The 57,539-nt window shown below is 41.7% G+C and carries 57 protein-coding genes, 1 pseudogene and 1 riboswitch (2 of these 59 only partly in view); of the genes and pseudogenes, 49 read left to right on the top strand and 9 right to left on the bottom strand.

The window, feature by feature from the left end; translation table 11 throughout:
- The 7 genes and pseudogenes from EKB01_RS07300 to thiE form a co-directional block, all read left to right on the top strand.
- Nucleotides 1-377: the 3' portion of an ECF transporter S component gene (locus EKB01_RS07300; RefSeq protein ID WP_038805710.1), read on the top strand. It extends 184 nt beyond the left edge of the window; the window shows 377 of its 561 coding nt (coding positions 185-561); its start codon lies beyond the left edge, outside the window; the stop codon is at nt 375-377.
- Nucleotides 378-1,763, top strand: coding sequence for an ABC transporter ATP-binding protein (locus tag EKB01_RS07295; RefSeq protein ID WP_167266325.1), 1,386 nt, complete (start codon nt 378-380; stop codon nt 1,761-1,763).
- Between the two features lies 1 nt (nt 1,764).
- Nucleotides 1,765-2,415, top strand: coding sequence for an energy-coupling factor transporter transmembrane component T (locus EKB01_RS07290; RefSeq protein WP_167266322.1), 651 nt, complete (start codon nt 1,765-1,767; stop codon nt 2,413-2,415).
- A gap of 10 nt (nt 2,416-2,425) precedes the next feature.
- Nucleotides 2,426-3,118: a thiaminase II gene (tenA, locus tag EKB01_RS07285; protein ID WP_045617466.1), complete on the top strand. Its 693-nt coding sequence runs from the start codon at nt 2,426-2,428 to the stop codon at nt 3,116-3,118.
- A gap of 3 nt (nt 3,119-3,121) precedes the next feature.
- Nucleotides 3,122-3,646 carry an energy coupling factor transporter S component ThiW gene (gene thiW, locus EKB01_RS07280; protein WP_001244055.1) on the top strand — a complete coding sequence of 175 codons (525 nt, stop codon included), beginning with the start codon at nt 3,122-3,124 and terminating at the stop codon, nt 3,644-3,646.
- Nucleotides 3,646-4,448 (top strand): annotated as a pseudogene (locus tag EKB01_RS07275) (hydroxyethylthiazole kinase). Before thiW ends, EKB01_RS07275 begins: the two are co-directional and overlap by 1 nt.
- The gene (gene thiE / locus EKB01_RS07270) at nt 4,441-5,073 is read left to right on the top strand and encodes a thiamine phosphate synthase (protein WP_045617465.1); all 633 of its coding nucleotides are present in this window, start codon (nt 4,441-4,443) and stop codon (nt 5,071-5,073) included. Before EKB01_RS07275 ends, thiE begins: the two are co-directional and overlap by 8 nt.
- Nucleotides 5,074-5,121: 48 nt before the next feature.
- On the opposite strand, the gene thiD is transcribed toward thiE, so the two are convergent.
- Nucleotides 5,122-5,913 (bottom strand): bifunctional hydroxymethylpyrimidine kinase/phosphomethylpyrimidine kinase, encoded by a 792-nt coding sequence (thiD, locus tag EKB01_RS07265; protein ID WP_000221719.1) that lies wholly within the window; start codon nt 5,911-5,913, stop codon nt 5,122-5,124.
- Between the two features lie 84 nt (nt 5,914-5,997).
- Nucleotides 5,998-6,096: riboswitch (TPP riboswitch) on the bottom strand.
- A gap of 183 nt (nt 6,097-6,279) precedes the next feature.
- Here thiD and EKB01_RS07260 point away from each other — a divergent pair.
- The 8 genes from EKB01_RS07260 (at nt 6,280) to manA (ending at nt 14,960) form a co-directional block, all read left to right on the top strand.
- Nucleotides 6,280-6,675, top strand: coding sequence for a CopY/TcrY family copper transport repressor (locus tag EKB01_RS07260; protein ID WP_001167184.1), 396 nt, complete (start codon nt 6,280-6,282; stop codon nt 6,673-6,675).
- A gap of 10 nt (nt 6,676-6,685) precedes the next feature.
- Complete coding sequence (locus EKB01_RS07255; protein ID WP_000935075.1) at nt 6,686-7,057, top strand: cupredoxin domain-containing protein; 372 nt, start codon at nt 6,686-6,688, stop codon at nt 7,055-7,057.
- Nucleotides 7,058-7,066: 9 nt separating this feature from the next.
- A complete protein-coding gene (locus EKB01_RS07250) occupies nt 7,067-9,310 on the top strand; it encodes a heavy metal translocating P-type ATPase (RefSeq protein ID WP_167266319.1) in 2,244 nt (747 codons plus the stop codon).
- Nucleotides 9,311-9,627: 317 nt separating this feature from the next.
- Nucleotides 9,628-11,403, top strand: a complete 1,776-nt coding sequence (spxB, locus tag EKB01_RS07245) for a pyruvate oxidase (RefSeq protein WP_167266316.1) — start codon at nt 9,628-9,630, stop codon at nt 11,401-11,403.
- A 109-nt stretch (nt 11,404-11,512) separates the two neighbouring features.
- Nucleotides 11,513-11,860: a VOC family protein gene (locus EKB01_RS07240; RefSeq protein ID WP_167266313.1), complete on the top strand. Its 348-nt coding sequence runs from the start codon at nt 11,513-11,515 to the stop codon at nt 11,858-11,860.
- 204 nt (nt 11,861-12,064) lie between these two features.
- Nucleotides 12,065-12,325: a SemiSWEET family transporter gene (locus EKB01_RS07235; RefSeq protein ID WP_001291473.1), complete on the top strand. Its 261-nt coding sequence runs from the start codon at nt 12,065-12,067 to the stop codon at nt 12,323-12,325.
- Nucleotides 12,326-12,456: 131 nt separating this feature from the next.
- On the top strand, nt 12,457-13,896 hold the full coding sequence (locus tag EKB01_RS07230) for a 6-phospho-beta-glucosidase (RefSeq protein ID WP_167266310.1): 1,440 nt from the start codon (nt 12,457-12,459) through the stop codon (nt 13,894-13,896).
- A gap of 119 nt (nt 13,897-14,015) precedes the next feature.
- Nucleotides 14,016-14,960, top strand: coding sequence for a mannose-6-phosphate isomerase, class I (manA, locus tag EKB01_RS07225; RefSeq protein ID WP_009729946.1), 945 nt, complete (start codon nt 14,016-14,018; stop codon nt 14,958-14,960).
- Between the two features lie 40 nt (nt 14,961-15,000).
- Here manA and EKB01_RS07220 read toward each other — a convergent pair whose 3' ends face one another.
- Nucleotides 15,001-16,341 carry a sodium-dependent transporter gene (locus EKB01_RS07220; protein ID WP_208288075.1) on the bottom strand — a complete coding sequence of 447 codons (1,341 nt, stop codon included), beginning with the start codon at nt 16,339-16,341 and terminating at the stop codon, nt 15,001-15,003.
- A 253-nt stretch (nt 16,342-16,594) separates the two neighbouring features.
- On the opposite strand from EKB01_RS07220, the gene EKB01_RS07215 reads away from it, so the two are divergent.
- On the top strand, nt 16,595-17,335 hold the full coding sequence (locus tag EKB01_RS07215) for a MerR family transcriptional regulator (protein WP_167266308.1): 741 nt from the start codon (nt 16,595-16,597) through the stop codon (nt 17,333-17,335).
- A gap of 44 nt (nt 17,336-17,379) precedes the next feature.
- Here EKB01_RS07215 and EKB01_RS07210 read toward each other — a convergent pair whose 3' ends face one another.
- Genes EKB01_RS07210 through EKB01_RS07200 form a run of 3 tightly spaced genes read right to left on the bottom strand, consistent with a single transcriptional unit; the run spans nt 17,380 to nt 19,999 of the window.
- Nucleotides 17,380-17,901, bottom strand: a complete 522-nt coding sequence (locus tag EKB01_RS07210; protein ID WP_042767777.1) for a DUF1697 domain-containing protein — start codon at nt 17,899-17,901, stop codon at nt 17,380-17,382.
- A 13-nt stretch (nt 17,902-17,914) separates the two neighbouring features.
- Nucleotides 17,915-19,096 (bottom strand): NAD(P)/FAD-dependent oxidoreductase, encoded by a 1,182-nt coding sequence (locus tag EKB01_RS07205; RefSeq protein WP_167266305.1) that lies wholly within the window; start codon nt 19,094-19,096, stop codon nt 17,915-17,917.
- A gap of 57 nt (nt 19,097-19,153) precedes the next feature.
- Nucleotides 19,154-19,999: a DegV family protein gene (locus tag EKB01_RS07200; protein WP_167266303.1), complete on the bottom strand. Its 846-nt coding sequence runs from the start codon at nt 19,997-19,999 to the stop codon at nt 19,154-19,156.
- A 124-nt stretch (nt 20,000-20,123) separates the two neighbouring features.
- Here EKB01_RS07200 and EKB01_RS07195 point away from each other — a divergent pair, with 124 nt between their 5' ends.
- The 21 genes from EKB01_RS07195 to metK all read left to right on the top strand — a co-directional run bounded on the left by EKB01_RS07195 (nt 20,124) and on the right by metK (nt 41,140).
- Complete coding sequence (locus tag EKB01_RS07195; RefSeq protein ID WP_167266300.1) at nt 20,124-20,681, top strand: TetR/AcrR family transcriptional regulator; 558 nt, start codon at nt 20,124-20,126, stop codon at nt 20,679-20,681.
- 18 nt (nt 20,682-20,699) lie between these two features.
- Nucleotides 20,700-21,167 carry a cytidine/deoxycytidylate deaminase family protein gene (locus EKB01_RS07190; protein WP_000136990.1) on the top strand — a complete coding sequence of 156 codons (468 nt, stop codon included), beginning with the start codon at nt 20,700-20,702 and terminating at the stop codon, nt 21,165-21,167.
- An 88-nt stretch (nt 21,168-21,255) separates the two neighbouring features.
- Nucleotides 21,256-21,885, top strand: coding sequence for a uracil phosphoribosyltransferase (upp, locus tag EKB01_RS07185; RefSeq protein WP_000515972.1), 630 nt, complete (start codon nt 21,256-21,258; stop codon nt 21,883-21,885).
- Nucleotides 21,886-22,059: 174 nt separating this feature from the next.
- The gene (locus EKB01_RS07180) at nt 22,060-22,650 is read left to right on the top strand and encodes an ATP-dependent Clp protease proteolytic subunit (protein ID WP_000613460.1); all 591 of its coding nucleotides are present in this window, start codon (nt 22,060-22,062) and stop codon (nt 22,648-22,650) included.
- Nucleotides 22,651-22,729: 79 nt separating this feature from the next.
- The gene (locus tag EKB01_RS07175; protein WP_000462131.1) at nt 22,730-22,999 is read left to right on the top strand and encodes a YlbG family protein; all 270 of its coding nucleotides are present in this window, start codon (nt 22,730-22,732) and stop codon (nt 22,997-22,999) included.
- An 88-nt stretch (nt 23,000-23,087) separates the two neighbouring features.
- On the top strand, nt 23,088-24,248 hold the full coding sequence (locus tag EKB01_RS07170) for an ABC transporter substrate-binding protein (protein ID WP_000726111.1): 1,161 nt from the start codon (nt 23,088-23,090) through the stop codon (nt 24,246-24,248).
- A 119-nt stretch (nt 24,249-24,367) separates the two neighbouring features.
- Entirely contained in the window at nt 24,368-25,237 is an 870-nt protein-coding gene (locus EKB01_RS07165) for a branched-chain amino acid ABC transporter permease (RefSeq protein ID WP_000941409.1), read from the top strand.
- 3 nt (nt 25,238-25,240) lie between these two features.
- On the top strand, nt 25,241-26,197 hold the full coding sequence (locus EKB01_RS07160; protein WP_000856262.1) for a branched-chain amino acid ABC transporter permease: 957 nt from the start codon (nt 25,241-25,243) through the stop codon (nt 26,195-26,197).
- Complete coding sequence (locus EKB01_RS07155) at nt 26,197-26,961, top strand: ABC transporter ATP-binding protein (protein WP_167266297.1); 765 nt, start codon at nt 26,197-26,199, stop codon at nt 26,959-26,961. Before EKB01_RS07160 ends, EKB01_RS07155 begins: the two co-directional genes overlap by 1 nt.
- Nucleotides 26,961-27,671 (top strand): ABC transporter ATP-binding protein, encoded by a 711-nt coding sequence (locus EKB01_RS07150; RefSeq protein ID WP_033584957.1) that lies wholly within the window; start codon nt 26,961-26,963, stop codon nt 27,669-27,671. Before EKB01_RS07155 ends, EKB01_RS07150 begins: the two co-directional genes overlap by 1 nt.
- Nucleotides 27,672-27,983: 312 nt before the next feature.
- Nucleotides 27,984-29,762, top strand: a complete 1,779-nt coding sequence (locus EKB01_RS07145) for a phosphotransferase (RefSeq protein ID WP_167266295.1) — start codon at nt 27,984-27,986, stop codon at nt 29,760-29,762.
- 1 nt (nt 29,763) lies between these two features.
- The gene (locus EKB01_RS07140; protein ID WP_000859100.1) at nt 29,764-29,949 is read left to right on the top strand and encodes a hypothetical protein; all 186 of its coding nucleotides are present in this window, start codon (nt 29,764-29,766) and stop codon (nt 29,947-29,949) included.
- A gap of 1 nt (nt 29,950) precedes the next feature.
- Nucleotides 29,951-31,378 (top strand): cytosine permease, encoded by a 1,428-nt coding sequence (locus EKB01_RS07135; RefSeq protein WP_033605911.1) that lies wholly within the window; start codon nt 29,951-29,953, stop codon nt 31,376-31,378.
- 152 nt (nt 31,379-31,530) lie between these two features.
- The gene (locus EKB01_RS07130; protein ID WP_033605910.1) at nt 31,531-32,187 is read left to right on the top strand and encodes a CBS domain-containing protein; all 657 of its coding nucleotides are present in this window, start codon (nt 31,531-31,533) and stop codon (nt 32,185-32,187) included.
- Nucleotides 32,188-32,296: 109 nt separating this feature from the next.
- A protein-coding gene (gene prfB, locus EKB01_RS07125; RefSeq protein ID WP_109289777.1) for a peptide chain release factor 2 occupies nt 32,297-33,392 on the top strand; the annotation gives its coding sequence in 2 pieces (ribosomal slippage) (nt 32,297-32,368 and nt 32,370-33,392; 1,095 coding nt in all).
- Nucleotides 33,393-33,409: 17 nt separating this feature from the next.
- The gene (gene ftsE / locus EKB01_RS07120; protein ID WP_000022271.1) at nt 33,410-34,102 is read left to right on the top strand and encodes a cell division ATP-binding protein FtsE; all 693 of its coding nucleotides are present in this window, start codon (nt 33,410-33,412) and stop codon (nt 34,100-34,102) included.
- Nucleotides 34,095-35,021: a permease-like cell division protein FtsX gene (ftsX, locus tag EKB01_RS07115; protein ID WP_000625557.1), complete on the top strand. Its 927-nt coding sequence runs from the start codon at nt 34,095-34,097 to the stop codon at nt 35,019-35,021. The genes ftsE and ftsX overlap by 8 nt, the downstream gene beginning before the upstream one ends.
- 219 nt (nt 35,022-35,240) lie before the next feature.
- The gene (locus EKB01_RS07110) at nt 35,241-37,427 is read left to right on the top strand and encodes a PTS transporter subunit IIBC (protein WP_109289778.1); all 2,187 of its coding nucleotides are present in this window, start codon (nt 35,241-35,243) and stop codon (nt 37,425-37,427) included.
- Between the two features lie 51 nt (nt 37,428-37,478).
- Nucleotides 37,479-38,288, top strand: a complete 810-nt coding sequence (locus tag EKB01_RS07105; protein WP_167266292.1) for an endonuclease/exonuclease/phosphatase family protein — start codon at nt 37,479-37,481, stop codon at nt 38,286-38,288.
- A gap of 137 nt (nt 38,289-38,425) precedes the next feature.
- Nucleotides 38,426-39,769, top strand: a complete 1,344-nt coding sequence (locus EKB01_RS07100) for a DEAD/DEAH box helicase (RefSeq protein WP_167266289.1) — start codon at nt 38,426-38,428, stop codon at nt 39,767-39,769.
- Between the two features lie 180 nt (nt 39,770-39,949).
- Complete coding sequence (gene metK / locus EKB01_RS07095) at nt 39,950-41,140, top strand: methionine adenosyltransferase (RefSeq protein WP_000003926.1); 1,191 nt, start codon at nt 39,950-39,952, stop codon at nt 41,138-41,140.
- A 72-nt stretch (nt 41,141-41,212) separates the two neighbouring features.
- On the opposite strand, the gene EKB01_RS07090 is transcribed toward metK, so the two are convergent.
- From EKB01_RS07090 to EKB01_RS07075, 4 genes are all read right to left on the bottom strand, one after another.
- A complete protein-coding gene (locus EKB01_RS07090; protein ID WP_000767203.1) occupies nt 41,213-41,512 on the bottom strand; it encodes a DUF1827 family protein in 300 nt (99 codons plus the stop codon).
- A gap of 58 nt (nt 41,513-41,570) precedes the next feature.
- Entirely contained in the window at nt 41,571-42,023 is a 453-nt protein-coding gene (locus EKB01_RS07085; protein WP_109289781.1) for an NUDIX hydrolase, read from the bottom strand.
- Nucleotides 42,024-42,153: 130 nt separating this feature from the next.
- Nucleotides 42,154-44,415, bottom strand: coding sequence for an ATP-dependent Clp protease ATP-binding subunit (locus tag EKB01_RS07080; protein WP_167266287.1), 2,262 nt, complete (start codon nt 44,413-44,415; stop codon nt 42,154-42,156).
- Nucleotides 44,416-44,652: 237 nt separating this feature from the next.
- Nucleotides 44,653-44,883 (bottom strand): DUF1797 family protein, encoded by a 231-nt coding sequence (locus EKB01_RS07075; protein ID WP_000443577.1) that lies wholly within the window; start codon nt 44,881-44,883, stop codon nt 44,653-44,655.
- Nucleotides 44,884-45,074: 191 nt separating this feature from the next.
- On the opposite strand from EKB01_RS07075, the gene EKB01_RS07070 reads away from it, so the two are divergent.
- The 12 genes from EKB01_RS07070 to ezrA all read left to right on the top strand — a co-directional run.
- A complete protein-coding gene (locus tag EKB01_RS07070) occupies nt 45,075-45,758 on the top strand; it encodes an amino acid ABC transporter permease (RefSeq protein WP_001011622.1) in 684 nt (227 codons plus the stop codon).
- Nucleotides 45,758-46,492, top strand: coding sequence for an amino acid ABC transporter ATP-binding protein (locus EKB01_RS07065; protein ID WP_000140925.1), 735 nt, complete (start codon nt 45,758-45,760; stop codon nt 46,490-46,492). Before EKB01_RS07070 ends, EKB01_RS07065 begins: the two co-directional genes overlap by 1 nt.
- Before the next feature lie 33 nt (nt 46,493-46,525).
- A complete protein-coding gene (locus EKB01_RS07060; protein ID WP_109289783.1) occupies nt 46,526-46,846 on the top strand; it encodes a TfoX/Sxy family protein in 321 nt (106 codons plus the stop codon).
- Between the two features lie 148 nt (nt 46,847-46,994).
- Entirely contained in the window at nt 46,995-47,852 is an 858-nt protein-coding gene (locus EKB01_RS07055; RefSeq protein ID WP_049549837.1) for a bifunctional methylenetetrahydrofolate dehydrogenase/methenyltetrahydrofolate cyclohydrolase, read from the top strand.
- Between the two features lie 4 nt (nt 47,853-47,856).
- Nucleotides 47,857-48,630, top strand: coding sequence for an HAD hydrolase family protein (locus EKB01_RS07050; RefSeq protein ID WP_109289784.1), 774 nt, complete (start codon nt 47,857-47,859; stop codon nt 48,628-48,630).
- A 56-nt stretch (nt 48,631-48,686) separates the two neighbouring features.
- Nucleotides 48,687-49,538, top strand: a complete 852-nt coding sequence (locus EKB01_RS07045; protein ID WP_167266284.1) for an NAD(P)H-hydrate dehydratase — start codon at nt 48,687-48,689, stop codon at nt 49,536-49,538.
- Nucleotides 49,539-49,734: 196 nt separating this feature from the next.
- Nucleotides 49,735-52,227 (top strand): bifunctional DnaQ family exonuclease/ATP-dependent helicase, encoded by a 2,493-nt coding sequence (locus tag EKB01_RS07040; RefSeq protein WP_208288073.1) that lies wholly within the window; start codon nt 49,735-49,737, stop codon nt 52,225-52,227.
- A gap of 5 nt (nt 52,228-52,232) precedes the next feature.
- Nucleotides 52,233-53,456, top strand: a complete 1,224-nt coding sequence (locus EKB01_RS07035) for an FtsW/RodA/SpoVE family cell cycle protein (protein WP_109289787.1) — start codon at nt 52,233-52,235, stop codon at nt 53,454-53,456.
- Nucleotides 53,457-53,466: 10 nt separating this feature from the next.
- A complete protein-coding gene (locus tag EKB01_RS07030) occupies nt 53,467-54,015 on the top strand; it encodes a DJ-1 family glyoxalase III (RefSeq protein WP_109289788.1) in 549 nt (182 codons plus the stop codon).
- Between the two features lie 89 nt (nt 54,016-54,104).
- A complete protein-coding gene (locus EKB01_RS07025) occupies nt 54,105-54,668 on the top strand; it encodes an HAD-IA family hydrolase (RefSeq protein WP_279586244.1) in 564 nt (187 codons plus the stop codon).
- Between the two features lie 13 nt (nt 54,669-54,681).
- Complete coding sequence (gyrB, locus tag EKB01_RS07020) at nt 54,682-56,628, top strand: DNA topoisomerase (ATP-hydrolyzing) subunit B (RefSeq protein ID WP_167266282.1); 1,947 nt, start codon at nt 54,682-54,684, stop codon at nt 56,626-56,628.
- Nucleotides 56,629-56,708: 80 nt separating this feature from the next.
- Nucleotides 56,709-57,539: the start of a septation ring formation regulator EzrA gene (gene ezrA, locus EKB01_RS07015; RefSeq protein WP_167266279.1), read on the top strand. Its footprint extends 897 nt past the window's final position; the window shows 831 of its 1,728 coding nt (coding positions 1-831); the start codon lies at nt 56,709-56,711; its stop codon lies beyond the right edge, outside the window.

The following is a 57,539-nucleotide window of genomic DNA, read 5'->3' as shown; positions in this document are numbered from 1 at the left end:
CGGCCATCTTTGTTCCAAGAGTCGGAAGTGCGACGATTGGAGAAGTGCTTGCTGCACTTGCTGAAGTTCTTTATGGTAGCCAATTCGGTCTAGGTGCTCTTTTGTCCGGCTTAGTTCAAGGTTTGGGAAGTGAATTTGGTTTTCTCGTAACCAAGAATCGCTATGAAAGTTGGCTCTCTCTAACTGCCAATAGTATTGGGATTACGCTTGTTAGCTTTGTCTATGAATACATTAAGTTAGGTTACTACGCCTTCTCCCTTCCTTTTGTCCTTTCCTTGCTTGTGGTTCGTTTTATTTCCGTCTTTTTCTTCTGTACCATCTTGGTTCGTGCCATTGTCAAACTCTACCATCAGTTTGCAGCTGGAGGAAAGGCGTAGATGGGGCTGGAACTACGGGGGATTCAGTCCCCAATCTTTTCGGAGCCGATTGATTTTACTTTTCATGCGCAAGCTTTTACCTTGTTAGTTGGGAGCAGTGGTTCAGGAAAATCCAGCCTTTTTCAAATCATTGCCCAGGTCACTTCCTTACCTTATAGTGGTCAAGTCCTGATAGATGGGAGGCTAGTCAGTCAGCTTTCAATCGTTGAACGTGTTCAGACGGTTGGCATTCTCTTTCAAAATCCCAATCATCAATTTACCATGGAGAACTTGTTTGAGGAACTGATTTTTACCTTGGAGAATATCGGCCATCCTGTTCAAGAGATTGATGCTAAAATAGCAGAGGTGATCCGGCAATGTCGTTGCGAGCCAATCTTGCACCGTCCCATTCATCACCTATCAGGTGGGGAAAAGCAAAAGGCTGCGCTAGCTGTCCTCTTTGCTATGAATCCTAGGGTCTATCTCTTGGATGAGCCCTTCGCTTCCATTGACCGCAAGAGCAGAATCGAGATATTGGAGATTCTAAAAGAGTTGGCTCTTGATGGGAAGACAGTCATCCTGTGTGACCATGATTTAACAGACTATGAAGCCTATATCGACCATATGGTGGAGCTAAGAGACGGTCAACTAAGAGAAGTGTTTCAAATCCCTTCCTCTGAGATGATACAGGTCGCTTCAAAGGAAGTTGCTTCTAGCCCAGAACTATTTCATATGGACCGTTTGACTTGTGAGCTGGATCATCGCCCCCTCTTTTCGATTGCGGATTTCACATTTTACCAAGGGATTTCCTGTATCTTGGGTGACAATGGTGTCGGGAAATCAACCTTCTTTCGGTCTATTCTTCAATTTCAAAAGTATAAAGGACGAATTACTTGGAAGGGTTCGGTTCTAAAAAAGAAAAAGAGTTTGTATAGTGACCTGACGGGTGTTGTTCAGGAAGCTGAGAAGCAGTTTATCAGAGCCAGTCTGCGAGAAGAGCTTCAATTAGATGGACCTGATTCTGAAAGAAATCAGCGGATACTCCAAGCTTTAGGATATTTTGATCTGGAGCAGGCACTCGATAAGAGTCCCTATCAATTAAGTGGTGGTCAGCAAAAGATTCTTCAGCTCTTGACCATCTTGACCAGCAAGTCTTCTGTGATTTTACTAGATGAACCTTTTGCTGGTTTGGATGATAGAGCTTGTAACTATTTTTGTCAGTGGATTGTGGAGGAGAGAAATCAGGGAAGAAGTTTTCTGATCATTAGCCATCGTTTAGATCCCTTGATCTCTGTGGTTGATTATTGGATTGAGATGACTAGTGAGGGTCTAAGCCATCTTCAAGACGTGACCATCAGCAAACCTCTCCCATCTCTGAATAATGATACTCTAGGGGAGGTGAGGTAGTATGATCAAAGTAGCAACCAAGACACCAGTTATCAGCCTCTTCTTTCTAATTCTATCCTTGGAAACATCCTTCATTCCTTCGATTGCTCTTAATCTTTCGGTAGCAGCATTTTGTATTCTCTTTATGCTCTATTACCGTCGATTTAAAGTATTGGCTTGGATGATTCTGCTCGCCATTTTGCCATCCTTGGCCAACTACTGGGCAGTTCAGTTACATGGAGATGCTTCGCAGGCAGTCATGCTTGGAACGAGGGCTTTTGTGACCGTTTGTATTGGTCTTGTCTTTGTTTCTAGTATTTCCCTAAAAGAGCTTCTCCTCTACTTGGCTCAAAAGGGGTTATCGCGTTCTTGGGCCTATGCCTTGATAGTTGTATTCAATGCCTTTCCCCTCATTCAGCAGGAAATCAAGTCCCTCAAGGAAGCTTGCCTATTACGTGGTCAAGAACTGCATGTTTGGTCGCCCTTGATTTACAGTAAGGTTCTGATGACAGTTTTTAGATGGCGCCATCTTTACTTGAGAGCTCTATCTGCGCACGGATATGACGAACATGCACAGTTGAAGAATAGCTATCGGATTTTTTATATTCCTAAAAAAACAAAATTAATCTACCTGCTTATCTTTTTATTGCTTCAAACCAGTTTATTTCTATAAAGGAGTTATTATGGAATTTACAGATATTGCTATGGAATTATCCAAGGAAGCTTGGCAGGCCTCCTTTCATCACCCTTTTGTTTTACAGTTGCAAGAGGGGAATTTAGAACCTTCTATTTTCCGCTATTACTTAATTCAGGATGCTTATTACCTGAAGTCTTTTTCAGAAGCTTATCACCTCTTGGCTGATAAGACTTCAAATGAGAAGATGAAAAGACTCTTGAAACAAAATGCCCAGAGTCTAGTGGATGGTGAGTTGTTTATCCGCCAACAATTTTTCAAGGAATTAGGAATCAGTGACCAGGAAATGGAGGAGCAACCGATTGCTCCAACCTGTTATCATTACATTTCTCACATTTATCGTCAATTTGAAGAAGCAAATCTAGCCATTGCTTTTGCTAGTTTGCTCCCATGTCCTTGGTTATACCATGATTTGGGCAAGGCACTGAATCGCAAACCATCCCCGAATCCTCTTTATCAACAGTGGATTGAAACCTATATCACCGATGAATTAGAACAGCAGATTAAAGAGGAAGAAGCACTGGTCAATCAGCTCTATCGAGAAAGCAATGAGACGGACAAACAAAAAATGCTAGAGGCCTTCCACCGAAGTGTCCACATGGAAGCCAAGTTTTGGGAGATGGCTTACCAACACCAAACCTGGACGAGTGATTTGCAGTCCTTAGAAAAAGAGAAGAAATAGAAAATGAGAAACCACCAACTTCAAGTTCACAAATTAACCATTTTATCCATGATGATTGCTCTTGACGTAGTTCTTACACCCATCTTTCGAATTGAAGGGATGGCACCGATGTCCAGTGTAGTCAACATTCTTGCAGGAATCTTGATGGGGCCTGTTTATGCCTTAGTCATGGCTACTGTCACAGCCTTTATCCGTATGTCTACTCAAGGCATTCCGCCTTTGGCCCTAACAGGAGCTACTTTTGGAGCCCTCCTTGCAGGTCTCTTTTATAAGTACGGTCGAAAATTTCACTATTCTGCCCTTGGAGAGATTCTGGGAACAGGGATTATCGGATCCATTGTTTCCTATCCTGTCATGGTTCTCTTTACGGGATCTGCGGCAAAGCTCAGCTGGTTTATCTATACTCCGCGATTTTTTGGAGCGACCTTGATTGGTACAGCCATAGCTTTCCTCGCCTTTCGATTTTTAATCAAGCAGGAATTCTTTAAAAAAGTACAAGGATATTTCTTTGGAGAAAGGATAGACTGATGCAGAAATTGACAAATCCTTTCCCTCTGGCAACCAGTTCCTTGATTCACTGCATTACCAATGAGATTTCTTGTGAGATGCTGGCTAATGGCATTTTGGCTCTGGGATGCAAACCAGTCATGGCAGATGACCCTTGTGAGGTTCTTGATTTTACTAAGCAAAGCCAGGCTCTTTTCATAAATTTGGGGCATTTGTCAGCCGAGAAGGAGAAAGCAATTCGTATGGCAGCTTCTTATGCAAACCAAGCTTGTCTCCCAATGGTGGTAGATGCGGTTGGCGTAGCGGCATCTCCCATTCGTAAGGGACTAGTTAGAGATCTTTTAGAATACAAGCCCACGGTCCTTAAAGGAAATATGTCGGAAATACGGAGTCTTGTTGGTTTAAAGCACCACGGAGTTGGGGTTGATGCTAGTGCTAAAGATCAAGAAACTGAGGATCTGCTTCAAGCCTTGAAGGACTGGTGTCAGCTTTATCCTGGTATGTCATTCTTAGTCACGGGTCCCAAGGACCTCATCGTTTCAGAAAATCAAGTTGCGTATTGAGGAATGGCTGTGCAGAATTGGACTGGATAACAGGGACAGGAGACTTGGTTGGTGCCTTGACAGCCGTTTTTCTCAGCCAAGGAAGGACTGCCTTTGAAGCTTCTTGCCTAGCGGTCTCTTATCTCAATATCTCTGCTGAGAAAATATTTGTTCAAGGAATGGGATTGGAAGATTTTCGTTACCAAGTTCTCAATCAACTCTCTCTCCTAAGAAGAGACGAAAATTGGCTAGAAGCCATCAAAGGAGACTTTTATGAATAGAAAAGTACTTAAACTGTATCTAGTAACCAATCGCTACCAAGATTCCTTGGAAAGCTTTCTTGAAAAAGTTGAGACAGCCTGCCGTTCAGGTGTTACCATCATCCAACTACGAGAAAAAAATCTCACCACCAATCAATACTATCAACTGGCAAAACAAGTCAAGGAAATTACAGATGCCTATCAGGTCCCCTTGATTATCGATGATCGTTTGGATGTTTGTCTAGCAGTCGATGCTGCAGGTTTGCATATTGGCGACGATGAACTACCAGTTTCGGTTGCCCGCAAAGTCTTGGGTCCTGAAAAGATCCTCGGTGTCACTGCTAAAACAGTTAAAAGAGCTCTCGAAGCAGAAACATCGGGTGCGGATTACTTGGGAACAGGAGCCATTTTCCCGACTACGACCAAAGAAAATGCTCCTATCACTCTGATTTCAACCTTGAAAACAATTTGCCAAACGGTCGCCATTCCAGTAGTTGCTATCGGAGGCTTGACGTCAGAGAATATTGACCAACTTATCGGCACGGGTATAGCTGGAGTAGCTGTCGTACGTGATTTGATGCAGGCAGAAGATATTGAGGCAAAAACACAAGCCTTTTTAACAAAGCTAGATGACATTGTTTCCTAATCAAAAACTCTCTAATTCCCTTAAAGTAGGAGCTAGAGAGTTTTTTTCTTAATCTTTAAAAGTTGTATGATTGACTGGCCCAGAACCATGTCCGAGTTGAGGAGCGTCTTGGATGGCTTTTGTGATAAAGGCCTTGGCCTTATCCACTGCCTGGTAAATACTTCTGCCCTTGGCTAGTTCAGCCGTAATCACAGCAGCAAAGGTACATCCGGTACCATGGGTGTGACAGGTTTGAATTCTTGGACTTTCCCAGACAAATTGCTCCTCCTTGGTAAAAAGGAAATCCTTGGCACCACCTTCCAGATGACCACCTTTGATAACAACGGACTGAGGACCAAATTCTTTTAAAATCAGGCGACCAGCACGCTGCATGTCTTCTGGGTCATGAATCGAAAAACCAACAATCTCTTCTGCTTCAGGAAGATTGGGAGTGATAATGGTTGCAAGGGGAAGCAGATTTGTTTTTAGGTAGTCTCTGGCACTGGAATCAATCAGGGTGTCCCCACTCGTAGCGACCATAACAGGGTCAAGCACATAGGGACAGTCTAGCTTTTTAAGGTAGGGTTGGATGATCTCCATGATCTCAGTAGTTGCCAACATCCCAGTTTTTACAGCCTGAGGCTTGATATCTGAAAAGACACTATCCAATTGAGCTTCCAGCATTTGGTTGGAGACGTGCTCTATTAGCTGAACGCCTCTGGTATTTTGAGCGACAAGACTGGTCACAACGGCCATTCCATAGACATCTCTAGCTTGGAATGACTTTAAATCAGCCATAATGCCAGCACCGCCACTAGGGTCAGTCCCTGCAATAGTTAGAGCAACGGGTAAATAAGTCATCTAAAACCTCCCAACCAACTGAAGTTTGTATTCTTAAGAACAAGCTAGTCTGTTTCAGGAAAGCAATAGAAGACCAGCTAGTCCTCATTATCATTTCCACTTCCATCAGCTAGCATTACCTAGATTGAGTCAAAGGGATCTAACAGTCGTTAATCTCAGCTTTACGCACCCCTAGTGGTTGTTTTCTTTTTTCTTCAGTATAGCATATTTTTATAGTTTATATAGTAAAATTTGACTGCAAATCTCTCGTTACATGATTAGAATTCTATTTTTCGAAAAAATAATAAAAATTATAGTTGACAAATGTAGATTTTGGAGGTATACTGATAATTGTAATTGACAAATGTAGATTTTGGAGGTGTGCTGATGCAGATTTCAGATGCAGAATGGCAGGTCATGAAGATTATTTGGATGCAGGGGGAGCAGACCAGTAGGGATTTGATCAGGGTTTTGGCGGAGCGGTTTGACTGGTCCAAGTCCACGGTTCAGACTCTTTTGGCTCGCTTAGTAGAGAAAGAGTGCCTGACTAGGAAAAAAGAGGGCAAGTCCTTTGTCTATTCAGCCCTTTTAACTTTAGACCAAAGCCGAGACCTGCTTGTCCGAGATATCAAGGACAAGGTTTGTTCTCGTAGGATGAAGCAGTTGGTGGCTGACTTGATTGCGGAATGTGATTTCACTCAGGCTGATTTGGCAGACTTGGAAGCTGTGATTTCTGAGAAAAAAGCTAGTGCAGTTGCTGAAGTAAAATGTAATTGTATGTAAAGGAGACGTCATGTTAAATAGTATTGTAACCATTGTTTGTATTGCCCTTATCGCGTTTATCTTGTTTTGGTTTTTTAAAAAGCCTGAAAAATCTGGACAAAAGGCCCAGCAAAAAAAGGGCTATCAAGAGATTCGAGTGGAAGTCATGGGAGGCTATACTCCTGAGTTGATTATCCTCAAGAAATCAGTGCCAGCACGTATTGTCTTTGACCGCAAGGATCCTTCACCCTGTCTGGACCAAATTGTTTTTCCAGACTTCGGTGTGCATGCTGACCTGCCAATGGGGGAAGAGTATGTAGTGGAAATCACGCCTGAGCAAGCTGGAGAGTTTGGCTTTGCTTGTGGTATGAACATGATGCACGGCAAGATGATTGTAGAGTAGGAGAACATTATGACAGAAATTGTGAAAGCAAGCCTGGAAAATGGCATTCAAAAAATCCATATCACAGCTGAAAAAGGATATCATCCAGCCCATATCCAGCTTCAGAAAGGGATTCCGGCGGAAATTACCTTTCACCGTGCCACCCCTTCAAACTGTTACAAGGAAATTCTTTTTGAAGAAGAAGGAATCTTGGAACCAATCGGAGTAGACGAGGAAAAGGTCATTCGTTTTACACCTCAAGAGTTGGGTGAGCATGAATTCTCATGTGGAATGAAAATGCAAAAGGGCAGTTATACAGTTGTTGAGAAGACTCGAAAATCTTTATCACTTTTACAGCGTTTTTGGATTACTAGTATCTTTACTGTGCCTCTTGTGATTCTCATGATTGGGATGTTGACAGGTAGTATCAGTCACCAAGTCATGCATTGGGGAACCTTTCTAGCCACAACGCCTATTATGTTAGTAGCAGGTGGTCCTTATATTCAGAGTGCTTGGGCCAGCTTTAAAAAACACAATGCCAACATGGATACCTTGGTTGCTTTGGGAACTCTAGTGGCCTATTTCTATAGTTTAGTTGCCCTCTTCGCTGGGCTCCCTGTCTACTTTGAAAGTGCTGGATTTATCCTCTTCTTCGTTCTTTTGGGGGCAGTTTTTGAAGAGAAAATGAGGAAAAATACTTCCCAAGCTGTGGAGAAACTACTGGATTTGCAGGCTAAAACAGCGGAAGTCTTGCGTGAGGATAGCTATGTTCAAGTCCCCTTGGACCAAGTCAAGGTAGGTGACCTGATTCGAGTGCGGCCCGGTGAAAAGATTGCAGTTGATGGGGTCGTAGTAGAAGGTGTCTCTAGTATTGACGAATCCATGGTGACAGGTGAGAGCTTGCCGGTAGACAAAACAGTTGGAGATACCGTCATTGGCTCCACCATCAATAATAGCGGAACGCTTGTTTTTAGGGCAGAAAAAGTTGGTTCAGAGACTGTTTTGGCACAGATTGTGGATTTTGTGAAGAAAGCCCAAACCAGTCGCGCACCGATTCAGGACTTGACGGATAAGATTTCAGGGATTTTTGTCCCAGCAGTTGTCATTTTAGGAATCGTGACCTTTTGGGTTTGGTTCGTCTTGCTCAGGGATAGTGTAGTCGTGCTTGGAGCTAGCTTTGTGTCTTCTCTTCTCTATGGAGTTGCGGTTTTGATTATTGCCTGCCCTTGTGCCTTGGGTCTTGCAACACCGACAGCTCTTATGGTAGGGACAGGACGCAGTGCCAAGATGGGGGTTCTTCTCAAAAATGGAACAGTCTTACAGGAAATTCAGAAAGTCCAAACTATTGTGTTTGATAAGACAGGGACTTTGACGGAAGGAAAACCAGTGGTCATAGATATCATTGGCGATGAGAATGAAGTACTTGGCTTGGCAGCTTCCTTAGAAGAATCCTCTCAACACCCATTGGCTCAAGCCATTGTCAAACGGGCGAGTGAAGCAGAACTTGAGCTTCAAACTGTTGAAAATTTCCAAGCCTTGCATGGAAAAGGTGTTTCAGGGCAAATAGCTGGAAAACAAGTTCTGCTTGGAAATGCTAAAATGCTGGATAGTATGGATATTTCTAGCGCTTATCAAGAAAAACTAGAAGAACTAGAAAAAGAAGCTAAGACAGTTGTTTTCTTGGCTGTGGACAATGAAATCAAAGGTTTGCTTGCTTTGCAAGACATTCCCAAGGGAAATGCCAAGCTGGCCATCAGTCAGTTGAAAAAACGTGGTCTTAAAACAGTCATGCTGACAGGAGACAATGCAGGTGTGGCGCGTGCTATTGCCGATCAGATTGGTATTGAAGAGGTCATTGCAGGTGTTTTGCCAGAAGAAAAAGCCCATGAAATCCATAAACTACAAGAGTCTGGCAAAGTAGCCTTTGTTGGGGATGGTATTAATGATGCGCCAGCCCTCAGTGTAGCAGATGTGGGAATTGCCATGGGTGCTGGAACCGATATCGCCATCGAGTCAGCAGATTTGGTGTTAACAACCAATAACCTCCTAGGAGTGGTTCGTGCCTTTGACATGAGTAAGAAAACCTTTAACCGTATTCTGCTCAATCTTTTCTGGGCCTTTATCTACAATGTCGTCGGCATTCCGATAGCAGCAGGAGTTTTTTCAGGTGTTGGACTGGCCCTCAATCCAGAACTGGCAGGTCTTGCCATGGCCTTTAGTTCTGTATCCGTTCTGACCAGTTCACTCATGCTAAACTTTAGTAAAATAGACTAAAAGCGAGCTTGCTCGCTTTTTATACTCTTCGAAAATCTCTTCAAACCACGTCAGCGTCGCCTTACCGTACTCAAGTACAGCCTGCGGCTAGCTTCCTAGTTTGCTCTTTGATTTTCATTGAGTATTATTATAAAACAGAAACTAAAAACGTTTTCAAACTGTACTGTAATAGATAATAAAAATTTCTGAGCACATTCTTAGGAGACCCAAAACAAATGTGGTAAAGTAGTAGAGTAAAAATTTGCTGAAACGTTTCCAAATAATATATGAAAACGGATGAATCAAGTTTTAAAAATAATTGAAGGAGAGTTATCATTATGACTCAAGGGAAAATTACTGCATCTGCAGCAATGCTTAATGTATTGAAAACATGGGGCGTAGACACAATCTACGGTATCCCATCAGGAACACTCAGCTCATTGATGGACGCTTTGGCTGAAGACAAAGATATCCGCTTCTTGCAAGTTCGTCACGAAGAAACAGGTGCTCTTGCAGCAGTCATGCAAGCTAAATTCGGCGGCTCAATCGGGGTTGCAGTTGGTTCAGGTGGTCCAGGTGCGACTCACTTGATTAACGGTGTTTACGATGCAGCTATGGATAACACTCCATTCCTTGCTATCCTTGGATCACGTCCAGTTAACGAACTCAACATGGATGCCTTCCAAGAATTGAACCAAAACCCAATGTACAACGGTATCGCTGTTTACAACAAACGTGTCGCTTACGCTGAGCAGTTGCCAAAAGTAATCGACGAAGCTTGCCGCGCTGCAGTTTCTAAAAAAGGTCCAGCTGTTGTTGAAATCCCAGTAAACTTCGGTTTCCAAGAAATCGATGAAAACTCATACTACGGTTCAGGTTCGTACGAACGTTCATTCATCGCTCCTGCCTTGAACGAAGTTGAAATTGACAAAGCAGTTGAAATCCTGAACAATGCTGAACGTCCAGTTATCTATGCTGGTTACGGTGGTGTTAAAGCAGGTGAAGTGATTACTGAATTGTCACGTAAAATCAAAGCACCAATCATCACAACTGGTAAAAACTTTGAAGCTTTTGAATGGAACTATGAAGGTTTGACAGGTTCTGCTTACCGTGTTGGTTGGAAACCAGCCAACGAAGTGGTCTTTGAAGCAGACACAGTTCTTTTCCTTGGTTCAAACTTCCCATTTGCTGAAGTTTACGAAGCCTTCAAGAACACTGAAAAATTCATCCAAGTCGATATCGACCCTTACAAACTTGGTAAACGTCATGCCCTTGATGCTTCTATTCTTGGTGATGCAGGTCAAGCAGCACAAGCCCTTCTTGACAAAGTGAACCCAGTTGAATCTACTCCATGGTGGCGTGCAAACGTTAAGAACAACCAAAACTGGCGTGATTACATGAACAAACTCGAAGGTAAAACTGAGGGTGAATTGCAATTGTACCAAGTTTACAATGCAATCAACAAACATGCTGATCAAGACGCTATCTACTCAATCGACGTAGGTGACACTACTCAAACATCTACTCGTCACCTTCACATGACACCTAAGAACATGTGGCGTACATCTCCACTCTTTGCGACAATGGGTATTGCCCTTCCTGGTGGTATCGCTGCTAAGAAAGACAATCCAGATCGCCAAGTATGGAACATCATGGGTGACGGTGCATTCAACATGTGCTACCCAGACGTTATCACAAACGTTCAATACGATCTTCCAGTTATCAACGTTGTCTTCTCAAATGGTAAATATGCCTTCATCAAGGACAAATACGAAGACACAAACAAACACTTGTTTGGTTGTGACTTCCCTAATGCTGACTATGCGAAAATCGCTGAAGCACAAGGTGCTGTAGGGTTTACAGTAGACCGTATCGAAGACATCGATGCAGTTGTTGCAGAAGCTGTGAAACTCAACAAAGAAGGTAAAACTGTTGTTATCGATGCTCGCATCACGCAACACCGTCCACTTCCAGTAGAAGTACTTGAACTCGATCCAAAACTTCATTCAGAAGAAGCCATCAAAGCCTTCAAGGAAAAATACGAAGCAGAAGAGCTTGTACCATTCCGCCTCTTCTTGGAAGAAGAAGGATTGCAATCACGCGCAATCAAATAATTTCTCTCATCGAAAATCAAAAGTAAACATTGAAGATTTTATTCTTTGATTTTCAAGAGTCGAACTTGAAAAGATCGGAGTAATCCGGTCTTTTTCTGGAGGATAGTAAATGAATTTAAATCAATTAGATATTATCGTTTCAGATGTTCCTCAAGTCTGTGCTGACTTGGAGCGTATTTTGAATAAAAAAGCCGATTATGTTGATGACAGTTTTGCTCAGTTCACGATTGGCAGTCATTGTCTTATGTTGTCAGAGAAACATTTGATTTCTTTGGAAAACTTTCAGTCAGGAATCATTCTTCACATTGAGGTTGAGGATGTAGAGCAGAACTACAAACGGTTGAAAGAGCTTGGTGCCGACATTTTACACGGTCCGGCTGTAACTGATTGGGGAACGGAATCGCTACTAGTTAAAGGCCCTGCTGGTCTAGTGATTGATTTTTATCGTATGAAGTAGGGCGCGTAGTCATTTGACGTTAACCTTAGCTATTTTTAAAACAGAAATTGAGAATGTGAATTATTAAAAGATCGGAGCAATCCGGTCTTTTTCTTATCACAAGATTGTGATAGTTTACATCTTCATAACAAAAGCTTCAAAGTCTTGATTGTTTTGAAGAAAGATTATAAAATATGATTCATAAAAATGAAAGAGGTTTTGAAAATGTCTGAAAAACAAATGAAAATTTTGGGTTGGGTAGCGACCTTCATGTCTGTTATGATGTATGTCTCTTACTTCCCACAAATCATGAACAACCTGGCTGGTCAAAAAGGCAACTTCATCCAACCCTTAGTCGCAGCCATCAACTGTAGTCTATGGGTTTATTACGGTCTTTTCAAGAAAGAAAGAGATATTCCCCTCGCGGCTGCTAATGCACCAGGTATCGTTTTTGGTCTGGTAACGGCTATCACAGCTTTGATTTAAAAAGAAGACTGGTTTCAGTCTTTTTTTCGTATATATAAAAGTAAGTTTAGTGCTATCATTATCCAGAAAGTTCAAAACCTTTTGCCTTCTTTTTAGTATAATAGAAGTAATAAATCAATCGAGGTAAAGTGATGACAGAAATACTACAATTTCCAGAAGGCTTTCTCTGGGGTGGTGCAACGGCGGCTAATCAATGTGAGGGTGCTTATAATCAAGACGGTCGTGGTCTTGCTAATGTGGATGTGGTACCGATTGGTCCAGACCGTGAGGCCATTATTACAGGTCAGAAAAAGATGTTTTCGTTTGAGGAGGGCTATTTTTACCCAGCAAAGGAAGCCATTGATATGTACCATCATTACAAGGAAGATATTGCGCTTTTTGCAGAAATGGGCTTTAAAACCTATCGACTTTCCATCGCTTGGACTCGGATTTTTCCTAAGGGAGATGAAGCAGAGCCAAATGAAGCTGGTCTAGCCTTTTATGAGGATTTGTTTAAGGAGTGCCACAAGCATGGGATCGAGCCACTGGTGACCATCACGCATTTCGATTGCCCCATGCACTTAATCAGGGAGTACGGTGGTTGGCGCAACCGTCGCATGTTGGACTTTTACGCAAATCTCTGTCGCACCCTCTTTACCCGTTACAAGGGCTTGGTCAAGTACTGGCTCACCTTCAACGAAATCAATATGATTCTGCATGCCCCCTTTTTAGGAGCTGGGATCTGTTTTGAAGAGGGGGAAAATCAAGAGCAAGTCAAATACCAAGCAGCCCACCATGAGTTAGTAGCCTCGGCTATGGCGACTAAAATTGCTCACGAAATTGATCCAGAAAACAAGGTGGGATGTATGTTGGCAGCAGGGCAATATTATCCTAACACTGCCCATCCGAGAGACTACTGGGCAGCCATGGAAGAAGACCGTAAGAGTTACTTTTTCATTGATGTTCAAGCGCGTGGGGAATACCCAAACTATGCCAAGAAGCAGTGGGAGCGTGAGGAAATTAAGATTGAAATGACGGCAGAGGATTTGGACTTGTTGAAGAATCACACTGTTGATTTTGTTTCTTTCTCTTATTATGCGAGTCGAGTGGCTTCAGGCGATCCAGAAATGACGGATCTGACAGCTGGAAATGTCTTTACCTCTATCAAAAATCCCTATCTGGAATCCTCAGAATGGGGTTGGCAGATTGACCCACTGGGGCTTCGTATCACCCTCAATGCCATCTGGGATCGTTATCAAAAGCCTATGTTCATCGTAGAAAATGGCCTCGGTGCTATGGACACGCCAGATGAAAATGGCTACGTAGCAGATGACTATCGGATTGCTTACTTAGAGGCCCATATCAAGGCTATGCGAGATGCTATTTACCAAGATGGCGTTGAATTGCTTGGTTATACGACTTGGGGTTGTATAGATCTGGTTTCAGCTGGAACAGGCGAGATGAACAAGCGCTATGGTTTTATCTATGTGGATCGTGATAATGCAGGTCAAGGAAGTCTCAAACGGAGCAAGAAGAAATCCTTCTACTGGTACAAGGATGTCATTGCCAGCAATGGTGCAAGTATTAAGTAGAGCACATTTGTTCACTATTTTTATAAAATCTTCTCCCTACTTTATAAGATGTGAAAAAGAGTTCAATTAGATCAAGCTTTTTGCTATAATGAGGGGAGAAAAATAGACAGGAGATCAAGATGTCAGAACCATTATTTTTACAATCAGTTATGCAAGAAAAAATCTGGGGTGGAACCAAGCTACGTGATGAGTTTGGCTACGACATCCCGAGTGAAAAAATAGGAGAATACTGGGCTATTTCAGCCCACCCAAATGGTGTTTCTAAAGTTGCCAATGGTCGTTTTGAGGGAACAGACCTAGCTACTTTATATGCGGAACACCGTGAGTTGTTTGGCAATCGTCCAGAACCTGTATTTCCACTGTTGACTAAGATTCTAGATGCCAACGACTGGCTCAGTGTTCAAGTTCACCCAGACGATGCCTATGGACTAGAGCATGAAGGCGAGCTCGGAAAAACAGAGTGCTGGTACATCATCGCTGCGGATGAAGGTTCAGAGATTATCTACGGTCACAATGCCAAATCAAAAGAAGAACTCCGCCAGCAAATCGAGGACAAAAACTGGGATGCGCTGTTGACAAAAGTACCAGTTAAAGCTGGAGATTTCTTCTATGTACCAAGTGGTACCATGCACGCTATCGGGGCGGGTATCTTGATTCTTGAAACCCAGCAGTCTAGTGACACTACCTACCGTGTCTATGACTTTGACCGCAAGGACGACAAGGGCAACTTGCGTGAACTTCACCTTGAAAAATCCATTGATGTTCTAAATATTGGGGAGCCTGCTAATAGCCGACCTGTGACTGTCAAAGCTGATGACCTGCGTTCTACACTCCTCGTTTCCAGCGAGTTCTTCGCAGTTTACAAGTGGGAAATCACTGGCAAAGTTGACTTTGAAAAGACAGCTGACTACAGCCTGTTCAGTGTCTTAGCTGGTCAAGGCCAACTAACTGTTGACGGGAAAAACTATCCAATCCAAAAAGGCAGCCACTTTATCCTACCAAGTGATGTCGAAGCTTGGACCTTGGAAGGTCAAGGTTTGGAATTGATTGTTAGTCATCCATAAAAAAGAAAGGGCCTGAGTTTACTACTCAAGTCCTTTTTAATTACATAAATTGGGCGATGAAAACCACAATGATGATGATTGGAATGATGAAACGAAGAAGGAAGAGCCAGACTTGGAAAAGTCCCTGTTTCCATGCTCTTTCATCGAGATGGAGTTCCTCCATAGCAAGAGCCTTTTTAAAGATATAGCCAGTAAAAAGTGACAGACAGAGGGCTCCAAATGGCATGAGGAGATTGGAAACCAAGAAGTCCATAGCGTCAAAGAAGGTCTTCCCAAAGATGTGGACATCCGACATAACACCGTAAGAAAGGGCTGAAGGAATACCAAAGATAAAGGTCAAGATCCCTAAAATAGCACTCCATTTAGCGCGCTTACTGTTGTCCTGATTGGTGATATTGCCCACATTGATTTCCAGCATCACGACAGAAGAAGTAACCGTCGCAAAGAGGAAGAGCAAGAGGAAGAGGATGTAGAAAATGGTTCCCAAAGGCATCTTGTCAAAGAGTTGAGGCAAGACGATGAAAAGGAGGCTTGGTCCCCCTTCAGACTGGATATTGAAGGCTGACATGGCTGGGAAAATGGCTAGTCCAGCCATGATGGATACTGAGATATTCATGGCTACGATGGAAATCCCTGACTGGACCAGATTGGTTTTCTTGTCTAAGTAAGAAGCATAGGTCAGCATGGCTGTAACCCCTAGTGAGAGGGCAAAGAAAGATTGTCCCAGAGCATAAAGGAGACCAGCGCTAGTTAGTTTTGAAAAGTCTGGTTTGAGGAAGTAGAGAACCCCTTCCATGGCGTTTGGCAAGCTGAGAGAGCGCCCGATGATGACGACAAAGATGATAAAGAGTAGCGGCATCATGACTTTTGAGGCTTTTTCAATCCCTTTTTGAACCCCACGTGATACAATAAAGATATTCAACAAGATAAAGGTAGCTTGTGCGCCAAGGGCAATGGCTGGATTTGAAATGATTGAAGTAAACAACTGAGCATAATCACCCGTTCCACCAAGTTGGAACAATTTCCTAAACTCAATACCCAGATAGACTAGAATCCATCCTCCGATGACACTGTAAAAGGAGAGAAGGATAAAGAGGGCAAAGGCACCAATCCAACCGATAAAGTTGTACTTGTTATTGTTGCCAAGTTTTCCAAAGGTTTTGATAGCGGAAACGCCAGCACTACGGCCAAGGGCAAATTCAGCCAGCAGGAGCGGGAAACCGATTAAAATAGTGGAAATGAGAAAGACTAGTAAAAAGCCACCACCGCCATTAGCAGCAGTCATGTAGGGAAACTTCCAAACGGCACCAAGCCCGATGGCTGAACCAGCAGATGCTAGAATAAAGCCTAGTTTCGAGCCCCATTGCGATTTTTCTGACATAGTTGAAACTCCAATCTCCTTTTTTAAAATAAGAAAAGGCTACTTGAGTTGTCAAATAGCCTTCTCTCAATGGCTCTTTATGAGCCTTCTGTTTGATTGATAGACTTGACTATCCTATCATGTTTTCTAAGGTCTGTCAAGAAAACCATTTTCAAGTTTTCACACCTTTCTCAAAAAGTTAAAAATTTTTCTCAAAAACACTTGACTCTGACCTAGGGGGAGGGGTTATACTATTTCTTGTAAGGAGGAAATCATGTACCATATAAAAGAAGCTGCGCAGCTTTCAGGTGTCTCTGTTAAGACCCTGCATCACTACGATAAGATAGGGCTCTTGGTTCCGTTGAAGTCGGAAAATGGCTATCGAACCTACAGTCAAGAGGATTTGGAACGCCTTCAGGTTATTCTGTATTACAAATATCTAGGTTTTTCTTTAGAAAAAATAGCAGAGCTGTTAAAGGAAGAAAGGACAGATTTATTGCCTCATTTGACTAGGCAGTTGGACTATCTAACTCGAGAAAGGCAACATCTGGATACCTTGATTTCCACCTTGCAAAAAACCATTCAAGAACAAAAAGGAGAAAGAGAAATGAGTATTCAAGAGAAATTTGCTGGATTTAACTACCAAGACCATCAAAAATACCACCAAGAGGCGGTAGAGAAATATGGACAGGAAGTCATGGGCCAAGCGCTTGAACGCCAAAAAGGTCGCGAAGAAGAGGCCACAGCCGCCTTCAATCAAGTTTTTCAAACTTTAGCTCAAAACCTTAAAAATGGACTAGCTACAACAGCAGCCGAAAACCAGGAAGAGGCAGCTAAACTATTGCAAGCCCTTCGTACTTATGGATTTGACTGCTCTATTGAAGTATTTGGCCATATCGGCAAAGGATACGTCTATAACCCAGAGTTTAAGGAAAACATTGACAAATTTGGACCTGGAACAGCCCAGTACACATCAGATGTCATTGCGGCTTACGTTCAGACACAGACAAAATAAAAATCAGCGGAGTTACCTCTGCTGATTTTTTCTGGTTTCAAGTACTATTTGGTTAATAGTTTTTCAACTACGTTTAACTTTCGCATGGTCAGAACCACGCCAAACAATTTTTCAAGATAGTTGGTATTGAGCTTTTTTTGTTTTGCAGTTCTAGGAAGATAGAGGTAGAGACAGTAATCGCCTACACAGATTTCTTCCTCGCCGTAGTCAGTTTTCAATTTTTCTAGTGGCAGACTTTGGATAAGTCCTTGATAAAGAATTACATGCACACGATCATGAAGATAGTCTTCTTTAAATGGATTCTCATGAACAATCTTTTCAAAATCGTTCTTATTCTTGATAACCATTTTTAAGTCGGCCCCAATTTTTTCCTTTATCAAAGTATGAACGCGTTCTCGTATTTCTTCTAAATCTGAGTCACTCTCAAGAATGATATTCCCACTTTGAATATAGGTTCGAACGTGTTGAAAACCAGCTTCTGTCAAAATATCTACCAAATAAGACATTTTCGGGATAGCATTTTTTCCATTAGGAGTAACGCCTCTTAGTAAAATAATATGTTCCAAAGGACTTCCTTTCTTATTTGGTATTTATTGGATTGGAGCCTGCCACCCAGCCGGTGCAGAGGGCAGAAGTGATGTTAAAGCCGCCCGTGTGGGCATTGATATCCAGTACCTCGCCAGCAAAGTGGAGCCCAGGAACGAGTTTGCTTTCAAGGGTTTTAGGATTGATTTCCTTGAGACTGACGCCACCTTTGGTGACAAAGGACTTGGCAAGAGACATTTTGCCAGTAACAGGGATTTTGAGAGCCTTGATAGACTGGAGTAGTTGCTCGCGTTCTTTTTCAGTTAGCTGTTTGACTTTTTCAGGAAATCCTTGTACAAAAAACTCAGCCAAGCGTTCCGGAAGCAAAGTTTTCAAAGCATTTTTCAAGGATTTTTCCCGATTTTCCTCTAGAAATGCTACCAAGTCGCTCTCAGAAAGTTGAGGCAAAACATCCAGTGAAAGAACTTCTCCACCCTTGACAAAGCTGGACATACGCAGGGCAGCAGGACCTGACAAACCAAAGTGGGTAAAGAGCAGATCATGAGTGATGACATGCTTGCCATAGCTTAGGGTCACATCGTCCAGTGAAATCCCTTGTAAGGCCTTATGTGGAAAATCTGTTAATAATGGACTCTCAGCAGCCTCGAGCTCAGTAATGGTGTGTTTAAAATGACGGGCAATCTCGTGACCAAAACCAGTTGAACCAGTAGAAGGATAGGATTTTCCGCCAGTTGTGACAATCAGTTTATTACAAGTGAAGGTTTGGTCTGCGGACTTTAGGACAAACTGGTCGTCTATCTTTTTAACCGAAACAATTTCTGTTTGAGTAGCAACTTGACCACCGAGTTCAGTGATTTTCTTTTCTAGCGCCTCGATAATGGTCCGAGACTTGTCACTAGCAGGAAAGACGCGTCCGTGGTCCTCGACCTTAAGTTTAACACCATTCTCCGTAAAAAAGTTGATGATATCGTGGTTATCAAACTGGGAAAAGACACTGTACAGAAAGCGTCCATTTCCAGGAATTCCAGCCAGAAGGTCATCTAAGCTTCCATTGTTGGTTACATTACAACGACCACCGCCCGTTCCAGCTAATTTTTTTCCAAGTTTGCGATTTTTTTCGATGAGAAGAGTTTTCTGACCATAAAAGCTACTGGAAATGGTAGCCATCATACCTGCAGGTCCTCCACCAATGACAATAGTATCAAAATGTTTCATAGCTCTATTGTACCACAAAAAACAAGAGATGCTTGGCATCTCTTGTTGCTCATAATCTTAGTTAATTTCATATCCCATCAACAAACCGCCATCTTCTGCATAGAAACTGCAGAGACCAGACGTCGGGATGATTTTAATATCCGCTTGTGGGAAGGTTTCCAGCAAGCGTTCTGACAATTGCTGACAGAATTTTTCATTGTTGCGATGAGCCATGACAATTCGACCACCAGCATAGCCAGCCTTGATGAGCTCTTCATAGGCTGCTTGAAGGGATTTTTTTGGTCCACGCGCTTTTTGGAGTAGTTCTAGAGTTCCAGTTTCACTTGCTTCCCCAACCATACGGATGTTGAGAAGGCCAACAACTGCACCGATAAGCTTACTCAAACGGCCATTTTTGACCAAGTTATCAACTTTAGCAAGAACAAAGAGCAACTTCGTTTTTTCTTGGTAGACTGTAATAGCTTCAACAATTTCTTCAAAAGAAAGTCCTTGATCAATCAAGTCATTGATTTTTTCTACAATTAGGTCAACTTCCCCACCAGCAGATAAACTATCAATCACATGAATCTGAGTGTCAGGGTGTTCTTCAAGGTAAATATTTCTAGCGAGTTGTGCACTATTATGGCTACCTGAAAGAGTACCAGTAATGGTAACGACAAAGATATGCTTTGCACCTTCAAATGCACGCAAGTAATCATCAGGGCTAGGACAAGCTGATTTTGAAGCCTCAGAAGTCGCATACATGGTTTCCATCATGTGGTCAATGTCAAGATTGGCATCATCAATAAAGACCTGATCAGCTACTTGAACGGTTAAAGGAACACTAACAAATTCAGTATCAATAGCAGGAGTTGCCAGTTGACGATAATCACAACCAGAGTCAGCTACAATCTTCCAAGTCATAGAAATTCTCCATCTTTGTCACTTATACATTGACAAAGGTTCTGTCTTTTTTTACAATTGTATCATGAATGTCCTTGAAACAAAAGCACCACCTCTCTGTTGTTACAAGTAGAAAGAAATTGTTATGTCTGAACGTAGAATATCTGAAAAATCTCTTGAAAATCTCAGAAAATCAAATCAAGAATCCAATTTTTTAACCAGAGAAGCAATCGAGACGGCTCTTTTGCAACTACTGGAGAAAAAGGACATGGCCAAGATTAGCATTTCGGAGCTGGTCAAACGTGCGGGCGTCTCTCGTGCCGCCTTCTATCGTAACTATGACTCCAAAGAAGAGATTTTGGAAAGTGTTTTTAAACGCAGTGTCCATAACATTATGGGACAGTTGAGCCACTACGATGTCAAAACAGACCTTTATCTAGTCTGGGTACACCTTTTCCGAGCAGCCAAGAAAGAAGCCAAGGTTATCCAACTCGCTCTGGACTACCACTTGGAAAAGATTTTTGTCCAAGCTATGCAGGAATTTCTGGAAAAATACCATGGAAAGTCAAAAGGTGTCAGCAGCTACCTTCACTCGTTTTGGAGCTCTGCCATCGTATCGGTTCTGCTCAAATGGATTAAGGATGGCATGAAGGTTCCGGCTGAAAAGATTGCAGATTTACGCTTGCCATTTTTCAAAAAATAGAGGAAAAGGAGAAGAGCTATGACAGAAAAAAGACTGGCTTGGGATGAGTACTTTGCAGCCCAGGCTTTACTGATTGCCAATCGTTCGACCTGTAAACGTGCCAAGGTGGGAGCTGTCCTCGTTAAGGACAATAAAGTCATTTCAACAGGCTACAATGGTTCCGTATCAGGAACGGAACACTGTATTGACCACGAATGTCTGGTCATTGAAGGTCACTGTGTTCGAACCCTTCACGCCGAGGTTAATGCTATTCTCCAAGGGGCTGAGCGAGGGGTTCCCAGAGGATTTACAGCCTATGTGACCCATTTCCCTTGTCTGAACTGCACCAAACAACTGCTACAAGTTGGTTGCAAGCGCGTGGTTTATATCAACCAGTACCGAATGGATGACTATGCCCAGTACCTTTATCATGAAAAAGGCACCGAGTTAACCCATTTACCATTAGAGACTGTTCAGACAGCTCTTCAAGAGGCAGATTTGATTTAAAAATTAATAAAAATAAATGGTTTAGAAAGCTTTTTAAACCGTTTTTTGATATAATAAGAAGAATAAATTGAAAGAAGGAACTCAGAAAATGGGAAAAATTGAAGTCATTAATCATCCACTCATTCAACACAAATTGTCAATCTTGCGTCGTACAGACACTTCTACAAAAGCTTTTCGTGAGCTAGTAGATGAGATTGCAATGTTGATGGGATATGAAGTACTTCGTGATCTTCCACTTGAAGACGTTGAAATTGAAACACCTATCACAAAGACCGTTCAAAAACAATTGGCTGGTAAAAAATTGGCGATTGTCCCAATTTTGCGTGCAGGTATCGGGATGGTAGATGGTCTCTTGAATCTGGTTCCAGCAGCAAAAGTTGGACACATCGGTATGTACCGTGATGAAGAAACCCTTCAACCAGTTGAATACTTGGTGAAATTGCCTGAGGATATTGACCAACGTCAAATCTTTGTCGTTGATCCAATGTTGGCAACAGGTGGCTCAGCAATCTTGGCTGTAGATTCACTTAAAAAACGTGGCGCATCCAATATCAAGTTTGTCTGCCTGGTATCTGCTCCAGAAGGTGTAAAAGCCCTTCAAGAAGCACACCCAGATGTAGAAATCTTTACTGCGGCTTTGGATGAACGCTTGAACGAACACGGTTATATCGTTCCAGGTCTTGGAGATGCTGGAGACCGCTTGTTCGGTACTAAATAAAATCCCAAAGTAAATATTGAAACTAGAAGTTTGTTTTTGACTTGAAAGGAGGTTGAGTTTTTGTTTCTGTTTAGAGAATAGAGCAAAAATTTGACCTTTTTTGACCAAAAAGATATAATAGTTCTGTATTGAAGTCGTATGACTAAGAAAATTCAACATTAAAAGGAGAAATGAATGATTCCTGTAGTTATTGAACAAACAAGCCGTGGAGAACGTTCATATGATATTTACTCACGTCTACTAAAAGATCGTATCATCATGTTGACTGGACCAGTTGAAGACAACATGGCCAATTCCGTTATTGCCCAATTGCTCTTCTTGGATGCCCAAGACAGTACAAAAGATATTTACCTTTATGTCAACACACCTGGAGGCTCTGTTTCAGCTGGTTTGGCAATCGTTGATACTATGAACTTTATCAAGGCAGATGTCCAAACCATCGTGATGGGGATGGCAGCCTCAATGGGGACTATCATTGCATCAAGTGGCGCAAAAGGTAAACGTTTCATGCTTCCAAATGCAGAGTATATGATTCACCAACCAATGGGTGGTACAGGTGGTGGTACCCAACAAACAGATATGGCAATCGCTGCAGAGCACTTGCTTAAAACTCGTAAGACTTTGGAGCAAATCCTTGCAGATAACTCTGGTAAATCAGTCGAGCAAATTCATGTAGACGCAGAACGTGATTACTGGATGAGTGCCCAAGAAACACTTGAGTATGGTTTTATTGATGAAATCATGGTCAACAATTCTTTGAGCTAACCAACCTAAAAAGCAAACTCGACGGGGTTTGCTTTTTTTGATATAATTAGGAGAAGATTTCTTAGAAAGAGGATTTATCATGTTTGAAAAGGTCAATCGATCAGGATTAATCATCTATCTTTACTATAATCGGGATGCAAAGAAACTTCAGGAATACGGTGACATCTGTTACCATTCTAAGAAGCATCGCTACTTGCAACTCTATGTTCCAACTGAGGAGTTAGATGACTTAGTAGAGAGATTAGGTAAGGAAAGATTTATCAAGAAAATTAGACGGTGTCACATTCAAGAGTTAGAAACTCCCTTTGTTGGCAATCTCTATCGAAATAAAGAAAACGTTATCATTTAAAAAAGTGAATAAAAAGGTTGACAATTTTCTGATAATTCGGTATATTCTTAACATACTATTTTGGAATAATACTATAAGGAGATAAAAAATGAAGAAAAAATTTGCCCTATCTTTTGTGGCCCTTGCTAGCGTAGCCCTTCTCGCCGCTTGTGGAGAGGTCAAATCAGGAGCCTCAAACGCTGCTGGTAACTCAGTCGATGAAAAGACAATTAAAATCGGATTTAACTTTGAAGAAACAGGTGCCGTAGCAGCCTACGGAACATCTGAACAAAAAGGAGCTCAACTTGCCGTTGATGAAATCAATGCAGCAGGTGGTATCGATGGAAAACAAATCGAAGTTGTAGACAAAGACAACAAGTCAGAAACTGCCGAAGCAGCTTCTGTTACAACGAACCTAGTAACACAATCAAAAGTAGCAGCTATTGTAGGACCTGCGACATCTGGTGCAACTGCTGCAGCTGTAGCTAACGCTACCAAAGCTGGAGTGCCATTGATTTCACCAAGTGCTACTCAAGATGGATTGACCAAAGGTCAAGATTACCTATTTATCGGAACATTCCAAGATAGCTTCCAAGGGAAGATTATTTCAAACTATGTGACAAACAAATTGAATGCTAAGAAGGTTGTTCTTTATACTGACAATGCTAGTGACTATGCTAAAGGTATTGCTAAATCTTTCCGCGAAACCTACAAGGGTGAGATTGTAGCAGATGAAACGTTTGTAGCAGGTGATACAGACTTCCAAGCAGCCCTTACTAAAATGAAAGGGAAAGAGTTTGACGCTATCGTTGTTCCAGGCTACTACACAGAAGCAGGTAAAATTGTAAACCAAGCCCGTGGTATGGGAATTGATAAACCAATCGTTGGTGGTGATGGATTTAACGGTGAAGAATTTGTTCAACAAGCAACAGCTGAAAAAGCATCAAACATTTACTTCATCTCAGGATTCTCAACTACAGTTGATGTTTCTGAAAAAGCTAAAGCCTTCCTTGAAGCATACCGTGCTAAATATAATGAAGAACCTTCAACCTTCTCAGCCTTGGCTTATGACTCAGTTTACCTAGTAGCCAATGCTGCAAAAGGTGCTAAAAACTCAGGTGAGATCAAGGATAACCTTGCTAAAACAAAAGATTTTGATGGTGTAACTGGTCAAACGAGCTTTGATGCTGACCACAATACAGTGAAAACTGCTTACATGATGACCATGAACAATGGTAAAGTAGAAGCAGCAGAAGTTGTAAAACCATAACATTAGAATAGTAGTTGAAATAGGGAATGAGCCTTTGACTCACTCCCTGTTTCGGTGTTTATGAACTTGTGAAAATGATGAAATTTTCTAAAAAATAACGATAGAAAAGAGTGAATGCTATGCTCCAACAACTTGTGAATGGTTTAATCCTGGGTAGTGTTTATGCACTTTTGGCTCTGGGTTATACCATGGTTTATGGAATTATCAAACTCATCAACTTCGCCCACGGTGATATTTATATGATAGGTGCCTTTATTGGTTACTTTTTGATTAATTCCTTCCAAATGGATTTCTTTTTAGCTTTGATTATTTCAATGGCAGGAACCGCACTACTTGGTGTTGTGATTGAATTTCTTGCTTACCGTCCTTTGCGACACTCTACACGTATTGCCGTATTGATTACTGCCATCGGGGTGTCTTTCCTACTGGAATACGGAATGGTTTATCTAGTAGGTGCCAATACTCGTGCCTTCCCTCAAGCAATTGAAACAGTCCGCTTTGACTTGGGACCAATTAGCTTGACAAATGTTCAATTGATGATTTTAGCAGTTTCTGTACTCTTGATGGTTTTACTACAATTGATCGTCCAAAAAACAAAAATGGGGAAAGCCATGCGTGCGGTATCAGTTGATAGCGACGCAGCTCAATTGATGGGAATTAATGTAAATCGTACAATCAGCTTTACTTTTGCTTTGGGTTCAGCCCTTGCTGGTGCGGCAGGTGTCCTCATTGCCCTTTACTACAACTCTCTTGAACCTTTGATGGGCGTGACTCCAGGTCTAAAATCATTCGTTGCGGCCGTACTGGGTGGTATCGGGATTATTCCTGGTGCAGCTCTAGGGGGATTTGTGATTGGCTTGTTGGAAACATTTGCTACTGCCTTCGGTATGTCTGATTTCCGTGATGCTATCGTATATGGAATCTTGCTTTTGATTCTGATTGTTCGACCTGCAGGTATCCTTGGTAAGAATGTGAAAGAGAAGGTGTAAACAATGAAGACAAATCTTAAAGTAAATATTCTCTGGTTATTCCTTCTGTTAGCGGGTTATGGGTTGATTAGTGTACTGGTTTCTGCTGGTGTTCTCAATCTATTTCATGTTCAAATTTTAGAACAAATTGGGATTAATATCATCCTTGCAGTAGGTTTGAACTTAATCGTTGGTTTTTCAGGACAATTCTCACTCGGTCATGCAGGTTTTATGGCGATTGGGGCTTATGCAGCAGCGATTATTGGTTCAAAATCACCAACCTATGGTGCCTTCTTTGGAGCAATGGTCTTGGGTGCCTTGATTTCTGGTGCAGTCGCTTTGCTCGTTGGTATTCCAACACTCCGTTTGAAGGGTGACTACCTGGCTGTTGCGACACTAGGTGTTTCAGAAATCATTCGTATCTTTATCATTAATGGTGGAAGTTTGACCAACGGTGCCGCTGGTATCTTGGGTATTCCAAACTTTACCAACTGGCAAATGGTTTATCTATTTGTGGTGATCACAACTATTGCAACTCTCAACTTCCTACGTAGTCCAATTGGACGCTCTACTCTATCTGTTCGTGAGGATGAGATTGCTGCAGAGTCCGTTGGGGTAAACACTACAAAGATCAAGATAATCGCTTTTGTCTTTGGTGCTATTACAGCAAGTATTGCTGGTTCACTTCAGGCCGGTTTTATCGGATCTGTTGTCCCAAAAGATTACACCTTTATTAATTCCATCAACGTGTTGATTATCGTTGTATTTGGTGGACTTGGATCCATTACTGGTACCATCGTTTCAGCGATTGTTTTAGGAATTTTAAATATGCTCCTTCAAGATGTTGCTAGCGTACGTATGATCATCTACGCTTTGGCTCTTGTATTGGTCATGATTTTCAGACCAGGTGGACTTCTTGGGACATGGGAATTGAGTCTATCACGTTTCTTTAAAAAATCTAAGAAGGAGGGACAAAACTAATGGCATTACTTGAAGTTAAACAGTTAACCAAACATTTTGGCGGTCTAACAGCTGTTGGAGATGTCACTCTTGAATTGAACGATGGAGAATTGGTTGGTCTGATTGGACCAAACGGGGCTGGTAAAACAACTCTTTTCAATCTCTTGACTGGTGTTTATGAACCAAGCGAAGGTACTGTGACACTAGATGGTCACCTCCTAAATGGGAAAACTCCCTACAAAATCGCTTCCCTTGGTCTCAGTCGTACTTTCCAAAATATTCGTTTATTCAAGGACCTGACAGTTTTGGAAAATGTTTTGATTGCATTTAGCAATCATCATAAACAACATGTCCTTGCGAGCTTTCTACGTCTACCAGCTTTTTATAAGAACGAGGAAGAATTAAAAAGCAAAGCTTTGGACTTGCTGAAGATTTTTGATTTGGATGGTGACGCAGATACTCTTGCCAAGAATCTGGCCTATGGCCAACAACGTCGATTAGAAATCGTTCGTGCTCTGGCAACCGAACCTAAGATCCTCTTTTTGGATGAACCGGCAGCTGGGATGAATCCTCAAGAAACGGCTGAATTGACAGAACTGATCCGTCGTATCAAAGATGAATTTAAAATTACTATCATGCTCATCGAACACGATATGAATTTGGTTATGGAAGTCACTGAGCGTATCTATGTTCTTGAATATGGCCGTTTGATTGCTCAGGGAACTCCTGACGAAATTAAGACGAATAAACGTGTTATCGAAGCTTATCTAGGAGGTGAAGCCTAATGCCTATGTTAAAAGTTGAAAACCTCTCTGTACATTATGGTATGATCCAAGCAGTTCGTGATGTGAGTTTCGAGGTTAATGAAGGAGAAGTTGTTTCCCTTATCGGTGCCAATGGTGCTGGTAAAACAACCATTCTTCGTACCCTTTCAGGTTTGGTTCGCCCAAGTGCTGGTAAAATTCAGTTTTTAGGAAAAGAAATTCAAAAGTTGCCAGCGCAAAAAATCGTGGCAGGTGGCCTTTCACAAGTTCCTGAGGGACGCCATGTTTTCCCAGGTTTGACTGTTATGGAAAATCTAGAAATGGGAGCTTTCTTGAAGAAAAATCGTGAAGAAAATCAAGCCAACTTGAAAAAAGTCTTTTCACGCTTCCCACGTCTGGAAGAGCGTAAAAACCAAGATGCGGCAACTCTTTCAGGCGGTGAACAGCAGATGCTGGCTATGGGACGCGCTCTCATGTCTACACCTAAGCTCCTTCTCTTGGATGAGCCATCAATGGGACTGGCCCCAATCTTTATCCAAGAAATTTTTGATATCATTCAAGATATTCAGAAGCAAGGAACAACAGTTCTCCTAATCGAACAGAACGCCAACAAGGCCCTTGCTATCTCTGACCGTGGTTATGTACTTGAAACAGGCAAGATCGTCCTATCAGGAACAGGAAAAGAACTAGCCTCATCAGAAGAAGTCAGAAAAGCATATCTAGGTGGCTAAAAAGGTCCGGGGGACCTTTTTAGTCGGCGGATAAGGATTGCGCACACAATTCCCCTATAGACCCGGGGGCATTTCAATCGTTGGATGAAGATGGTCAAACAATCATCATATAACAGGGACCTACTTTCCTAATCATCAGATGATAGAATATTCTGGAGCTCCAACTTAGGAGCTTTTTCGTTTATAGTTGGATTTTGGAAATAAATGAAATGGTGCCTTAATTTTAACTAGATGATTTCGTGTTTGAATTGACAGTCATTTTTGTTCATATTATAATATGGTTAAGTGGAAATTGAACAGGAGGACTAAGAAATGGTGACAGAAAAACAATTTAAACTTTTGCGGTTTATGTTGATACATAAAGAAAAGACCTTTACTCAGAGACAGTTAGCTGATAAGTTAAACCTATCTTTAGGAACAATTAACACATTGGTGAAAAAACTGAAAGAAGAGAAGTGGGTTGATGAGGAGCTTCACTTAACAGAACTAGGTCAGAAAGTTTTAGAACCGTATCGAGTAAAAAATGCCATTATAATGGCTGCTGGCATGAGTAGTCGTTTTGCTCCTTTGTCTTATGAGATTCCTAAAGGATTGCTTCAAGTCAAGGGGGAACGCTTGATTGAGAGGGAAATCAGACAACTGCAAGAAGCAGGAATAGAAGACATAATCGTTATCGTAGGGTATCTTCAAGAAAAAATGTTCTATCTTGCAGAGAAGTTTGGTGTAAAAATTGTAGTGAATAATGATTACTACAAATACAATAACTGTTCGTCTCTTGTGTTGGTTAAAGATCAACTTTCCAACACTTATATTTGTTCATCGGATAATTATTTTGTGGAAAATCCGTTTGAGCAATATATTTATAGAGGTTACTACTCGACCATATTTGCAGAAGGTCAAACGGACGAATATTGTGCTATAGAAGATTCGAATCACACGATCATTGATATTCAGATTGGTGGGGAAAATACTTGGGCCATGGTGGGGCACGTTTATTTCGACCGTGCATTTAGCGAAAAATTCAAGGAAATTTTAGAAACCGAGTTTAAACACGAACCTTATCGTGAACAGCTTTGGGAGGATTACTATAGTCGCCATGTTAAAGAACTCCTTTTAGAAGCCCGCCACTATTCAGCGGATATTGTTAAAGAATTCGACTCTCTAGATGAACTCCGTCAATTTGATGAACGTTATTTGGTAAATGCAGATTCGGCCATTATTGATAATATCTGTAAGACATTAAAGTGTGTGGCTTCAGATATTGTCAATATCAAACCTCTAAAAGATGGGTTAACCAACACATCATTTTCATTTGACTGTCTAGGAAAAAGATATGTTTACCGTCATCCGGGCAGGGGAACGGAAAATTATATCGACCGAGCTAGTGAAGCAGCTTCTATGGAAATTGCTGCAAAATTAAAGATTGACCGTACCTTCGTAGCTATGAACAAGGATGAAGGCTGGAAAATTTCAGAATTTATTCCCAATGCTAAGCAACTGGATTATGATAATTGGGATGATGTGGCACAAGCAATGGACCTCTTGAGACGGTTACACCAATCTGGAGAAAGAACGGAACATTCCTTTGACCAATTTGAGGGAATTGATGATTTTAAAGAAAAATTGAAAGCTAGAAATCGATTTGAGTTTGATGGTCTCGAGGAATTGGATAAAACTGTTTCAATTCTCAAAAATTATTTACAGAATGATCCGAAACAGGTTGTCCTTTGTCATGGAGATTCCTATAGTCCTAATTTCTTGTTGAATGAAGCAGGCGAAATGAGCTTGATTGACTGGGAATATTCTGGAATGGGAGAGCCAGCAGGAGATTTGGGCACCTTTATCGCGTGTTCCAATTATACTGTAGAGGATGCTGAAAAAGTACTGGAATTGTATTTGCAAGAAGTACCAGATAAGAAAACCAAACGTCACTATTTGGCTTATGTAGCAGTGATCTCATATTATTGGTTCTTGTGGGCTTTGTTCCAGGAGAGTGTCGGAAAACCAGTCGGTGAGTTCCTCTACATCTGGTATCGCTATACCAAACAATATGGACAACTGGCCCTTGATTTGTATTTGGAGGAGAACTGAGATGAAAACGACATCCGAAATTGAAGATTTAGTAGCAACTGAAACAAAGAGAAGATTGGAAGAAATGGAGTCGCCAAACTATGAGTTTGTTCAACCCTTTCTAAAAAGTGATTTCATTTTAATCATCTCCATAGTCCTAATCAACCTTGTTTTGATTATCTTAGCAATGACGGGAGGAATTCAATAACATGTCTAAAATGAATGACTATATCCAACAAGAAACCATAACCGGAATTGTTCCCATGACCAATAAGGATCGTCAGTATTCTTTCTGGGATCTCTTTCTATCGACAAGTGGTTTTGCCATTGCTACTTGGTGTTATACCCAAGGGGCTTATGTAGCTCAATATTTGACCTTTAATCAAATGTTGATAAATATTTTTAGCTTTAACATTATCTGGGTCTTTATTGAATGTCTTCCTATTTTATTTGCGGTGAAGTATGGAATTGATTTGTGGATTTGGTTGAGAGCTGTTCTAGGAAAAAGAGGTGTAGCCCTGTTATCAACCATTATTAGCTTGGCTAACTTTGGCTGGTATGCTGTTGCGGCCAATCTTTTTGCCAGTTCCATGATCCATTTGGCAAACAATTTTGGTCTTGGCTTGGACAAGGGAATATGGGCACCTATTCTTGGTACCCTCTGTGTTCTTCTTGGGACTCTCATCGCTCTTGGAGGCCCGGAAGTGATTAAATGGACCAATCGCTTCTTGGTTATCGCCTTGTTGATTGTCGGTCTCATCATCGTTGGAATCTGCTTTGTCGCCGTTCCTATAACTGATATTATGAATATCCAACCAGCCACTCAAGGAGATTTGACGCCATTAGAACGCTTCATGCTCTCCGGAGAAGGAAATGTTGCCTTCGCTTTTTCTTGGTCTACACAGGCATTGGTTTTACCGCGTTTGGCAAAATCAGAACGCAGTGGTTATTGGGCTACAGCCTTATCATACGGAGTTGTGGCTCCATTCTTCGTTGCGACAGGTGGAGTCATGGCTCTAGCCATGTTTGTCAAAACAGGTGTTTATGAAAGTGATCCAACAACCATGCTATCAACTCTAAGCACCCCGGCCTTTGCTCTCTTAAGTTTACTACTAGTAGCCTTTGCCAATATTGGAACCCAGGGGACAGGATCGTATGTGAACTGTATGATTGTCAAAAGTGGGATGCCCAAAGTAAGCTATAAACTAATGGTTTGGATTGCCATGGTTTACGTGAGTCTACTCACTATCTGGGGAGGAGTAGAAGAGTATTTCGGATCCTTTATCTCCCTAGCCGCCTATATTCAGGGGCCAATTATTGGTATGATTGTTGTCGACTATTTTATCTTAAGAAAACGAAAACTCGACTTGCGTTCAGCCTATTTCCTTGAAGGGCATAACGCCTACGAATTTACTAAAGGATTTAACTTAGTTGGCTTGTCTTGCGTATTTATCTCCTTATTGGTAGCGGTACTATTTGTCTACAACCCTGTAACTGCACAAATTCAAAGTCCAATCTTTTTAATCACAACGGGTAGCGGATTTACTGCGCTATTCGGTGGACTACTATACTGGCTAGCTAGTCTTAGCCCACTGAAACGTTATATGATAAAAGATCGAGACACTGTTACGATTTAAGAAGAGAGGGGACTTCGGTTCCCTTTTAACTTACACTGGCATTTTATGCAAATTTCTCAGATTGTTCAAAATCTTGAAAAAGAGATGAAAGCGTTTGATAGATTTTCTAAGAAAGTGTATAATAAAAGTAGCAATATAGAAGGAGAAGTCCCATGGCAGTTAAAGATTTCATGACCCGTAAGGTAGTTTATATCAGTCCAGATACAACTGTGGCACACGCAGCAGATTTGATGCGCGAGCAAGGTTTGCACCGTTTACCTGTTATCGAAAATGATCAATTAGTCGGATTGGTAACAGAAGGAACCATCGCGGAAGCCAGCCCATCTAAAGCAACCAGTCTCTCTATCTATGAGATGAATTATCTTCTAAATAAAACCAAAGTAAAAGATGTAATGATTCGAGATGTCGTGACTGTTTCTGGCTATGCTAGTCTAGAGGATGCGACCTACCTGATGCTGAAAAATAAAATAGGGATCTTACCAGTCGTAGACAATCATCAGGTCTACGGCGTCATTACAGACCGCGATGTTTTTCAGGCTTTCTTGGAAATCGCCGGATACGGAGAAGAGGGGATTCGGGTTCGTTTCATTACAGAAAATGAAGTCGGAGTACTGGGGAAAATTGTAGCTTTAATTGTAGAAGAGGATTTAAATATTTCCCATACTGTAAACATTCCACGTAAGGATGGCAAGGTCGTCATCGAAGTTCAAATTGATGGAAAAATCGATTTGACTGCATTAAAGGAAAAGTTTGAAAAAGAAGGAATTCAAGTGGAGGAAATCACTCAGACCTCTGCCAAAGTCCTTTAAACCAGAGGCTTTCGGGCCTCTTTTCTTCTGCCACAAAAGCGATGAAAAGCAAAATATGGAAAGAAATAAGAGATTATGGTATAATAAAACGATATGAAAAGGAGTATCTATGGACATTTCAGAAATTCGTCAAAAAATTGACGCAAATCGTGAAAAATTAGCTTCTTTCAGGGGGTCTCTTTGACCTCGAAGGCTTAGAGGAAGAGATTGCCATCTTGGAGAACAAGATGACAGAACCTGATTTTTGGAACGATAATATCGCGGCCCAAAAAACGTCGCAAGAATTAAATGAATTAAAAAACACCTACAACACCTTCCGTAAAATGGAAGAGTTGCAGGATGAAGTTGAGATTTTATTGGACTTTTTAGCAGAAGACGAGTCAGTCCATGATGAACTGGTCGAGCAGCTAACCGAGTTGGATAAGATGATGACCAACTACGAGATGACCCTTCTCTTGTCAGAACCTTATGACCATAATAATGCCGTCTTGGAAATCCATCCAGGATCTGGTGGTACTGAGGCTCAGGACTGGGGCGATATGTTGCTCCGCATGTACACTCGTTATGGAAATGCCAAAGGCTTTAAAGTAGAAGTCTTGGATTACCAGGCTGGTGATGAAGCGGGTATCAAGTCTGTGACCTTGTCTTTTGAAGGTCCCAATGCATACGGACTACTTAAATCAGAAATGGGTGTTCACCGTTTGGTCCGTATTTCACCATTTGACTCTGCCAAACGTCGCCATACTTCATTTACATCCGTAGAGGTTATGCCTGAGCTGGATGATACTATCGAAGTGGAAATTCGTGAAGATGATATCAAAATGGATACCTTCCGTTCAGGTGGTGCTGGTGGACAAAACGTCAATAAAGTTTCAACAGGTGTGCGTTTGACACACATTCCTACAGGAACTGTCGTCCAATCAACGGTCGATCGTACCCAGTATGGAAATAGAGATCGTGCCATGAAGATGTTGCAGGCTAAACTCTATCAGATGGAGCAAGAAAAGAAAGCTGCGGAAGTTGATTCCCTCAAAGGTGAGAAAAAAGAAATTACATGGGGAAGTCAGATTCGTTCTTATGTCTTCACACCTTATACTATGGTAAAAGATCACCGTACAAGCTTTGAAGTTTCCCAAGTAGATAAGGTCATGGATGGAGACCTTGATGGTTTCATCGATGCCTACCTCAAGTGGCGAATTAGCTAAGAAAGAAAGGAACTCATATGTCAATCATTGAAATGAGAGATGTTGTCAAAAAGTATGACAATGGAACGACTGCCCTGCGTGGTGTCTCTGTCACCATTGAACCAGGAGAGTTTGCCTATATCGTAGGACCTTCTGGGGCAGGTAAGTCAACCTTTATTCGAGCTTTATACCGAGAAGTAAAGATCGAAAAAGGAAGCCTATCAGTTGCAGGCTTTAATCTAGTTAAAATCAAGAAGAAAGATATCCCGCTTCTACGTCGTAGTGTCGGGGTTGTCTTTCAAGATTACAAACTCTTGCCTAAGAAAACGGTTTATGAGAATATTGCCTACGCAATGGAAGTTATCGGAGAGAATCGCCGTAACATCAAAAAACGTGTTATGGAAGTATTGGACCTAGTAGGTTTAAAACACAAGGTTCGTTCTTTCCCGAATGAACTCTCAGGTGGAGAACAGCAACGGATTGCGATTGCCCGTGCGATTGTCAACAATCCTAAAGTATTGATTGCTGATGAACCAACAGGAAACTTGGACCCAGATAATTCGTGGGAAATTATGAATCTGTTGGAACGCATCAATCTTCAAGGTACAACTGTTTTGATGGCGACCCACAACAGCCAAATCGTAAATACCTTGCGCCACCGTGTCATTGCCATTGAAAACGGCCGTGTCGTTCGTGACGAAGCTAAAGGAGAATATGGATACGATGATTAGTAGATTTTTTCGCCATTTATTTGAATCATTAAAAAGTTTAAAACGAAATGGCTGGATGACAGTAGCAGCAGTGAGTTCGGTTATGATTACCTTAACACTCGTTGCCCTGTTTGCATCTGTAATTTTTAATACAGCAAAACTGGCTACCGATATTGAAAACAACGTTCGTGTTATGGTCTACATTCGTAAGGATGTAGCAGATAACAGTGAAACGATTGAAAAAGAAGGTCAGACAGTTACCAATAATGACTACCACAAGGTCTATGATGCTTTGAAGGCGATGCCTGCTGTAAAAAGTGTTACCTTCTCAAGTAAAGAAGAACAATACGAGAAACTGACGGAAACAATGGGTGACGATTGGAAGGTCTTTGAAGGGGATGCAAATCCTCTCTATGATGCCTATATCGTCGATACAAATTCTCCAAGTGATGTTAAAACAGTAGCTGAAGAAGCGAAGAAAATTGAGGGAGTATCAGAGGTTCAAGATGGTGGAGCCAACACTCAACGGCTTTTTGAACTAGCTTCCTTTATCCGTGTTTGGGGATTGGTTATTGCAGGGCTCTTGATTTTTATTGCAGTCTTCCTCATTTCCAATACCATCCGTATTACCATTATTTCACGTAGTCGTGAGATTCAGATCATGCGTCTTGTTGGAGCGAGAAATGGTTATATCCGTGGCCCATTCTTGCTAGAAGGTGCTTTTATTGGCTTGCTTGGCGCAGCGATTCCCTCAGTTCTTGTATTCTTTGTTTACAATATCGTTTATCAATCGGTCAATAAATCCTTGGTAGGTCAAAACTTATCAATGATTACGCCAGATGTGTTTGTCCCTTTGATGACAGTTCTACTATTTGTAATCGGAATTTTCATTGGTTCAATTGGTTCAGGAATTTCGATGCGTCGATTCTTGAAAATCTAATTGGATATAAATGCAAATTGCAGAACAAATCAGAAAAATGATACATTTTTAAAAGAGAAGTTTTCGTAAACTTCTCTTTTTTCTTCTAAAAACTAAAAAAAAGTAGACAATTTTTTTATAAAAGCCTTTACAAAAAAAAATAAAGTGGTATAATTGAATTATAAATAAGTGCAAACGTTTTCGTAAAACGTTTGCCTAAAAAATATAAAGGAGATTTGAATGATGAAAGATACATTCAAAAATGTCTTGTCTTTCGAATTTTGGCAAAAATTCGGTAAGGCATTGATGGTGGTTATCGCTGTTATGCCAGCGGCTGGATTGATGATTTCAATCGGTAAGTCGCTTGCATTGATTGACCCAAATCTTGCCCCACTTGTTATTACAGGTGGAATTCTTGAGCAAATCGGTTGGGGAGTTATCGGTAACCTTCATATTTTGTTTGCTCTTGCTATCGGTGGTAGCTGGGCTAAAGAACGTGCAGGCGGTGCATTTGCAGCAGGACTTGCCTTTATCTTAATCAACCGTATCACTGGTACTATCTTTGGAGTTACAAGTGATATGCTGAAAAACCCTGAGGCTATGGTCACTACCCTCTTTGGAGGCTCAATCAAAGTTTCTGATTACTTCATCAGTGTTCTTGAAGCACCAGCATTGAACATGGGTGTTTTTGTAGGGATTATCTCTGGTTTTGTAGGGGCAACCGCCTTTAACAAATACTACAACTACCGTAAACTTCCTGATGCGCTTTCATTCTTCAATGGGAAACGCTTCGTACCATTCGTTGTCATCCTTCGTTCAGCTATTGCAGCAATTGTACTTGCAGCTTTCTGGCCAGTTGTTCAAACAGGTATCAACAACTTTGGTATCTGGATTGCCAATTCACAAGAAACAGCACCTGTTCTTGCACCATTCTTGTATGGTACTTTGGAACGTTTGCTCTTGCCATTTGGTCTTCACCACATGTTGACTATCCCAATGAACTATACAGCTCTTGGTGGTACTTATGACATTTTAACTGGTGCAGCTAAAGGTACTCAAGTATTCGGTCAAGACCCACTATGGCTTGCATGGGTAACAGACCTTGTAAACCTTAAAGGTACTGATGCTAGTCAATACCAACACTTGTTAGATACTGTTCACCCAGCTCGTTTCAAAGTTGGACAAATGATTGGTTCATTTGGTATCTTGATGGGTGTCATCGTTGCTATCTACCGTAATGTTGATGCTGATAAGAAACACCAATACAAGGGTATGATGATTGCGACAGCCCTTGCAACATTCTTGACAGGTGTTACTGAACCTATCGAGTATATGTTTATGTTCATCGCAACACCTCTTTACCTTGTTTATTCAGTAGTTCAAGGTGCTGCCTTTGCTATGGCTGATATTGTTCACCTTCGTGTGCACTCATTCGGTTCAATCGAATTCTTGACTCGTACTCCACTAGCTATCAATGCTGGTCTTGGTATGGATGTCATTAACTTTATCTGGGTAACTGTCCTCTTTGCAGTCATCATGTACTTCATTGCCAACTTCATGATTCAAAAATTCAACTATGCCACTCCAGGACGTAACGGAAACTATGAAACTGCTGAAGGAGCATCAGAAGATGCAGCTCCAGGAGAAACAAAAGTTGCAGCAGCTTCTCAAGCTGTAAATATCATTAACCTTCTTGGTGGTCGTGCAAACATCGTAGATGTAGATGCATGTATGACTCGTCTTCGTGTAACTGTTAAGGATGCAGATCGTGTTGGTACTGAGGAACAATGGAAAGCAGAAGGCGCTATGGGTCTTGTCATGAAAGGACAAGGTGTCCAAGCTATCTACGGACCAAAAGCTGACGTATTGAAATCTGATATCCAAGATATCCTTGACTCAGGTGAAGTAATTCCTGAAACTCTTCCAAGTCAAATGACAGAAGCTCAAAAAAATACTGTACATTTTAAAGGTGTAACTGAGGAAGTTTACTCAGTAGCTGACGGTCAAGTTATTGCCTTGGAACAAGTGAAAGATCCAGTCTTTGCTCAAAAAATGATGGGTGATGGTTTTGCAGTAGAACCAGCAAATGGAAACATTGTATCTCCAGTTTCAGGTACTGTATCAAGTATCTTCCCAACAAAACATGCACTTGGACTTGTTACTGAATCAGGTCTTGAAGTACTTGTTCATATTGGTTTGGATACTGTAAGTCTTGAAGGAAAACCATTTACTGTTCACGTTTCTGAAGGACAAAAGGTTGCAGCAGGTGATCTTCTTGTGACAGCTGACTTGGATGCTATCCGAGCAGCAGGTCGTGAAACATCAACAGTGGTTGTCTTTACAAATGGTGATGCTATCAAATCAGTTAAATTAGAACAAACAGGTTCTCTTGCAGCTAAAACAGCAGTTGCTAAAGTAGAATTGTAATATACTCGAGGTTGGAAGCTGTTTTCCAACCTCTTGTTTTAGGAGAAAAGCATGAAATTTTTAACACTCAATACTCATAGTTGGATGGAAAAAGAAGCAGAGGAAAAATTCCAGCTCTTGCTCCAAGATATTCTTGACAAAGATTATGATTTGATCTGTTTTCAAGAAATTAATCAAGAAATGACTTCGCCGGAGGTAGAGGTTAACAATCACTATCAAGCTTTGCCATCAGCAGAACCTATTCATCAGGATCACTATGTACGACTCCTGGTCGAAAAAATGTCTGAGAAAGGGAAAAACTACTACTGGACTTGGGCTTATAATCATATTGGCTATGACCGCTACCATGAAGGTGTAGCTATCTTATCCAAAACACCTATTAAGGCGCGTGAGATTTTAGTATCAGATGTAGATGATCCAACAGATTACCACACTCGTCGAGTTGCTTTGGCAGAAACAGTAGTTGAAGGCAAAGAACTTGCAGTTGCAAGTGTCCATCTCTCTTGGTGGGATAAAGGTTTCCAAGAAGAATGGGCACGATTTGAGGCTGTATTAAAAGAGTTGAACAAACCTCTGATTTTAGCAGGTGATTTTAATAATCCAGCTGGTCAGGAAGGCTATCAAGCGATTTTAGCTAGCCCATTAGGATTACAAGACGCGTTTGAAGTTGCGAAAGAAAGAAGTGGTAGCTATACCGTTCCACCAGAAATTGATGGCTGGAAAGGCAATACCGAACCACTACGAATCGACTATGTCTTTACGACAAAAGACTTAGAAGTGGAAAGTTTGCATGTAGTTTTTGATGGCCAAAATGGTCCACAAGTCAGTGACCACTATGGTTTGAATGCTGTATTGACCTGAAAATAATGAAAGAGGTTGGAATCAGAGGTTCCAACCTTTTAAGCTACTTGAATCTTTAATACAGGACTGAGATTCAAATGAAGCTACTGAAATAGGACAAAATATGGTATAATTGAAAGGATAGAATCGAGGATAGTATGTCATTTAAGAAATTTCAATTTAAAAATTATATAGCAGAAGCCTTGGAGGAGTTGAAGTTTACGACTCCTACCGAAGTTCAGGAAAAGTTGATTCCTATTGTCTTGGCAGGTCGTGACTTGGTGGGCGAGTCAAAAACAGGTTCAGGAAAGACCCACACTTTCTTACTACCCATTTTTCAGCAATTAGATGAAACTAGCGATAGTGTGCAGGCGGTCATTACTGCACCAAGTCGTGAGTTGGCTACTCAAATTTACCAAGCAGCTCGTCAGATTGCAGCTCACTCAGATGTCGAAGTTCGTGTGGTTAATTATGTGGGTGGTACGGATAAGGCGCGTCAGATTGAAAAACTGGCCAGCAACCAACCACATATCGTTATCGGAACGCCAGGTCGCATCTATGACTTGGTCAAATCTGGTGATTTAGCCATTCATAAGGCCAAGACATTTGTAGTTGATGAAGCCGATATGACCTTGGATATGGGATTCTTGGAAACCGTTGATAAGATTGCAGGAAGACTTCCAAAAGACTTGCAATTCATGGTTTTTTCAGCGACGATTCCACAAAAATTGCAACCGTTCTTGAAAAAATACTTGTCAAATCCTGTTATGGAGAAAATCAAAACAAAAACAGTCATCTCTGATACGATTGATAACTGGTTGATTTCAACCAAGGGACGAGATAAGAATGCTCAGATTTACCAACTGACTCAGTTGATGCAACCTTATTTGGCAATGATCTTTGTTAACACAAAAACGCGTGCTGATGAATTGCATGCCTACTTGACTGCCCAAGGATTGAAGGTAGCAAAGATTCATGGAGATATTGCCCCTCGTGAACGCAAGCGGATCATGAATCAGGTGAAAAATCTGGATTTTGAGTACATTGTCGCAACGGACTTGGCAGCGCGTGGAATTGACATTGAAGGTGTCAGCCATGTTATCAATGACGCCATTCCGCAAGACTTGTCCTTCTTTGTTCACCGAGTTGGACGGACTGGGCGCAACGGTCTGCCTGGTACAGCTATTACCCTTTACCAGCCTAGTGATGACTCGGATATCCGTGAGTTGGAGAAATTAGGGATCAAGTTTACTCCTAAGATGGTCAAAGATGGAGAGTTTCAAGACACCTATGACCGTGATCGTCGTGCTAATCGTGAAAAGAAGCAGGATAAGCTTGATATTGAAATGATTGGATTGGTTAAAAAGAAAAAGAAAAAAGTCAAGCCAGGCTATAAGAAGAAGATTCAATGGGCGGTGGATGAAAAACGTCGCAAAACCAAGCGTGCTGAAAATCGTGCTCGTGGCCGTGCCGAGCGTAAAGCCAAACGCCAAACATTTTAAGAACAAAATTGGAGCTGAATGGCTCCTTTTTGTACCTTCGTTTTATAAATTTTCGAAAAGAATGCAAAAATGAGTAAAAAGTGGTATAATGATAAGGTTATATAGTCCCGATAAGATGGTAGAAATTTCTATCAGTACTTTGTAACTCTATAACAATATTTTTTAAGGGGGGACATTTTTATGTCAGAACGTAAATTATTCACGTCTGAATCTGTATCTGAGGGGCATCCGGATAAGATTGCAGACCAAATTTCAGATGCGATTTTGGATGCTATTTTAGCAAAGGATCCAGAGGCGCACGTTGCTGCTGAGACAGCTGTATACACTGGTTCTGTCCATGTTTTTGGTGAAATTTCTACAAATGCTTATGTGGATATCAACCGTGTGGTTCGTGATACCATTGCAGAGATTGGTTATACGAATGCAGAATATGGTTTTTCTGCGGAAACAGTTGGAGTTCATCCATCGCTTGTTGAGCAGTCGCCGGATATCGCCCAAGGTGTTAACGAAGCCTTGGAAGTCCGTGGAAGTGCAGATCAAGATCCGCTTGACTTGATTGGTGCTGGTGACCAAGGTCTCATGTTTGGATTTGCAGTGGATGAGACAGAAGAACTCATGCCATTGCCAATCTCACTCAGCCACAAGTTGGTTCGTCGTTTGGCAGAACTTCGTAAGTCTGGTGAAATCAGTTATCTTCGTCCAGATGCCAAATCACAAGTTACAGTTGAGTACGATGAAAATGATCGTCCAGTACGTGTGGACACAGTCGTTATTTCAACTCAGCACGATCCAGAAGCTACTAATGAACAAATCCATCAAGATGTGATTAACAAGGTTATCAAAGAAGTTATTCCAGCTTCTTACTTGGATGAGCAAACAAAATTCTTCATCAATCCGACTGGCCGCTTTGTAATCGGTGGACCTCAAGGAGACTCAGGTTTGACTGGTCGTAAGATCATCGTGGATACCTATGGTGGCTATTCTCGTCATGGTGGCGGTGCCTTCTCTGGTAAGGATGCGACTAAGGTGGATCGTTCTGCGTCATATGCAGCTCGCTACATTGCCAAGAATATCGTGGCAGCAGGTCTTGCTAAGAAAGTAGAAGTGCAATTGGCCTATGCCATCGGTGTGGCACAGCCTGTTTCTGTTCGTATCGATACTTTCGGTACAGGAACAGTAGCTGAAAGCAAACTTGAAAAAGCAGCGCGTCAAACCTTTGATCTTCGCCCTGCAGGAATTATCCAAATGCTGGATCTTAAACGTCCAATTTACCGTCAAACAGCGGCTTATGGACACATGGGACGTACAGATATTGACCTTCCATGGGAACGTTTGGACAAGGTAGAGGCTTTGAAAGAAGCTGTGAAATAAAATAAAAAAGATTGGTAGTACACAACTACCAATCTTTTTTGCAAGTGAAAACCAGCTTAAAAGCTGGTCTTCTTATTTTATAGGGATTGAGATCTCAATCAATTTATCCGAATAGAGGGTTTTGATATTTGCTTCATCGATACTTTCTTTGTCGATTTTACGTTTCAAGAAGAAGTCTTGGATGGTTTCAATTTCGGGTTCACGAATAGCACGGTGTTTGTTCGAAATGAGGATTTCATAGTGAAGCGGGGCTTGTGTGAAAACCACATCTGTATTTCCGGCCGAATAGACCTCAACAAGAGTTGCGTCAGTACTTTCTAATTGGCTTTTAACAAGTTGCGAGTGTGAATTAGTCGTGTTGATAAGCTTCATAACAGTTCCTCCGATTTTCTAACTCTATTATAGCACTTTTTGGATAAAATCGTGCAATTTAGTCAATTCCATGCTGGATTTTCCAAGCTTCAATTCCCCATTTATGGCTACCACGTTTGAGTTTTTCAATTGCTTCATCAATAGGAAACCAAGCAATATGATTAAAATCTTCCAATGGTTTTTGTACTTCTTGGAAAGAAGTAGCTTCATAGAGATAAGCTGGGTTGTAGTAGTAGGCATCACGGTGGCGAGAGTAGAAATACTCATCAGCTTGCCCATAATAGGTTCCAATCTCAGCTGTAAAGCCAAGTTCTTCGATTAGTTCTCTCTTCAGTGCATCTTGATGATCTTCGCCTGCTTCAATTTCTCCACCTGGCAAGAACCAAGCACCATTGGGAGCTTGAACTAGGACAATTTGTTTTTTTTCTGCATCAGGAATAACTGCGTACACGCCATAGCGGGGCTGGTAGGTCACATTCTCTTTTTTATCACCAAAAGTTGGGTTTGCCATTGAACTTTCCTCATTCTCTAGTATCTTTATTATTATCATAATGGACGAGGGGCTAGCTGTCAAGGTTTTTCATTTATTTTAGTAAAAAAGGTGCAGAAAATGATAGACTTTCTGCACTTGTTATATAGATTTATTCTTCTCTTTCAGAAGTATTTTCTTTGATTTTTTCAGTTTTTTTGGTAGATTTGATTTGAATCTTACCATTGCTTGTCATGACTGCCTTGAGGTCTTTTTCGCTTGGATTTTCAAGGTAGTAGTCTGTAATAGCATCCTCGATATGGTCTTGAATGGTACGACGGAGTGGGCGTGCTCCCATTTTGGGATCATAACCTAGGTCAACCAACTTTTCCTTGACCTTGTCTGTCACATCGAGGTGGATGTTGTTGCTAGAGAGGCGTTTGTTGACATCCGCTAGCATGAGTTCGACGATTTGGAGGAGGTTGTCCTTGCTGAGAGGTTTAAATTCGATGATGCCGTCAAAACGGTTCATAAACTCAGGACTAAAGAAGTTGCCGAGTTCACCGAGAACAGAGTTGGTTCGACCTTCACGAGCAGCTCCAAAACCAACACTGGCTTCGGCCTTACCGGTACCGGCATTTGAGGTCATGATAATGATAGCATCCTTAAAGCTAACTGTTCGTCCTTGTCCGTCTGTCAAACGGCCATCGTCTAAGACTTGAAGGAACATGTGCATCACATCTGGATGGGCTTTTTCGACTTCATCGAGAAGGATGAGTGAGTAAGGATTACGACGAACTTTTTCCGTTAACTGACCCGCTTCATCGTAGCCAACATAACCTGGAGGGGCTCCGACTAATTTAGCCACACTGTGTTTTTCCATGTATTCACTCATATCAAAGCGAATCATGCTGTCAGCAGAACCAAAGAGTTCAATGGCTAGTTGTTTGGACAGTTCTGTCTTACCGACACCAGTTGGTCCGACAAAGAGGAAACTTCCGATTGGGCGGTTAGGAGTTCCAAGACCAACACGATTACGACGGATGGCTTTGGCAATCTTATCGGCAGCTTCATCTTGACCAATGACATGAGCTTTGAGGTCGTCTGCTAGATGGATAAGCTGAGACTGTTCTTTTTCTTTGAGTTCTCCGACAGGAATATTGGTTTTCTGCTCAATGATATGCTCAATGGTTTTCTCGCTAATGATAGGAGTATCCTGGTCAGTCACCTTGTTTTTCTGCATTTCCTTGTACTTGGCAATCTGATCGCGGAAATAGGCAGCCTTTTCAAAGTCTTCCTCTCGAGTAGCTTGAGCCTTGAGATTCTCAGCTTCAATTAAACGCTGATCAATCACTTTAGGATCAACAAAGTTCAGCGTCAGATTCATCTTAGAACCAGCTTCATCTAACAGGTCAATAGCCTTGTCTGGCAAGAAGCGGTCTTGGATATAGCGATTGGAAAGATTTGCAGCAGCTTCGATAGCAGTGTCTGTGTACTTGACGTGATGGTAGTCTTCGTATTTCTTTTGAACCCCTTTGAGGATGATAATGGTTTCTTCGACAGTTGGTTCATCAACTTTGACAGGCTGCATACGACGTTCCAAAGCAGCATCTTTTTCAATGATACGGTATTCATTGAGAGTAGTAGCGCCAACCAATTGCAATTCACCACGGGCAAGGGCAGGTTTCAGGATATTACCTGCATCCATATTGCCATCACCTGCTGACCCTGCACCAACAATTTCATGGATTTCGTCGATAAAGAGGATGATGTCCTCGCGTTTGCGTATCTCTTCCATGAGCTTTTGCATACGCTCTTCAAATTGACCTCGAATCCCTGTTCCTTGAACTAGACTAACCACATCCAGACGGATGACCTGCTTGCCTTGGAGTTTATGGGGAACATCACCATCGACAATCTTCTGAGCTAAACCTTCGACAACAGCTGTTTTACCAACACCTGGTTCTCCGATAAGGACAGGATTGTTTTTGGTTCGACGGTTGAGGATTTCGATAACGCGGATAATCTCCTCGTCTCGGCCGATAACAGGGTCAATATCTCCTCGACGAGCTATTTCAGTCACGTTGATACCATATTCCTCTAGGAGCCCTCTTTCTTGGCTAGGAGGAGGTGTTTGAACAGGTCCGCGGTTTTGAGGTCCATAACCACCGTTTCCTCCATATCCTCCACCAGATTGAGTTGGAGGGACGTTATTAGAAGAAGGTTTGAAATTGTTCAAATCATTGAAAAAGTCGCCGAAAGGATCAAAGTCATGATTGTTTAAGTCAGTCATTCCTTTAAAGAGGGTATTATTTGGATCTGTTTTGATAATTTTATAGCAATTTTGACAGAGATCAATTTGCTTTTGCTGTCCATTGATATTGGTATACAGATGAATTGTTGAGTCGTTAATTTTACAGTTTTGACAGAGCATACATCTACCTCATTTCATTCTTATTCTTGGTCTAAGAAAAAGGTCAAGAATAGTCAAAGTTTTATACTCTCATTATAGCATGATTAAGGTGTAAAGCAAGTAAAAAGATTGGGAAGTGGTCGTTTTTAAAAGAGGGATTTATGAAGAATCCAGCGACATTGAAGGTAAGAAAAAATCCCATTTGTGGTGACAAAAAGGATTCTCATTTATCGGGCCCTACTGCCCGTTGTTTTTATATTAGTAAAGGAGTTCGTAGATCTCCATTGCAATCAAATCAATGCTATCAAATGTATAAGTTTCACGAGCTTCTACATCGCGAAGGGTGAAGAGTGATCCGTTTTCTTCGTCATGGCTGTATGCAACTTCTGCGACAACAACACCTTCACGTTCAAAATTACGTTTTAGATTTCCACCATCTTTTGTCATTGCTTCTAGGCGGTTAATGATTCTAACCAAATGTGATTCCATTTTGATTCTCCTCCATTTCTTATCGTTTCTATTTTACCATAAACAAGAGGTAGTTGACTAGAAAAAAACTGTGATTTCTCTCTATTTCTCTATTCTATCAAGTTAATTGTTAAAATTAGGGAAAAAGGATTGCATTTTAATTCAATTCATGTTATAATCATACAATCTAATACATAGAAAGTTGATTGAATATGAATTTTTCTTTTTTACCAAAGTATTTACCGTATTTTAACTATGGTGCTCTGATTACCGTATTGATTTCCATCCTTGTTGTCTGCTTAGGGACCATTATAGGTGTGTTACTGGCCTTTGCTCAACGTTCACGCTTTAAACCGCTCGTTTGGTTTGCAAATGTCTATGTTTGGATCTTCCGTGGGACGCCTATGATGGTTCAAATAATGATTGCCTTTGCTCTTATGCATATCAATGCTCCGACTATTCAAGTGGGAATTTTAGGAGTTGATCTTTCTCGTTTGATTCCTGGTATTCTGATTATTTCTATGAACAGTGGTGCTTATGTTTCAGAAACTGTTCGTGCGGGGATCAATGCGGTTCCTAAAGGGCAGTTAGAGGCAGCTTATTCCTTAGGTATTCGTCCCAAAAATGCCATGCGTTATGTCATTTTGCCACAAGCTATCAAAAATATTCTTCCAGCTCTTGGAAACGAATTTATCACCATTATCAAGGATAGTTCCCTCTTATCAGCGATTGGGGTGATGGAGTTGTGGAATGGTGCAACGACAGTAGCAACAACAACTTATTTACCGTTGACTCCTCTTTTATTTGCAGCCTTTTACTATTTGATTATGACCTCTGTTTTGACAGTGGCGTTGAAAGCATTTGAAAAACATATTGGACAAGGAGACAAGAAATAATGACAGAAACCTTGATTAAAATTGAAGAACTACATAAGTCTTTTGGGAAAAATGAAGTTTTAAAAGGCATCAATCTTGAGATTAAACGTGGAGAAGTTGTGGTCATTATTGGTCCGTCAGGGAGCGGGAAATCAACCCTCCTTCGTTCGATGAATCTCCTTGAAGAAGCAAGTAAAGGTAAGGTTATCTTTGAAGGAGTTGATATCACAGATAAGAAAAATGACCTTTTTGCCATGCGTGAAAAGATGGGCATGGTATTCCAACAATTCAACCTCTTTCCCAATATGACAGTGATGGAAAATATCACTTTGTCACCAATTAAAACCAAAGGTGAAAGCAAGGAAGTTGCGGAGAAAAGAGCACAGGAACTGTTAGAAAAAGTTGGCTTGCCAGATAAGGCGACGGCTTATCCACAGAGTTTGTCAGGTGGTCAGCAGCAACGGATTGCCATTGCACGTGGACTTGCTATGGAACCAGATGTTTTGCTCTTTGATGAGCCGACTTCAGCCCTAGACCCGGAGATGGTTGGAGAAGTTCTAGCTGTTATGCAAGACCTTGCCAAGTCAGGGATGACTATGGTGATTGTGACTCATGAAATGGGCTTTGCGCGTGAGGTAGCAGACCGTGTTATCTTTATGGCAGATGGGGTTGTTGTCGAAGATGGAACACCAGAAGAGATTTTCGATCAAACAAAAGAACAACGGACCAAGGAATTTTTGAGTAAGGTTTTGTAAGACCTCATTTTTAGAAGAAATGGAGTAGGTATCATGGCTTCCAGTAAAGAATATTTAAACTTTATTCTCGAACAGCTATCAGAGCTAGAGGAGATGAGTTATCGTCCAATGATGGGAGAGTATATTCTTTATTATCGTGGAAAGATTATTGGAGGAATCTATGATAATCGTCTGTTACTGAAGCCTGTGAAGATGGTCTTGGATCAACTGGGACAGACTAGGCTTGAACGTCCTTATGAAGGAGCTAAGGAGATGATTTTGATAGAAGACATTGAAGATAAATCATTTCTAATGAAATTAATCAAGGAGATGTATGAAGTCTTACCGGCTCCAAAAGTCAAAAAGAAAGCATGACAGATTTACCTAGTATAAATAGGCATAAAAGCTCGACAAGGGCTTTTTCTTATAGTTTCAGACTATAAGGTCCATTAGGCAAGAAGTGTTAGGATGGCGAGTTATTTTTTGATATAATAGAGGATATTTGATAGAAAAGAGAAGAGATATGGCTCAGATTATTGATGGGAAGGCTCTTGCGGCTAAGTTACAAGGACAGTTGGCTGAAAAGACGGCCAAACTAAAAGAAGAAACAGGTCTAGTTCCAGGATTGGTAGTGATTTTGGTGGGGGACAATCCTGCCAGCCAAGTCTACGTTCGCAATAAGGAACGGTCAGCTCTCGCTGCTGGCTTCCGTAGTGAAGTAGTGCGAGTTCCAGAGGCCATTACCCAGGCGGAATTGTTAGACTTGATTGCCAAATACAATCAAGATCCAGCTTGGCATGGGATTTTGGTTCAATTACCTTTGCCAAAACATATTGACGAAGAGGCAGTTTTATTAGCTATTGACCCCGAAAAAGATGTGGATGGTTTCCACCCGCTAAACATGGGGCGTCTCTGGTCTGGTCATCCAGTTATGATTCCTTCGACACCTGCAGGAATTATGGAAATGTTTCATGAGTATGGGATTGACTTGGAAGGTAAAAATGCGGTTGTTATCGGTCGTTCAAATATTGTTGGAAAACCGATGGCTCAGCTTCTTTTAGCTAAGAATGCGACTGTGACCTTGACCCACTCACGCACCCATCATCTTGCCAAGGTGGCTGCTAAGGCGGATATCCTTGTCGTAGCTATTGGTCGCGCCAAGTTTGTGACTGCTGACTTTGTCAAACCAGGAGCGGTTGTCATTGACGTTGGGATGAACCGAGATGAAAATGGCAAGCTTTGTGGAGATGTTGATTATGATGCTGTTGCACCACTTGCTAGTCACATCACACCTGTACCTGGTGGAGTTGGACCTATGACGATTACCATGCTAATGGAGCAAACCTATCAGGCAGCGCTTCGAACACTAAACAAGGACTAGGAAGATGAAATTCGTATTTGACCTGGATGGAACGCTATCTTTTGACTACATGACCATAGATGAGGAGATTCAGCAGGTTCTTTTAAAGGCTGAAGATTATGGGCATGAGCTTGTGTTTGCCTCAGCCCGCTCTTATCGGGATTGTTTGGGTTTATTAGGTTCTGAACTCAGTCAGCGCTTAGTCATAGGTTTGAATGGTGGCGTAGCCTATCATTTAGGGAAGGCTATCTTCGAAAGGAATCTTGATGCTAGAGTTTATCAGGCGCTAGTGGATTATTGCCAGACTTATAATCTCCCTTTCTTTGTAGATGATTGCTTTGACTACAGTGGTCAGATTGTAGAGAAGATTCCATTTATTTCCAGTGTGGATCCCCTAAAGGTGGCTCGTCATCAGAAACTTGAGAACTTAGGGACTCCGATTAAGGTAGTCGTTTATATGGGTGACCATGAGGAGTTGCTTGATGATCTGCTTGGTCAGCTAGAAAGACTAGGCCAGGCTCATCTCTCCTATCATGCGCATGAAAAGTGCCTTTATGTTAATCCCTTGGATACTCATAAGGCGACAACTGTTGAAAAGTTATGCGGGGAGAACTTCATCGCTTTTGGAAATGACCAAAACGATATTGAATTGTTTAAAACGTCTCTTTATTCAGTCCAGATAGGAGACTTTGCTGGCCTTACTCCATATGCAGATGACACGTTAGAGCTAAAAGGAGAACCTTCTCCAGCAGTGGCAGCTAAAATCTTACAGACCTTTGCGGAATTTAAGGGAAAATAGTGTAGAAGGAGGTTTGCCCCTCCTTTTGTAGTATAATGGAGTGAGAGGAAAAATCGATGAAAGTGATTGATCAAACTTTATTAGAAAAAGTTATTATTGAACGGTCTCGTCACAGCCATAAGGGAGATTACGGTCGCCTGCTCTTGCTGGGAGGAACCTATCCTTATGGGGGAGCTATCATCATGTCCGCCATTGCAGCAGTTAAAAGTGGGGCAGGTTTGGTGACTGTTGGCACAGATAGGGAAAATATCCTTGCTCTGCACAGCCATTTACCTGAGGCCATGGCTTTTTCTCTTCAAGACCAGCAATTGTTAAAAGAACAGTTGGAAAAGGCTGAAGTTATCTTGTTAGGTCCGGGTTTGCGAGAGGATGCATTCGGAGAAGAACTCGTAAAACGGGTCTGTGAGAGCCTTAGAAAAGACCAGATTTTGATTGCAGACGGCGGTGCTTTGGGCATCTTAGCAAACGGCCAGTTACCATTTCCTTCCAGTCAGCTCATCCTAACTCCCCACCAAAAGGAGTGGGAAAGACTGTCTGGTATAGTTCTTGACCATCAAAATACAGAGGCGACTGCTAGTGCTCTTTCAGCGTTTCCTCAAGGAACGATTCTAGTTGAGAAAGGTCCAGCGACTCGTATCTGGCAAGCTGGGCAGCCTGAATATTATCAATTAGAAGTCGGAGGCCCTTATCAAGCAACTGGTGGGATGGGAGATACACTTGCTGGGATGATTGCAGGTTTTGCAGGTCAGTTTCATCAAGTCAGTCTCTATGAGAGAGTGGTGGTAGCGACCTATCTTCATTCAGCTATCGCGCAAGAACTAGCTCAAGAAAACTACCTTGTCTTGCCAACAGAAATTAGCAAGGCTCTTCCGAAAACAATGAAAAAAATATCTCAAAAAGGCAGCTAATACCTTGGTTGCCTTTTTATGTTGATGTAGCTTTGTTGATAAGGTTTTTAAATACCTCAAAACCAGCGACCAACTGCTTAACTTGCGTGAAATTCTCACTTCTAAGGTCTTGATTTTTACTCAAACTCAAAAGGAAAGTGAGATTGTTATCAAAGTTGAGGGGTGTCAAATCATGCTTTTTTTGATATAATTTTTAATGATGAATGCGAGAAATGATCGGTATGTGGTCGTTGATTTAGAGGCGACCAGCACTGGAAGCAAGGCAAAAATTATTCAAGTAGGCATTGTGGTGATTGAGAATGGTGAAATCATCGATCAGTATGCGACCGATGTCAATCCCCATGAACCCTTGGATTCTCATATCAAAGAATTAACGGGTCTAACCGATCAGCGTTTGGCTGCGGCACCAGAGTTTTCTCAGGTGGCCGGAAAAATTTTTGAATTGGTTAAGGACGGTATTTTTGTTGCGCACAATGTACAATTTGATGCCAACCTCCTTGCAGAATTCCTCTTTTTTGAAGGATATGAATTGCGCACCCCGCGGGTGGATACTGTTGAGTTAGCCCAAGTTCTATATCCTCAATTTGAAAAGTACAATCTAGGTATTCTTTGTCAAGAGTTGGGCATTGAGCTGGAACATGCCCATACTGCCCTGTCAGATGCTCAAGCAACAGCTGAACTCTTGCTTTACATGCGTCAAAAACTTTTTGAGCTACCTAAAGGGCTTTTAGAAAGCTTATTAAACCTTGCAGACAACCTTCTCTATGAAAGTTATCTGGTGATTGAGGAGGTCTATCAGCAACAATCTCTCTTGTCTTCGCCAGACTTGATGGAACTTCATGGGCTTTTCCTCAAAAAGGAAAGCAAAGCCTTAGTCCCACGAAAGTTATCCAAAGATTTTGCTAAAAATATTTCTTTATTGGGGCTGGAGGAGCGACCGCAACAGTTGGAATTTGCGGAGAAGATTGAGCAATTATTGGAAGAACACCAGACTTCCTTTATCCAAGCTCAAACGGGACTGGGCAAGACTTATGGTTATCTCCTCCCAGTTTTGAACTTGGAGAGTCAAGCAGGTATCCTAGTGAGTGTTCCGACCAAAATTCTTCAAAATCAAATCATGCAAGAAGAAGGTCAGCGATTAAAAGAGGTTTTCCATATGGAGATTCATAGTCTCAAGGGGCCTCAAAATTACTTGAAATTGGATGCTTTTCACCAAGTCCTCCATCGGCCGGAGTCCAATCGTCTATTTACTCGATTTAAAATGCAACTGCTTATCTGGCTAACAGAGACAGAGATAGGTGACTTGGACGAAATCGGTCAACTTTATCGCTATCAGCATTTTCTACCAGAACTAGTCCACGATGGCAAGCTTTCAAAGAAAAGTTTATTTGCTACAGAGGATTTTTGGAAACGAGGGCAGGAAAAGGCCAAGACCAGTCGTGTTCTTCTGACCAATCATGCCTATCTGGTCACTCGTTTGGAAGACAATCCAGAGTTTGTCGACAATCGTTTGGTGATTTTGGATGAAGCTCAAAAAATGCTGTTAGCTCTCGAAAATCTAGCCCAGCAGGCTTATCGCCTTGAGGAACTTGTAACCCAAATTGAAAAGTCCTTGGAGTCAGAGGAAGATTTGGTTCAGAAACGTTTGCTTGAGAGTATCGGCTTTGAATGTCGTTACTTGATGGAGCACTATCAGTCAGGTCTGAAGAATGGAAAGTGGTTGGATTCTCTCGAACACTTGCGCCAGCATTTTTCGGAGTTAGCTCTCCCAGAGTATCGAGAACTTGCAAACTTTTTCACCTCGGACCGTGAATTTTGGCTTGCTACAGCAGAGAAATCGAGCAAGGATGTCTTGATTTGTTCAAGTAAAAAAGGCCGCTTTATACTAGCAGACTTATTGCCAGAAGATTGCAGGCTCCTAGGAGTATCGGCTACTCTTGAAATCAGCAATCGGGTTTCCTTAGCAGATTTATTGGGATTTCCGGATGCTCCACTTGTTAGGCTTGATGTAGCAAAACAGGAGCAACAAGAAGTCTTTCTAGTCAATGATTTTCCTCTTGTGACAGAAGTTTCGCCTGTTGACTATGCTAGTGAAGTGGCTTCTGTTATCCGAAGGTTACAAGCCTTTCAAAAACCCATACTGGTCTTGTTTACCTCAAAAGAGATGTTGCTGGTAGTTTCAGACCTGCTCGACCAACCGCATCTAGCTCAGTATAAAAATGGGGAACCTAGCCAACTGAAAAAACGTTTTGAAAAAGGCGAACGTCAGATCTTGCTTGGAACAGGTAGTTTCTGGGAAGGGGTTGATTTTTCAACCCATCCTTGCGTGATTCAAGTGATTCCGAGATTGCCTTTCCAAAACCCCCAAGAACCCTTAACCAAAAAATTAAACCAAGAACTGCGTCAAGAAGGAAAAAATCCTTTCTATGATTATCAGTTGCCGATGACTATCATTCGGCTAAAACAAGCCCTGGGTCGTACTGTTAGACGGCCCAACCAAGGTTCGGTTGCTGTAATCTTAGACAGTCGTGTTGTCAGCAAGCGTTACGGCAAACAAATCGCTCAGACCTTGTCAAAAGAAAGGACTGTTCAGGTTCTTTCTAGAGACCAGCTAGAGTCTGCTGTAGCTGATTTTCTCCAATCCCGTCGCAATAGAATGAAAGAAAAATCCAAGAAAGAGAAGAGGTAAAAAATATGAAACGTTCCTTCGACTCTCGAGTCGATTATAGCCTTCTCCTACCAGTGTTTTGTTTACTGGTGATTGGAGTAGTGGCCATTTATATAGCAGTTAGTCATGACTATCCAAATAATGTACTTCCAATACTAGGCCAGCAAATCGCTTGGATTTCCTTGGGCCTTGTCATTGGTTTTGTGGTCATGTTCTTCAATACCGAGTTTTTATGGAAGGTGACTCCTTATCTCTATGGTTTAGGCCTAGCCTTGATGGTCCTCCCTCTTGTTTTCTACAATCCAAATCTTGTAGCGTCAACAGGTGCCAAGAACTGGGTATCGATTGGTGGAACGACACTCTTTCAGCCATCGGAGTTCATGAAGATTTCCTATATCTTGATGTTAGCTCGAGTCATCGTACAATTCACTCAAAAACACAAGGAATGGCGACGAACTATTCCCTTGGATTTCCTATTGATTGGTTGGATGATCGCCTTTACCATCCCAGTCTTGATCCTCTTAGCCCTACAAAGTGACTTGGGGACTGCCTTGGTCTTTGTGGCTATTTTTGCAGGTATGGTTCTCCTTTCAGGTGTTTCGTGGAAGATTATCATTCCTGTTTTTGCGACAGGAGTGACTGCAGTTGCAGGCTTCATGGTCATCTTTATAAGCAAGGATGGACGTGCCTTCTTGCATCAGATTGGGATGCCAACCTACCAGATCAACCGCATCTTGGCTTGGCTCAATCCCTTTGACTTCGCGCAAACAACGACTTACCAACAGGCGCAGGGACAAATTGCGATTGGAAGTGGTGGCTTGTTTGGGCAAGGTTTCAATGTGTCCAATCTCCTCATTCCAGTACGTGAGAGTGATATGATTTTTACAGTGATTGCTGAAGATTTTGGCTTTATTGGTTCGGTCTTTGTCGTTGCCTTGTACTTGCTTCTTATTTACCGGATGTTGAAGATTACGCTCAGGTCAAATAACCAGTTCTACACCTACATTTCGACTGGTTTTATCATGATGTTGCTTTTCCATATCTTTGAAAATATCGGTGCCGTGACAGGCTTACTTCCTTTGACAGGGATTCCTCTGCCTTTCATCTCTCAAGGGGGTTCCGCAATTATTAGCAACCTCATTGGTGTCGGTCTCCTCTTATCTATGAGTTACCAGACCAACCTAGCGGAGGAGAAAAGTGGAAAAGTTCCATTCAAACGAAAGAAAGTCGTCCTAAAACAAATCAAATAAGGAGGCCACTATGGCAAAAGTAGCAGTTATTTTAGCCCAGGGTTTTGAAGAAATTGAAGCCTTGACAGTAGTTGATGTCTTGCGTCGAGCAAACATTTCATGTGATATGGTAGGATTTGAAGAACAGGTGACAGGATCGCATGACATTCAGGTAAAAGCCGACCGTATCTTTGATGGTGATTTGTCTGACTATGACTTGGTCGTTCTTCCAGGTGGCATGCCAGGCTCAGCTCACCTACGGGATAATCAAGCCCTCATTTCACAGATTAAAGCCTTTAATCAAGCAGGAAAGAAAATTGCTGCCATCTGTGCAGCTCCAATCGCCCTCCATCAAGCAGGTATCCTGAAAGACAAGCGCTTCACCTGTTATGACGGTGTTCAGGAGAACATCAGTGATGGAATTTATCAAAAGCAAACAGTGGTTGTGGATGGCAATCTAACAACTAGCCGAGGACCGTCAACCGCACTTGCCTTTGCCTATGAGTTGGTAGAGCAGTTGGGAGGGGATGCTGAAAGTTTACGAGTCGGCATGCTCTATCGAGATGTCTTTGGAAATTAACAGTAAGACGAGAGTTCGGCTCTCGTTTTTACTTGGAAAAATCTAGGAAATCATCGCTTTTTTCATAAAAAAATGGTATAATGAAGGGTATGAAATATCACGACTACATATGGGATTTAGGTGGCACCCTATTGGATAATTATGAGACTTCTACAGCAGCCTTTGTAGAGACCTTAGCCCAATACGGAATAGAGCAAGAACACGACCGTGTTTACGAAGCCTTAAAGGTTTCGACAGCTTTTGCCATTGAGAAGTTTGCCCCAGACATCGAGAATTTTTTAGAAAACTACAAAGATAATGAAGCGCGTGAGCTAGAGTATCCAGTTTTGTTTGAAGGGATTCCAGAACTACTCAAAGACATTTCTGACAAGGGTGGCCGTCATTTCTTAGTTTCTCATCGAAATGACCAAGTTCTAGAACTTCTTGCAAAGACTCAGATAGCTGACTATTTCACAGAAGTCGTGACTGCCAGTTCCGGTTTCAAACGAAAACCAGATCCTGAGTCCATGATTTATTTACGTGATAAATATCATATCTCATCCGGTTTGGTCATTGGAGACAGGAATATTGATGTAGAAGCAGGGAAAGCTGCCGGCTTAGATGCCTATCTTTTTAAAAACGTTGTGACACTGAGACAAGCAATAGACATGTAAGAAAAGGGAAAAAATGACAGAAGAAATCAAAAATCAACAGGCACAGGATTATGATGCCAGCCAAATTCAAGTTTTGGAGGGGTTGGAGGCCGTTCGTATGCGTCCAGGTATGTATATTGGGTCGACTTCAAAAGAAGGCCTTCACCATCTAGTCTGGGAAATCGTTGATAATTCAATTGATGAAGCCCTAGCAGGATTTGCCAGTCATATCCAAGTCCTTATTGAACCAGATAATTCCATCACCGTTGTGGATGATGGACGTGGTATTCCTGTTGACATTCAGGAAAAGACAGGACGTCCTGCCGTTGAGACCGTCTTTACTGTTCTTCACGCTGGAGGAAAATTCGGCGGTGGCGGATACAAGGTATCAGGTGGATTGCACGGTGTGGGTTCATCAGTAGTAAATGCCCTTTCAACTCAACTAGATGTTCGGGTTCATAAAAACGGAAAAATTTATTATCAAGAATACCACCGTGGGAATGTCGTTGCTGATCTTGAGGTGGTTGGAGATACGGATAAAACGGGAACAACAGTTCACTTCACGCCGGACCCAGAGATTTTTACAGAAACAACAACTTTTGACTTTGACAAATTAAATAAACGCATTCAAGAACTAGCCTTTTTGAACCGGGGGCTTCGAATCTCCATCACAGATAAGCGTGAAGGTCTCGAACAAAGCAAGCATTACCACTATGAAGGTGGGATTGCTAGTTACGTTGAATATATCAACGAGAACAAGGATGTTATCTTTGACACACCAATCTACACAGATGGTGAGATGGATGATATTACTGTTGAAGTAGCCATGCAGTACACAACCGGTTACCACGAAAATGTCATGAGTTTCGCCAATAATATTCACACCCATGAAGGTGGAACGCATGAGCAAGGTTTCCGTACAGCACTGACGCGTGTTATCAATGATTATGCCCGCAAAAATAAGCTGCTAAAAGACAATGAAGACAACCTAACAGGGGAAGATGTTCGCGAAGGCTTGACTGCAGTTATCTCAGTTAAACATCCAAATCCGCAGTTTGAAGGACAAACCAAGACTAAGCTGGGCAATAGTGAAGTAGTTAAGATCACCAATCGCCTCTTCAGCGAGGCCTTCTCTGATTTTCTCATGGAAAATCCACAGATTGCTAAGCGCATCGTGGAAAAAGGGGTTTTGGCTGCCAAGGCTCGTGTGGCCGCCAAGCGTGCGCGTGAAGTCACGCGCAAGAAATCTGGTTTGGAAATTTCCAATCTTCCAGGAAAACTAGCAGACTGTTCTTCAAATAATCCTGCTGAAACCGAACTCTTCATCGTCGAAGGAGACTCGGCTGGTGGATCAGCTAAATCTGGTCGTAACCGTGAGTTCCAAGCTATCTTACCAATTCGTGGTAAGATCTTGAACGTTGAAAAGGCTAGTATGGATAAAATTCTTGCCAACGAAGAAATTCGGAGCCTCTTCACAGCCATGGGAACAGGATTTGGTGCAGAATTCGATGTTACTAAGGCTCGTTACCAAAAACTCGTTTTGATGACCGATGCCGATGTTGATGGAGCCCACATTCGAACTCTCTTGCTAACCTTGATTTACCGCTACATGAAACCAATCCTAGAAGCTGGTTATGTTTATATTGCCCAACCACCGATTTATGGGGTTAAAGTTGGAAGTGAGATCAAAGAATACATCCAGCCAGGTACAGATCAAGAAATTAAACTCCAAGAAGCCTTAGCACGTCATAGTGAAGGACGCTCAAAGCCAACCATCCAACGTTATAAAGGGTTGGGAGAAATGGATGACCACCAATTGTGGGAAACAACCATGGATCCAGAACATCGCTTGATGGCGCGTGTTTCAGTAGATGATGCTGCTGAAGCAGATAGAATCTTTGATATGTTGATGGGCGATCGGGTAGAACCTCGTCGCGAATTTATCGAAGAAAACGCTGTTTACAGTACACTTGACGTCTAAAAAATGTGGGAAATAGTTCCCTTGGTTTAAAAAATATGATATAATCATTACGATTGTTTCTAGTATAAAAGGAGTTTGATATGTCTAATGGACAACTAATTTATCTAATGGTTGCGATTGCGGTCATTTTGATTTTAGCTTATGTAACAGCCATTTTTCTACGTAAGCGTAATGTAAGCAGATTAACGGCGCTTGAAGAAAGAAAAGAAGAACTCTACAACCTTCCTGTAAATGATGAGGTTGAAGCCGTTAAAAATATGCACTTGATTGGTCAAAGTCAGGTAACCTTTCGTGAATGGAATCAAAAATGGGTTGATTTATCTCTGAACTCATTTGCAGACATCGAAAATCACCTCTTTGAAGCTGAAAACTACAATAATTCTTTTCGTTTCTTTAAAGCAGCTCACAAGATTGATCAAATTGAAAGCCAGATTAGTTTGATTGAAGAGGATATTGCAGCTATTCGCAATGCCCTTTCTGAACTCGAAAAGCAAGAATCTAAGAACAGTGGTCGTGTCCTACATGCTTTGGACTTGTTTGAAACCCTTCAACATACCGTTGCAGAAGATTCAGAGAAATATGGAAAAGCTCTTCCTGAGATTGAGAAACAATTGGAAAACATCCAATCGGAATTCTCTCAATTCGTTACCCTTAACTCATCAGGTGACCCAGTCGAAGCTGCAGCAATCTTAGATGATACTGAAAATCATATTCTTGCTCTAACGCATATTGTTGATCGGATTCCAGCTCTTGTTGAAACCTTGACAAAGGAATTACCAGATCAATTAGCAGATTTGGAAGAAGGCTATCGCAAGTTGTTGGATGCCAACTACCACTTTACTGAAACAGATATTGAGTCACGTTTCCAACTTTTGCATGAATCTTTGAAGAATAATCAAGAAAACATTCGT

The organism is Streptococcus sp. CCUG 71758 (assembly GCF_011714815.1).
Classification (GTDB): domain Bacteria; phylum Bacillota; class Bacilli; order Lactobacillales; family Streptococcaceae; genus Streptococcus; species Streptococcus halitosis.
This window is presented reverse-complemented; position numbering and strand designations above follow the sequence as displayed.

Coding starts and splice junctions, on each gene's coding strand:
- EKB01_RS07295 (WP_167266325.1), top strand. CDS start 378: ATGGGGCTGGAACTACGGGGGATTCAGTCCCCAATCTTTTCGGAGCCG.
- EKB01_RS07290 (WP_167266322.1), top strand. CDS start 1,765: ATGATCAAAGTAGCAACCAAGACACCAGTTATCAGCCTCTTCTTTCTA.
- tenA (WP_045617466.1), top strand. CDS start 2,426: ATGGAATTTACAGATATTGCTATGGAATTATCCAAGGAAGCTTGGCAG.
- thiW (WP_001244055.1), top strand. CDS start 3,122: ATGAGAAACCACCAACTTCAAGTTCACAAATTAACCATTTTATCCATG.
- thiE (WP_045617465.1), top strand. CDS start 4,441: ATGAATAGAAAAGTACTTAAACTGTATCTAGTAACCAATCGCTACCAA.
- thiD (WP_000221719.1), bottom strand. CDS start 5,913: ATGACTTATTTACCCGTTGCTCTAACTATTGCAGGGACTGACCCTAGT.
- EKB01_RS07260 (WP_001167184.1), top strand. CDS start 6,280: ATGCAGATTTCAGATGCAGAATGGCAGGTCATGAAGATTATTTGGATG.
- EKB01_RS07255 (WP_000935075.1), top strand. CDS start 6,686: ATGTTAAATAGTATTGTAACCATTGTTTGTATTGCCCTTATCGCGTTT.
- EKB01_RS07250 (WP_167266319.1), top strand. CDS start 7,067: ATGACAGAAATTGTGAAAGCAAGCCTGGAAAATGGCATTCAAAAAATC.
- spxB (WP_167266316.1), top strand. CDS start 9,628: ATGACTCAAGGGAAAATTACTGCATCTGCAGCAATGCTTAATGTATTG.
- EKB01_RS07240 (WP_167266313.1), top strand. CDS start 11,513: ATGAATTTAAATCAATTAGATATTATCGTTTCAGATGTTCCTCAAGTC.
- EKB01_RS07235 (WP_001291473.1), top strand. CDS start 12,065: ATGTCTGAAAAACAAATGAAAATTTTGGGTTGGGTAGCGACCTTCATG.
- EKB01_RS07230 (WP_167266310.1), top strand. CDS start 12,457: ATGACAGAAATACTACAATTTCCAGAAGGCTTTCTCTGGGGTGGTGCA.
- manA (WP_009729946.1), top strand. CDS start 14,016: ATGTCAGAACCATTATTTTTACAATCAGTTATGCAAGAAAAAATCTGG.
- EKB01_RS07220 (WP_208288075.1), bottom strand. CDS start 16,341: ATGTCAGAAAAATCGCAATGGGGCTCGAAACTAGGCTTTATTCTAGCA.
- EKB01_RS07215 (WP_167266308.1), top strand. CDS start 16,595: ATGTACCATATAAAAGAAGCTGCGCAGCTTTCAGGTGTCTCTGTTAAG.
- EKB01_RS07205 (WP_167266305.1), bottom strand. CDS start 19,096: ATGAAACATTTTGATACTATTGTCATTGGTGGAGGACCTGCAGGTATG.
- EKB01_RS07200 (WP_167266303.1), bottom strand. CDS start 19,999: ATGACTTGGAAGATTGTAGCTGACTCTGGTTGTGATTATCGTCAACTG.
- EKB01_RS07195 (WP_167266300.1), top strand. CDS start 20,124: ATGTCTGAACGTAGAATATCTGAAAAATCTCTTGAAAATCTCAGAAAA.
- EKB01_RS07190 (WP_000136990.1), top strand. CDS start 20,700: ATGACAGAAAAAAGACTGGCTTGGGATGAGTACTTTGCAGCCCAGGCT.
- upp (WP_000515972.1), top strand. CDS start 21,256: ATGGGAAAAATTGAAGTCATTAATCATCCACTCATTCAACACAAATTG.
- EKB01_RS07180 (WP_000613460.1), top strand. CDS start 22,060: ATGATTCCTGTAGTTATTGAACAAACAAGCCGTGGAGAACGTTCATAT.
- EKB01_RS07175 (WP_000462131.1), top strand. CDS start 22,730: ATGTTTGAAAAGGTCAATCGATCAGGATTAATCATCTATCTTTACTAT.
- EKB01_RS07170 (WP_000726111.1), top strand. CDS start 23,088: ATGAAGAAAAAATTTGCCCTATCTTTTGTGGCCCTTGCTAGCGTAGCC.
- EKB01_RS07165 (WP_000941409.1), top strand. CDS start 24,368: ATGCTCCAACAACTTGTGAATGGTTTAATCCTGGGTAGTGTTTATGCA.
- EKB01_RS07160 (WP_000856262.1), top strand. CDS start 25,241: ATGAAGACAAATCTTAAAGTAAATATTCTCTGGTTATTCCTTCTGTTA.
- EKB01_RS07155 (WP_167266297.1), top strand. CDS start 26,197: ATGGCATTACTTGAAGTTAAACAGTTAACCAAACATTTTGGCGGTCTA.
- EKB01_RS07150 (WP_033584957.1), top strand. CDS start 26,961: ATGCCTATGTTAAAAGTTGAAAACCTCTCTGTACATTATGGTATGATC.
- EKB01_RS07145 (WP_167266295.1), top strand. CDS start 27,984: ATGGTGACAGAAAAACAATTTAAACTTTTGCGGTTTATGTTGATACAT.
- EKB01_RS07140 (WP_000859100.1), top strand. CDS start 29,764: ATGAAAACGACATCCGAAATTGAAGATTTAGTAGCAACTGAAACAAAG.
- EKB01_RS07135 (WP_033605911.1), top strand. CDS start 29,951: ATGTCTAAAATGAATGACTATATCCAACAAGAAACCATAACCGGAATT.
- EKB01_RS07130 (WP_033605910.1), top strand. CDS start 31,531: ATGGCAGTTAAAGATTTCATGACCCGTAAGGTAGTTTATATCAGTCCA.
- ftsE (WP_000022271.1), top strand. CDS start 33,410: ATGTCAATCATTGAAATGAGAGATGTTGTCAAAAAGTATGACAATGGA.
- ftsX (WP_000625557.1), top strand. CDS start 34,095: ATGATTAGTAGATTTTTTCGCCATTTATTTGAATCATTAAAAAGTTTA.
- EKB01_RS07110 (WP_109289778.1), top strand. CDS start 35,241: ATGATGAAAGATACATTCAAAAATGTCTTGTCTTTCGAATTTTGGCAA.
- EKB01_RS07105 (WP_167266292.1), top strand. CDS start 37,479: ATGAAATTTTTAACACTCAATACTCATAGTTGGATGGAAAAAGAAGCA.
- EKB01_RS07100 (WP_167266289.1), top strand. CDS start 38,426: ATGTCATTTAAGAAATTTCAATTTAAAAATTATATAGCAGAAGCCTTG.
- metK (WP_000003926.1), top strand. CDS start 39,950: ATGTCAGAACGTAAATTATTCACGTCTGAATCTGTATCTGAGGGGCAT.
- EKB01_RS07090 (WP_000767203.1), bottom strand. CDS start 41,512: ATGAAGCTTATCAACACGACTAATTCACACTCGCAACTTGTTAAAAGC.
- EKB01_RS07085 (WP_109289781.1), bottom strand. CDS start 42,023: ATGGCAAACCCAACTTTTGGTGATAAAAAAGAGAATGTGACCTACCAG.
- EKB01_RS07080 (WP_167266287.1), bottom strand. CDS start 44,415: ATGCTCTGTCAAAACTGTAAAATTAACGACTCAACAATTCATCTGTAT.
- EKB01_RS07075 (WP_000443577.1), bottom strand. CDS start 44,883: ATGGAATCACATTTGGTTAGAATCATTAACCGCCTAGAAGCAATGACA.
- EKB01_RS07070 (WP_001011622.1), top strand. CDS start 45,075: ATGAATTTTTCTTTTTTACCAAAGTATTTACCGTATTTTAACTATGGT.
- EKB01_RS07065 (WP_000140925.1), top strand. CDS start 45,758: ATGACAGAAACCTTGATTAAAATTGAAGAACTACATAAGTCTTTTGGG.
- EKB01_RS07060 (WP_109289783.1), top strand. CDS start 46,526: ATGGCTTCCAGTAAAGAATATTTAAACTTTATTCTCGAACAGCTATCA.
- EKB01_RS07055 (WP_049549837.1), top strand. CDS start 46,995: ATGGCTCAGATTATTGATGGGAAGGCTCTTGCGGCTAAGTTACAAGGA.
- EKB01_RS07050 (WP_109289784.1), top strand. CDS start 47,857: ATGAAATTCGTATTTGACCTGGATGGAACGCTATCTTTTGACTACATG.
- EKB01_RS07045 (WP_167266284.1), top strand. CDS start 48,687: ATGAAAGTGATTGATCAAACTTTATTAGAAAAAGTTATTATTGAACGG.
- EKB01_RS07040 (WP_208288073.1), top strand. CDS start 49,735: ATGATGAATGCGAGAAATGATCGGTATGTGGTCGTTGATTTAGAGGCG.
- EKB01_RS07035 (WP_109289787.1), top strand. CDS start 52,233: ATGAAACGTTCCTTCGACTCTCGAGTCGATTATAGCCTTCTCCTACCA.
- EKB01_RS07030 (WP_109289788.1), top strand. CDS start 53,467: ATGGCAAAAGTAGCAGTTATTTTAGCCCAGGGTTTTGAAGAAATTGAA.
- EKB01_RS07025 (WP_279586244.1), top strand. CDS start 54,105: ATGAAATATCACGACTACATATGGGATTTAGGTGGCACCCTATTGGAT.
- gyrB (WP_167266282.1), top strand. CDS start 54,682: ATGACAGAAGAAATCAAAAATCAACAGGCACAGGATTATGATGCCAGC.